We start from the raw sequence: 54,267 nt of genomic DNA, 5'->3' as shown, positions 1-54,267 counted from the left end.
GGGGGGCGCCCCCCCCGCCGTCAAAGCGCCCCCCCGCCCCCCCCCAAGGACCCCCACCCCCCGGCTCTCGGGGGGGGTGGGCGGGGGGGGGGCGGCGGCCCCCCCCCCCCCCGGGGGGGGGCGCCCCCCCCCACGTTTCGACGTCAGCACGCGCACGGTGCGGCGTGACCTTCGCACCGCCGACGGCCGGTGGTACCTCATCGCCTGGTGCCGCACCCGGCGGGCCGGTCGGGGCTTCCGGCTGGACCGGCCCGCCGCAGCGGTTCCCACGGGTGAGCAGGCGCGCCCCCACGACCTGGCCGAGCACGGCGACATCGGCGGGTAGCGCCCGGTGTCGACGTAGGAGGTGTCCAGAACGATGGAGAGTTCGCCTGCGTTCAGGTAGCGCCACGTGCGGCGTGCGGGCAGCCGCTTGACCAGGAACCAACGCACCAGGGTGCCGATCCCGGTGCGCACGGCGGCCACCACTGCACTGAGAATCTACCGGCGGATTCTCAACGGCATGGTGTTCAAGATCCGTACCGGGATCACCTGGCGGGACCTGCCCGAACGCTACGGTCCCTGGAAGACGGTTCACACACACAGGACGCACCGGGTGCCAAGGGTTCAACAGGGCGGCCCTCGGAACCTGCGGAAACGCCGCGTTCACGTCGATGGGAATCAGTGGTAACAACCGCTTCCTAGTGTGACCGGCCCTGGGGCCGGAGCCGTACGCAGGGGTGTGGCAAGGACCATGACGGCCCGTCGGCTCCCCCCCCGTCCTGCCGATGACGCCACGCGGGACTCTCCACCACTTCGCAGCACCCGCACCCAGCCCCACCGGGAGGCGTGACATGAGCACAACCGGATCACGACTGACGACGACGGACACGACGGGGACCGCCGCCCGCCAAGCGGTCAAAGAGACGCTGGAGGACTACACCCTCCGCTTCGCGCCCCGCAGTTACCGCCGCTGGACCCCCATGGTCGTGGCAACCACGGCCCTTGGCGGCATCGCGTACATGGCCGACTTCTCCATCGGCGCCGGCATCGGCCTGACCCATGGCACCGGCAACGCGCTCGTGGCCATCGCGGTCGCCGCGGTCGTCATCTTCCTCACGGGCTTCCCGCTCGCCTACTACGGTGCCCGCTACAACATCGACCTCGACCTGATCACCCGCGGCTCCGGCTTCGGCTACTACGGCTCGGTCCTCACCAGTGTCATCTTCGCCAGCTTCACCTTCATCTTCTTCGCCCTCGAAGGCTCGATCATGGCCCAGGGCCTCAAGCTCGGCCTCGGACTGCCGCTGTGGCTGGGCTACGCCGTCTCCACGCTCATGGTCATCCCCCTGGTCATCTACGGCATGAAGGCGCTCAGCAAGCTCCAGGTGTGGACCACACCGATCTGGCTGCTGCTGATGGTCGGCCCGCTGGTCTACCTGATCGCCACCGACCGGGGCACCGTGAACCGGTTCCTCTCCTACGCCGGCACGGACGGCAACGGTGGCGTCAACACCGCTTCCGTCCTCCTCGGCGCGGGCGTCTGCCTCTCCCTCATCGCGCAGATCGGCGAGCAGATCGACTACCTGCGCTTCATGCCGCCCAAGACCGAAGCCAACAAGCGCGCCTGGTGGACCGCCGTGGTCATGGCCGGCCCCGGCTGGGTGGTGCTCGGCGCGCTGAAGCAGGCCATCGGAGTCTTCCTCGCCGTCTACATCCTGGCCGAGGTCGGGCCGGCTGCCGCGACCGAGCCGATCCAGCAGTTCCGCGGCGCCTTCGACGCGATGATGCCGTCCTGGATGGTCGTTCCGCTGGCCGTGGCCCTGGTGGTCATCAGCCAGATCAAGATCAACGTGACCAACGCGTACTCCGGTTCACTGGCGTGGACGAACTCCTTCACCCGCGTCACCAAGCACTACCCCGGTCGCATGGTCTTCGTCCTGGTCAACCTGGGCTTCGCGCTTGCCCTGATGGAAGCCGACATGTTCAGTTTCCTCAACAGCATCCTGAGCTTCTACTCGAACTGCGCGATCGCCTGGGTGGTCACCGTGGCCACCGACATCGGCGTCAACAAGTACCTGCTGAAGCTGTCCCCGCTGCGGCCGGAGTTCCGCCGCGGCATGCTCCACGCGATCAACCCGGTGGGCGTCGTGGCCTTCGTCGCGGCCTCCGGCATGTCCATCGCCATGTACTTCCACGTCCTCGGCGACACCCTCCAGCCGTACTCGCCTGTGGCCGCGGCCGTCATCGCCTTCGCCCTCACCCCGCTGATGGCCGTCGTCACCAAGGGCAGGTACTACCTGCGCCGCACCGACGACGGCATCCCGGAGCCACTGCTCGACGCGGACGGCAACCCGAGCGCGGTCACCCTCGACTGCCACGTGTGCCACCAGCTTTACGAGCGCCCGGACCTGACCGCCTGCGCCACCCACGACGCCATGGTCTGCTCGCTGTGCCTGAGCACGGACAAGATCAGCGACCACGTGCTACCCGCCACCGCGTAGACGGCCCGCCGTCTGCTCCCGGGTGAGGACGAGCCTCACCGGATGCCCGACATGGCGTGCCGCCAGCGCGGCCAGGGCGGGGTGCGCCCAGATCATGGCCTTGCAGCCGAAGCTGCCTCCGACGAAGTGGGAGATCACGCGCACCTTCGAAGGGATCAGGCCCAGCAACGCCGCCACGGTGAGCTGAGTGGCGGCCACGCCCTGCGTGGCGTCGTAGAGGGTGAGCTGATCACCGTCCCACATCGCCGTGGTGGCCGACGGCTCGATCGGGTTGTGATTGTTGGCCGCGTAGGTGTACGTGGCGTCGATGCGCACATCGGCCTGGGCGAGACCGGCCTCGATGTCGCCGCGGACGTTCCGGCCGGGTATGAAGCCGGCGAAGATGGCATCCGGCTCGTAAGCCCGGTCCCGTCCTTGGTCCAAGGTCGTCAGCGACGGTGTCTGCTGGCAGACGACGTGGACCAGCGCCGCGGCGTGCTGGGCCCGCTCCCAGGTGTCGGCCACCACGACGGCGACCGGCTGGCCCGCGTAGTGAACGGTGGCGTCCTGCATCGGGAAGAACGTCTGCCCCGGGGCCGGCAGCCCGGCCAGCGAAGGGATCAGCGGAGGCTGTGCCGCGACCGCCGTGAGGTTCTCGTGGGTGAGGATCGCCAGCACCCCGCCGGCCCGCACGGCCTCCCTGCTGTCGATGTGTTCGACGCGCCCGCCGGCCACCCGGGCACCGACCAGTACGGCGTGGACCATGCCGGGCAACGGTATGTCGGCCGAGTAGTGGGCGCCGCCGGTCACCTTGCGGCGGCCGTCGACCCGGTCCATCGGCGCTCCGACGGCGACTGCGGTGGTCATGACCGGTACTCCGGGGTGGTGAGGGTCTCCAGGGCGCGGATCATCGTCCGCTGCGCCAGTTCGACCTTGAACGCGTTCAGCGGGGTGGTGCGGGCCGGAGCCATCTCGGCCCGCGCGGCCCGGACGAAGGCATCCCGGTCGGCAGGTGCACCACGCAGTACTTCCTCCGCCCGCCGGGCTCGCCACGGCTTGGTCGGTGGAGAAGCGGCCGGCGCCGGGACAGCGGAAGAACTCGAGAGCGACGCCTGTGGCCTGCGAGAGGTGTGACTGTGCCTGGTCGGAGATCGCAGGTCAGGTCGGTCCGGCGGCGGAGGCGCGGCGCTTCACTGATCCTCTTGCGGGGCCGGACTGAAAGGTCCATCGAGTCGTCCCTCAACCTCAACTCTAGCTTTACACTCACTCGACCCCCGCGTCGGTGCGCAGCCGGGTTCCAGGCCGCGAAACACCGTCTGCGCTCTTCCACAGGGGCAGCAGCCCCCAGCCTGAGAGCGCCGCCCGTCTTCGAAGCGTGGTCAATCCGATCGGCACAGGCGTGTAGAGTGGAGTTACCGACGCGGGGTGGAGCAGCTCGGTAGCTCGCTGGGCTCATAACCCAGAGGTCGCAGGTTCAAATCCTGTCCCCGCTACGAGACGAAGGGGCCGGCAACCGCCGGCCCCTTCGAAGTTCTGGCACGGTGCCTCCGTGCCTCCTGGGAGCAGATCGCAACGCCACCGTGCATGGGCCAGGTCACCGCGCGCGACAAACGCCCGCCCCTCGCCCGCCGAGCCTCCGGGACCCAACGGGCTTTCCCACGGGTCAGAGCATCAGCAGCAGCCGCGTGTTCGGTACGAGCTTCCTGTTCACGCTGGTGCTCTGCACGAAGATCGTGAAGTCGTCGTTGTCGTCAGGCTTGACGCGAACTTCCGCGTCCGGCAGCCCGAGCAGGGCTCGGGCCTCGGGCCCTGTGTACACCCGGTCCGTCTTCTTCTCCAGCACCGCGATCTGCTTCCGGGCCTGTATCTTCTCCGACTTGCTCAGCTGGTAGAACGCGCCACCGGTACGGTAGGTGTGCCCGCTCTCGACGACCCACTCCCGGATCGCCGCGTCACGGGCCACCGCGATCAGCTGGTACTGCGACGGATCCGCCGGGGTGAGGCCGGCCGCCTTGATGGTGTCCTTGTTGACCGCCTCCGCACCCATCGAGAACACCGCGCGCGATCCCCGGATGCCCTGGCTGCGGCCCACCATGAACTTCTCCGTGGCCTGCTGGATGACCTGCCCGGCGTCCTCCAGGCCCTGGGTACTCGTGGCGTCCCAGATGGCGATGTTGTCCTTCGGGAAGCCGCACTGCATGGCTTCGCGCTTGCCCATCTGGTCCGGCACGAGGACGGCCAGCGTCCAGTTGTCCTGCTGTGTCTCGATCATCTGGGCCACGGCCTCGACCAGTTCACGCGGATCCCTGGCAGGAGCATCCGGGCAGCGATGACTCGCGTTCTCCTGCCCGTCGGTGAGCACGAACGTCAGGAAGCTGTGGTCGCCGTACAGTTGAGCTGTCTGCGCCAGCTCTCGCTGTGACTTCAGTGCCGCCGCCAGCAGAGCCGTCATTCCACCGACCCGGTAGAGCTGCTTCAGCGACGGCATCCGCAGCACGTCCTTGTCGTAGATGACGCACTCCACCGTGTCCGCGAAGACGTACACCGTGACACGGGTCTCCTGGTCCAGTTCCCTCGACCGGCGGGCGAGATACGCGATCTGCTGGTCGGCGACTTCGACGACCTTGCGGCTCAGGTGTGACATGGACGAACTGGCATCCAGCACAAGAGCGACGTGGTTGATGTAGTTCTGGTTCCCGGACATGACAGCTCCCCCTCGTTTCCGACTCGATGCTCCTACCGTCTCACGCACCACTGACAATCGATCTTGGCTCCCCGCCCGGCTGAACGGACCCCGCCTCCGGCTACCGGGTCGGCCGTCCGGTCGCGGCCGAGCCCATTTCCGGCTTCCCGGCTTCCCGGCGGCTCGGCAGTTCGGCAGCTCGGCGGAACGGCAGTTCGGTGACTCGGTGGGACGGCGTTTCGTGCGCCTTCCCGCCCCGCCCGATGCCTAGGCTCGGCCCGTGGGGCAGCCGGAGCAGCGCGCCGAGGGCGCGGGACCGTTCATCACGAGGCGGACGTGGCACCTGCCCGGTGGCGGCATGGAGGTGTGGGAGTCACGGATGGCGCGGCGACGCGGAGCGCTCGTCGTCCGTTCGCCCGGTGCGACGCAGAGCCGCCAGGTCCGTGCGGACGCCGTCGCAGTCGGCCGGTTGCGCAGGCTCAACGCCATCGCCGCTGTCGCCTTCATCGTCGGCGGTGCCCTCTTCGCGGCAGGCGCCGCTGTCGCCCTGTTCGGTTCCGGCGACGCGACCGAGTGCGCGTCGATCTACTTCGCGGGCGGTCTGTTCTTCAACACCGGCGGTTACGTGTCGCTTCTCCAGGCGATCAACGCACCCCGCCACGACGCCGTCGGCACGGGCCGGCTCGCCACCCGCGGCTGGCGGTGGTGGAGCTACGAGCCGATGCGGGTGGACTGGCTGAGCACGGCCGTCCTCTTCGTGGGCACGCTGGTCTTCGCCGTCAACCTGCTGGACTCCTTCATGCGGGGCCTGAGTGTCCAGCAGGTCGACCGGCTGATCTGGGTGCCCGACGTGGTCGGCTGTGTGCTGTTCCTCGTCTCGGGACACCTGGGCTTCGTCGAGATCTGCCACGGCCGGCCCTGCCTGCGCCCGCGCGGTCTCGGCTGGTGGATCGTCGCCGTGAACCAGCTCGGCTCCGTCCTGTTCATGGTCTCGGCACTCGCCGCCTACACCCGCCCTGCCACCGGCAGCCTGATCAGCGCCGACATCGCCAACTGGGGCACGCTCACCGGGGCGCTGTGCTTCTGGATGGCCGGCGTCCTCCAACTCTACGAACACCCCTAGGCGCGTGCTGCCGCACAGCGGCTGCGTGCGTGCTGCCGGACAGTGGCACCTCGTCACTCGGGAGCGGCGAGGTCCCTACGGACGAGGATTCCGGAACTCGGTGGCGGTGAGTTCCTGTTGCAGATGCAGGCGTCCGTCTGCTTGATGCCGAGACGGATCTGCTCCTGTTTCTGTACGAGATCACCCCGGTGCTGGTAGTCGGGGTCCTTCTGCAGCCGCCAGCTACCGTGACGCACCTATGTTTCCCGGAACCCCACACGAAGGCGATGCCCCGTCCTAGGGTTCAGGACGTACACACCGCGCACGGCGAGGGCGCCCATCCGGCACCGCCTGCTCGGGCGAGGCTCACCGGCCGGTCACCCGTAGTAGGACCATGCTTGGTTGGCCGCACCGGAGATACACCCCCAGAGCTGGACCTTCGTCCCGTAGTTGGGGATGGTGTTGGCGTCCGCGTCGAGGCAGGTGTTGGATGCGAGGTTGCGCAGGGTGTTGCCCGAGGGCCACCACACCTGGTTCCGGCCACCCGTGCACGCCCAGAGCTGGACCTTGGTCCCGTTGCTGGGGATGGTGTTGGCATCCGCGTCGAGACACTGGAAGCCCTGGCCGGTCTGGACGTAGTAGTAGCCGGTGGAGACGACGGAGAAGTACCAGACCTGGTTGTCGTTGCCGTTGCAGCCCCACAGCTGCGCCTTGGTCCCGTTGTTGGGGAGGGTGCTGGCGTCCGCGTCGAGACACAGGTTGCCGGTCGCCCGGCTGGTGATCCGCCGGTAGCGGTACATGATCCAGTCCGCCGACTTCCCTGCGGCGTGGGCCTTCGCGACCGGAGGAGAGGGCAGTTCGTCGAGCGAGGAGATGTCCACGATTCGGGGGCCCGCCACCGTACGGGCCAGGGCCGACGCTTCGACCGGCCTGGCCGCACCCAGGGTCAGGGCGAGGCAGGCGGCGCCCATGGCGGTGGCGACACGCAGACGGGTCCGGGCGTTCCGCCGTAACCGGTGTCGGGACAGGAAGCCTCTGTCGGTGGCACTGTCGGTGGCACTGTCGGTGGCACTGTCGGAGGCGGGTGAGGTGAGGAGTCGACGCATTGGGGTGTTCCCCTTCTCGATCGCAGGGCCGCTCACACGTTCGGCCCGCCGGCGGACGCCCGCACGCTCGGAGGGAGCCGTGTGCCCGCCCGAGGCCGCCCAGGCACTCTGTTACTGCCCGGGGCCGGACGCCGCGACAGCCCGCGCCACTCTCACGGGGGACCCCGTCACCTCCACGCGCCCCCACCCCACTCCCCAGTGCCCCGGCGGCGCCCAAGCCGCGGCAGCCGACCGGCTCACTCCTCGTCCGGACACGCCTCATGCGTGCGAGCGGCAGGAAGCCTCGGACGGTCTCGGGGACGGCGGACCAGGGGAGAAACGCTGCCCGGCCCGCCCGACGTCCTGTACGCGGCAGCGCGCCCGTGAGAACAACGCCCGCCCCCAGGGGGCTGGGTCCCGGCGCGTGAAGATCCGAGCAGGGGGCGTTCACGACCTTGGCTCCCGGCGGCGGATCTTGAGCGCCGCGCGCTCGGCGGCGCGGGGGTTCATGAAACCCGGGACGTGGAGGGGGGAGGACCCGCTTCCCGGGCCGCCGGAGAGGTCCTTGAGGGGTGAGCCGGGTCGGTGAGAGGTGGTGACCGCTCGTCGTGCGGTCGGCGCGGGTGCGACGGGGTTGGGGAGAGGGATGCCGGTGTGTCATGAAGGCATGTGAAGTTTCAGTGGGGGTAGTCGGGGCATGGTCGCCTGCCCGGGTGACTTCCGACCAGGGGGGTACCTCGTTGAAGTCAACAGCTCGCCGCCGAGCCAAGAGACTTGGCTTCGCCTCCATCGCCGCCGTCACGCTGCTGTCCTTCACCGGTTCGGCACAGGCGGCACCTCCGGTGCCGGGGCGGACCGCCACCGCTGCCGAGCTGACCGACGCGACGCTCGGTTACCGCGCCGACAGTCAGGCGGACAGCCTCGTCACGGGGGCCACGGCGGCCCCGCCCTACAAGAAGCTGTGGTCACGGGACTTCGGGACTGTCGTCTCGGCGCCGGTCGCGGTCGGCGACAAGGTGTACGCCGTCGTCAACGCGGACGACGGCACCGAGGGCGGCCCGCGCATGATGCTGATCGGCCTGGAGGCCGCCACCGGCAAGGACCTGTGGCCGGCCGTCCTTCTGGAGCACAACGAGACCCAGGCCGGGGTGTCGTACGGAGGCGGCCTGCTCTACACGCAGACCTCGCGCGGCACCATCGCCGCCTGGGATCCCGCTACCGGACGGCAGAGGTGGTCGGTGACCCTCGACTCGGCGTCCATGCAGTATCCGCCCGTCTGGTACGACGGAATGCTCTACCTCCAGGACGGCACCGGCACGGCGCTGGCGCTGCGCGCCGACACCGGTGCCCGGGTGTGGACGGCGCCACTTTCCCAGTACTCCTGGGTCCCGACCGTCGTGAACGCCTCCGGCGTGTGGATCGGCTTCGACGGTATCGGCTGGCACCACTTCGACCTCAAGACCGGCGCCGAACTGCATCGCTTCCAGGTACCCGACGTCTCGGGCGCCTACGGCAACCCGGTCGTCCTGGGCGCCGGAGCGGCCTGGATGCGCAGCAGCGACAGCGACGACGAGACGGTCACCGCCTATGACCAGAAGACCGGCGCAGCCGTGCGGAAGCTGCCCGCGGACGCGACCCCGGTCTTCGGTCCGGGCCGGGTGTACGTCGCCTATCGTGGCAAGGTCAGGGCGCTCAGCACCAGCACGTACAAGGCTGCCTGGACCTACAGCAGTTCCGTGGACGCGGCCACCGTGCGCCTCGTGGCCAACGGCTACGTGTACGTGGAGGACGCCGACGGACGCCTCGTCGTGCTCGACCAGAGGACGGGCAAGGTGGCCTGGTCGTACCGGCGGTACCCCGCGCCGCCGCCCATGTCACCCATCATCGCCGAGGAGGACTGGCGTGGTTTCGTCGTCCCCGGCATCGCCACGGCCAAGGCGCGGCTCTTCGTGCCCGGAGCCGAAGGCACCCTGATCGCCTTCGGCAAGCAATAGCACGGTCGCACCTCCGGCAGGCCGCAGCAGCGTCGTGTGAGCTGCGCCCGTCCGCATGGTGCGTGTGCGCTTCGAGGCGGGTGCCGGTCGGCACCCGCCTCACCCGCGTCGGTGGCTCGTCCGGGCCCGCGTCCGGCGTCAGAAGATGACGTCCGTGCGCCGACCCGTCTTGCCGCTTCCCAGCAGACGCTACGAAAGAGCGTCACGTCAGTCGCCGAAACCGGTTCGTCGCAGTGACCCCGGAACCCGGTCACTCCACGTTCCAGCCGCATCGACGCTTCTCCTTCCCGCCCAAGCAGCGAGCCACGGCTAGAACAATGGTTGGACACGACCTGGCCGAGTGCGTTGGTGATCGGCACCGCGCTACAGACGCCACCCGGAGCGTCGGAGGCGGTGCTGTCGTCCATGGCCGAACCGGAGAGCGTGGAGTCGCTACCGTCAGGTTCTGTCGGACCGGTTGCGGATCCCGTAGTGCCAGTGAGCGGACACGCGGTGGTCCTCTTCGCGGCCGGGGCCGAGCGGGCCCACGAGTTCGTAGGCCCCATCCGTGCGCGGGTCGTCGCGGACGGCGAGGGCGTAGGCCGCCTCCAGCCGCAGGCTCTGATCCTCCTCGTCCAACAGAGCGGCGAGAGCCTCCGTGACGGCGGCCGTCCGGTCGTGGGAGCCGGAGAGGGATTCGGCGGCACGGCGCCGGACGTCGAGGTCCGGGTCCCGGAGCAGGGCGAGCAGGGTCTCCCGGGTCGCCGGGGTCAGATCGCGCGGGTCGGCGAGGACCTGGGCGACGACGTACCGGACCTTGGAGTCCGGGTCTTGCGCCAGGGCGAGCAGAGTGGCGGCGGCGGCCTCGCTCCGTGGGGCCCCGAGCAGGCAGTACGGCACCTCTCGGCGCACGCGCGGGTTCGGATGGCCGGCGTAGCGGAATCCGACGGCCTCCTGGTCGGGGTGGTCGTAGTCCGTGTAGACGTCCAGGACGCCGGCGAGCACCTCGTCGTCCGGCTCGTCGAGCGCCCAGTCCGCCAGGAAATCGACGTCCCGCGCGGTGTCCGGACGGTCGTGGAAGCCCGCCAGGAAGTGCCGGGACGACATCACTGCGGCGAGCAACCGGCGGTGGACGGGATCGGGGTGGTGGCGCAAGGCCGCCAGGTCCGACCATGCCTGCGGGCTCTTGCGGAAGGCGAGGGCGTAGCTGACGGTAAACCAGTTGGCGTGCAGCTCGTCCGAGTGGGGGACGGCTCGTGCCACCAGCTCCGCCACCGGCCGCAGGACGCCGAACGCCCGCTCCAGGTCGGTGAGGACGCCGCTGTGGCCCGCCCGGACGGTGACCCCGCCCAGGGAGACCTCCTCGACGTCCGTGTACTCGTCATCCTTCACCAGTCGCCGGGTGGCCGGCCCCGGCGCCCCCGTGCGGCGGCGCAGTTCCTCGGTTTCCCCCGTCTCGTACCAGCTCCGAGCGAGGTCGAGCAGCCGCTTTCGCTCGGCCTCGGCGATCCGCAGCCGCGGGTCCTTGCCGAGGGCGGCGCCGACCAGCGCCGGGGAGCCGAGGTCGACGGCCCGTAGGAGCGGTGTCGTACCGTCCGGCAGTACGACGTCCGAGTCGGCGCCGCTGCCGGTCAGGGCATCGGCGGTCTCGTGGTCGAACCCGCCCACGGCGGCGCAGAGCAACGGGAGGCCGTCGGGGCCTGAAGTGTTCGGATCGGCGCCGTCCTGCAGACATGCCCGTACCGCGCGAGGGTCCTTGGCGAGCACGGCTGCCACAAGCTGCTCGTCCACGTCATTCGGGTTGCTCATGCCGTGCCCCGGTGCGCTCATCTACCCCCCTGGTGATCGGCTGGACAGCACGCTATCCGACGCCGGGCGCAGATCACTTGGGGGAGCGGGGGTGCGCGGCCGAAACCCCCCGGGGGGTGGGGCGTGCTCGCCGCGTACGCTCGGCCGCATGCCCCGTTCTTCGAAGAAGCCCCGCCGGCTCGTCGCCGACGGGCGAACCTATATGTGGACGGTCCGCCACGGACGCTGTGTGCTGGAGAACGGCGGCTGTCGCAAGACCCTCACCCTGCGCGCTCATCCGTCGGGCACCGGCGGCCTGCTGCGATTCGTCTTCGACGAGGGCCCCGGCCGGTACGTCTCGGGTTTCACCACGGGGTCGGGGGAGGTGGGGGCCGTCGGCGTCGGCGCCTTGAACCTGCACGAACCGGGCACCGTACGGTACTTGCTCGACATGGCGCTGGCCCGCGGGTGGAAACCGGGGGAGAGGCAGGAGGTGAGGGTCGACGGCTGGACCTTCCTGGAGGCGGCGGTCGCCGCACGCGGCTGAAGCCACGACCGCGTCGCGACCACGCTCGACGAGTTCTCCTTCCTCTGGCCTCTGCCCCGGCGAATCCATGCGGTCACAGCACTACCAGGCGTCACGGCGTCGGTCCCGGACCTCGGGGAGTCGCTCGAAGCCGGCCGACGCGTAGGTGGCGACGGCGACGGCATGGGAGCTCGGCGTACAGACGACGCGCTTGATGAGCCCAGTTCCTGGAGTGAGACCGCCGCGGCGATGGTGATCGCTCTGCCGTAGCCCTGACCGCGATGTCGCCGGTGAACGCCCATCGGCTCCGTGAGGTCGCGGCGCAACGGCGTCCACGGCTCGTCGGCATCCAGGCCGTCTTCGGGCAGCAGGTCTTGGACCAGCGCGCCCATCGGCGTCTCGACGCACGCCTTCCCCTCCTCCAGTACGCCGCGTTCCGGCCCGATCACGTCCGCGACCAGCTGCTGTGCCAGCTCCTCGTCGCCCTGGGCGTCCGCCGCGCCGGCAGTCCGTACCCGGTTTCCGGCCGGCCGGGGTGGTGGGGATCCGGACTCCGCCGCCCAGTCCACCCGAAACATGCTGCTGTACCGTGCCGTGGCGGACCCGGACAGCGCCTGGGCCGCGGACACGTCCATGGTGTTGCCGGCCGACGCGGGCGAGGACCCCAGCCAGTACCTGTACGCGTCGGGTTGCGGCACCACATCGTGCGTGGTGACGGGCAGTTACTACACCGACCCGGCCTTCCAGCAGTACCAAGGCGTCATGTGGGCACGGACGGCAGGGTGAGCGCCGGGCGAGCGCCAAGGCCCGATGCCCACCGTTCTCATCCGCGCCGGCGCCGAGCCGGCCGTAGGGGCCGCAACCGAGACGGACCGACGGGTGCCGGCTGTAGGTGACGCAGCGAAGATCGCGGAGGAACTGAGGCACCACATCAGGCTGGTGACCGGATGAGTGCGGGTCTCGTCGACGACCTGGTGCCGCATCAGGCGATGTTCGCCCGTAGTTTCCCGTCCGTTGCGCCGATCTGTGAGCCGGTGGCCTCGTCGCGTTTCCCGGAGCTGACGGAGAGCTCAGACGACTTTGGTCAAGAACTCGATCCCTCATGTATCCCGTCCGGCAAAGACGCTGGATCGTTGAGCGCATCCCGCCTTACGGTGACGTCATGAGCGATCACTCGGAAGCGCCTGTCGCGCCCGTCGAGGCATATGAGCCCCCCTACTACGTGGCTGTCTTCACTTCGGTGCGGACTCAGGACCAGAGCGGCTACAGCGAGACCAATGGACGCATGGAAGACTTGGTGAAGAACGTCCCTGGGTTCCTGGGGATGGACCATGCGCAGACTCCTGGCGGGCTGGGCATCACTGTCGGGTACTTCCGCGACGCCGACGCCCTCGCGGAGTGGCGGAGCAACGCCGAGCATCGCGCGGCGCAGAAGCGTGGGCAAGCCGAGTGGTACCAGAGCTACACGCTGCATGTGGCGAAAGTGGAGCGGAGTCACGGGTTCACGCGAGCGTAGGTCACGCAGGGGCCGACAGCACGCTGACAATCCGAAGTCACCTCCTGGTCCCGCAAGTGCCGTCCCGCCATGCTGTCCGGGTGGCAGAACGAGTGCGCGTCCGCGAGATCGATGACGCCGAGGGGCAACGCCCGCTGCGGATCATCCGCAGGGGTGCCGGCTCGGTGGTGACCTGGCGGCGGGCCCAGATGGTGCTGCTGTCCGCCCAGGGCATGCCGGTGGCGAAGATCGCCGAAGTGACGTTCACCGTCCTGCAGGCACGGCACTCGTCAACGCCGCGTACGTGCCGTTCACTCCGGCGAACGTCTCCCGCACGAGGCGGGCGTTGAGCCAGGGATCGTCGAGGGCGAGCAGCGCCGGGACGACCACGTCCGGGACGACCTCGGCGACACCCGCGACGACATCACCGCCGTCGCCGTCCTCACGCCTCAGCACGGGCGGACATGACGGCCTACGTTGGTCACGGAGCGGCATGTTGTACCCATAACATGATGAGCCGTATGCCCGTTTATAGAGTGCTTGCCTGCCTCGGGCCAGATGTCGGATGTGGTGTTCCGGTGAGGCTTTCCGGGGCAGGTTGCATGGATGAGGGTGCCTGCGGGACGGTTGCCGTAAGACATCTGTTTTCCATGGCAGGAAGGTGGTGAGGTGCGCACGATGCGTGCCTCCATTTGTGACTGCTTCCCGCGGTTCTCCCGCCCGTGCGCCCGATGCCGACGTCACAGTCGGCGCCACCGGGGCTGAGGCCCCCTACCCTGTGCTGGTCGTGGACCGGCACGGCAACCTCATGCGGATCAACGGGGCGGCCCTGGATGTTCTGCCGGACGCCGCCAGCGGCGACCGGCTGCAGAAGAAGGCGCCGTCCTGGCTGGTGGATGCCCACCAGCGCATCGCTTCCGGGACGTCCGACACTGACGCCGCCCCTTCGGCCGGAGACATCAACGACCGTCACTTCGAGGCGCACGCAACCATCGGCGACGACGGTGACGTGGTGTGGTGGCTGGTCGACGACACCGACCGGCACCTGGCCGAGACGGCGCTGAACGAGGCCCGACTGCGCTCCGAGGTTCTCGCCGCAGCCTCCAACGCCCTCCTGTCCACACTGAACGTGCCGCGCTGCATGGAGGTGGCTGCTTCCATGGCCGCGGAACATCTCGCTGAAGCCGCCGTCCTCGTCTCCCCGCCCCAGGGGCGGCGCCACGCGCTGACCTTCGCCCGCCGGGGCGGTCCGGTCACGCAGACCACGCGGCAGGTCGACGTCGCGGACGTGCCCGGGCTCAGGGATGCGCTGCAGGGCTTCCCGCCCGTGCCCGCCCGCTGGATAAACCCCGCTGACATCCCCGACTGGATGATCCCGGCCGGCTTCGTCGGTCCCGTCGGCTCCGTCATCGTCACGCCCCTTCCCGGACACGGTGTACCCGCGGGCGCGCTGATCCTCCTGCGCTCCAGTACGGAGCAGGCATTCACCGAGGGCGAGGAGGTCTTCGCCCGCCTTTTCGCCGCCCGCGCCGGCGCCGCTCTCTCCGCCGCCCGCTTGTACACGGAGCAGGCGTCGATCACCGCCACGCTGATGCGCGAGCTGCTGCCGCCGACGCTGACCAGCGTGCACGGCATCGAGTACGCGGGAAGCTACCGGGCGTCCAACGACCACGACCGGGTGGGCGGCGACTTCTACGACGTCCACCCCGGCGCCGGCCCGTCCGAGGAGACCCTCGTCGTCCTGGGCGACGTCGCCGGCAAGGGCCTGGACGCCGCCGTGCTGACCGGAAAGATCCGCAACACCCTCCACGCCCTGCTGCCCCTGGCCGACGACCACGAGCGAGTCCTGAACCTGCTCAACGGCGCCCTGCTCACCTCCCACCACACGCGCTTCGCCACCCTGGTACTCGCCTCCGTGTGCCGCCGGGCAGGCCGGGTACACCTGCGACTGACCAGCGCCGGCCATATGCCACCGCTCGTCGTCCGCGCCGACGGCACGGTGGAAGAGATCCCCACCCGCGGCACCCTGGTCGGTGCACTGCCGTCCGTGGAGGCGCACACGGCACGGACGGTGCTCGCGCCGGGAGAGACGTGCCTGCTCTACACCGACGGCATCACCGAGGCCCGCGGTGGCCCGCTCGGCGATGAGTTCTTCGGTGAACGCCGCCTGAAGCGGGCCCTTGCCGAGTGCGCGGGCATGCCGGCGGAAGCGGTCATCGAACGGGTGCAGATGCTGGCCGCCCAATGGCTGGGCACAGGCAGGCACGACGACATGGCCACAGTGGCCATCAGTGCCCCGAAGACCGGCTCGCTGACCTTCGTCGACGGGCACGCGAGCGCCCCGGAGAGCAGGAGGAACAAGTGAGTCACCCCACTGCGACGGCCACTCTGGCGGAGCGGCTGTGGCAGGCAGTGGCCGACGGCGACGAACGCACGGCCGCCCAGACCGTGCACGACGCTCTCGTCGGCGGTCTGGGGGAGGAGACACTGCTGCTGGAGGTGATCGCCCTGGTCCAGGAGAAGGTCGGCGTCGAATGGGCCGCCGACCGGATAACCGTGGCCCAGGAGCACGCCGCAACCGCGATCAACGAACGGGTCGTGACGTCGTTGGCGCATCACCGTCACCGCGCCGGCGGCGCACATCCCCCTCAGCACCAGGGCCGGGTCACGGTGAGCTGCGTGGACGGCGAGTGGCACGCCTTTCCCGCCCGGCTCGTCGCCGAGGTGCTGACCCTGCGCGGTTGGCAGGTCGACTTCCTCGGCGCCCAGACCCCGACCACGCACCTGATCGCGCATCTGCACCAGACCAATCCCGCCGCCGTCCTGCTGTCCGGCTCGCTCCCCACCCACCTGCCCACCGCACACGCCGCCATCACCGCCTGCCAGGCCGTCGGCGTTCCCGTCCTGGCCGGCGGCCGCGCCTTCGGCACCGACGGCCGTTACGCCCGGGCACTCAGGGCCGACCGATGGGCGGCCGACGCACGCGGCGCCGTCGCCGTCCTGGAGGCGGGCATGAAGCGGCCGGATGCCTCAGCGAACCGGCAGGCGGTGGACGACCTGCCACACCTTGCCGACCAGGAGTACACGCTGGTCGTCCAGACGCGGCCGCAACTCGTCAAGCAGACGCTGGCCGACCTGGAGACCCGCTTTCCGGCCCTGCGCGACTACAGCGACGACCAGCGCGAGCGCACCGCGGAAGACATCGCCCACATCGTCGACTTCCTGGCGGTCGCCCTCTACGTCGACGACGCCGAACTGTTCACCACGTTCCTCACCTGGACCGCCGACATCCTCCAGGCCCGGCGCGTCCCCGTCCACTCCCTGCTCACCGGACTGGACATCCTGGCCGGCCAACTGCGCGACTTCCCCCGCACCCTCAGCATGCTCCGCGAGGGCACCGCCGCCCTGGACGAGAGCTGCCGCACCCGCCCTGTCCCCGGTCCCGGCCCGCAGGCATGACCACTTCGCCCCCTGCCGAGTTCACCCTCATCGTCCGGCGTGAGCCTGCCACCCTGACCGTACGGGTCGGCGGAGAGCTCGACTACGACACGAGCGAGGACCTGGTCGAAGCGATCACCCGGAACCTTACGGGCCAGGAGACGCCGCCGCGTGCCGTGCGGCTCGACTTCCAGACACTGACGTGGATCGATTCCTCGGGGCTCTCAGCCCTGCTGATGGTTCACCGCCGCACCCGCGTTCTCGGCGCCACCCTGCACCTGGACAATCGGCCGGACGTTCTGGAACGCATGCTTCACGTCACCAACGTGCTGGACCACCTCACGAGCCCGGCCACCCTCGTGGAAGGCGGGAATGCCGAGGAGGAAGACGGCATCAGCGGGGCGAGCGCCACCTGACCGGGCAGGCGCCACGTGTGCGTGCGGGCGAGCCATGGCATCGGGGCAGGGGAGAGGCCCACGTCCCTGGACGCCGGGATCGCCGCCGCCCGGGGACGTGGAACCGGGCATCCGGCCGGCTCAGGCCGGTCCCGTCGTCGTTGCGCTCGCACGCGCTACGGCCCGACGGTCCCTCGGAGCCCGCGGTCGACGCCGTCGCCCTGGCTGTCCGTCCTCACCTGGGTGAGCGGGGCGCCGGCCGGGTGACCGCCGCCCTCCGCCCCGCTGAACGGTCCGGTCACGAAGCCGCTCGTGCGGTGCGAATGCCCGAGATGCCGATCGGCGTACCCAGGTGCTTCTGGGCTCGCCTGTTCCGCTCCCGTCACCGTTGCCGCTACCTGACCGTGGCTCAGGGCGCCTGCAGGCGGGCGGGGTTCAGAGCCATCGGCCGGGGCCGCCTCGACGCTGTCCCCGCCACTGGTGTTGAACGCGAGGGCGGCCTGCGGCGCAGAGCGCCGTGGGTGAACCGGCCACCGTTCGCCCGGCGGCCTCTCATTCCGCGCGCAGCATGGCGTACGCCAGCACGAGTCGCCGGTCCAGCCAACCGGCTCTGATCAGGAACCTGCGGTCATGTTCGCTGGTCATGACGGGCTCGCTGTCCGCCTTCCAGGCGAGAACGCGCGGTTTGCCCGTCTGGTCGCCGCCCTCGGCTCCCATGTCGGCCACAGCCTGCACAACGCCCAGCAGCAACTTGCCCGCGCCACGCTGAACCACTTCTTTCAGACCGCCCTCGCCCCACTCCGCGCTGCTGATGATCTGCGGATGCCCCGGCTGGTGCAGGCGCCAGGTCGGCTTCAGGGCGTGCTTGAGCGGAGCGACGCGGCGAATCGATCCGATGTGCTGTCCCTGCCCATCGCGCACGTCGTAGCGGCGTACACCGTCGCCGACGCGAGGGTCGTCGACGGAGCAGAGCGGCGTACGTCCCTCCGCGTCCGCGAACAGGCGCTGGCTCTTCGCGCTCGCCTGTGAGGGAGGAGGGAAGAAAGCACAGGGCGCGTTGACACGCTGAGCCGTACCGCCTTGGGGAATCCTGAAGGCGCGGATCCCGAGAACAGGACGCTTGCGGTGCCTGGTCGCCGGTCGCTCCTCGTTGCTGATGACGAATTCCCCAGCGTCATGCCACGGAACGCTGGGTACGGGAGGTTCGTCGTCGTGCCTCTTCTTGTCGAACACTGGTGCCTCTCAAAATCGCTACGGCTGTGTTGCGGGCACACCGCGCTGCAGCCCACGAGCACCGAGCCAACCACACACCCGCCGGGCGCGATCTGTTGCCTTGGGGGCCCGGCCGCATGCCCAGGATGCGTCCCTGCCTGAACGGCGTTTCGGTCCACAGGCCCTGGACCGCTTCGCCGTAGCGCGCGTCGGCGGCCCAGGGCGGTGACGTTGCCGCAGGCCCGGGCAGCGTGGAAACGGGACCCCAGGGGCGTCCGGCGGTCCACGGCCCGGTCAGGTGGCGGGCAGCGGTCGGTTCCCCGGCGGGTGCAGGCGATCGGTGAGGAAGGCGATGATCTCGTCGCGGGCCCGGACCGTGGGGTGACCGGCCTCGTCGACGAGATGGGCGGTGACGACGCTGTGCGGGGTGCCGACCAGGTCCGCGAAGAAGGGCGGCGGGGCCGGGTTGGCGGCGCTGTCCGGGAGGACGCGCCCGTCGAAGGCGTCGCCGAGCAGCGCACGGTAGGCGGCGAACCGCTGCCCCGTGCACCAGCGGTCTCCCTCGAACCGGTAGGCGAGCACGGTGAGTCCGTCGCGGTCGAGCCGGTCGCGCACCGCGCGCGCGTCCGCCGCGTCGAGTTCGAGCCCGCCGGGATCGTCGAGCGGCAGCGACGGGTGGTTGACCACCGGGGCGATCACCGCCGGCTCCAAGGCCATGGTGAGGGCGAAGTTGCCGGTGAAGCACAGGCCGATCGTGCCCACCCCGGGTCCACCGCAGGCGGCGTGGGCCTGGCGCGCCAGGCCGCGCAGCCAGACCGTCACCGGGCTGGTGCCGCCCCCGGCGAAGGCGCGGAACTCCGCGCTCACACAGGCGCGGCGGATGACTTCCCGGCCGCCCTCGACGGTGGGGAAGGCCCCGTCCGTCCCGAACAGGGAGGGCACATGCACGGTGAAGCCCGCGTCCCGCACCCAGCGCGCGAGCCGCAGGACGTCGGGGCTGATACCCGGCATCTCGGGCAGCACCACGACCGCGGGCCCGGCCCCGGCCACGTACACCGTCTTCTCCACCCCCTCCACGGTCACCCTCCGGCGAGTGAAGTCGGTGATCGGATCGTCGTCTCTCATGGGGCCAGCCTGGTCCCGGGACCGGCCGCCCGGTGAGGGGCGGGATCGCCAAGGCCAGGGGTAATCTCGCCACACGTGAGGGAGCGAGCGGAACGCGGTCGGCGACACGGGGCCAGGGACACCAGGGGGCAGGAGCGATGGCGGAGGCGGCGCGGCAGGCGGAGGACGGTGTGGCTCCGGGCGCCGGGCCGGGTGGGCTGCGGGTCGGGGTCCTGGCGTACCCGGGCTGCTTCGCGTCCGAAGTGTTCGGCGTCCCCGACCTGTTGACGATGGCCGGGCACGTCGCCGGGCCGGACGTGCCCGGATACCGGGTGTGGGTCGTCTCGCCCCGCCGCCGGGTCACCGCCTCGGGGGGCACGATCCTGGACGTGCGTCCCTTGCGCGAGCTCGACGTCCTCGTGGTCCCGGGCTTCGAACTGCGCCCGGACACGGACCTCGACGCGCGACTCACCCGGCTCGCCCCGGAGATCGCGGCGATCCGCGCTCAGGCCGCCGCCGGCACCGCCGTCGTCTCCCTCTGCGTCGGCGCGTTCCTGCTCGCCGAAGCCGGGCTGCTCGACCGGCGCCGGGCCACCACCTCCTGGCTGCACGCCGCCGAACTGGCCAGGCGCTGCCCGGACGCCGACGTGCGCCCCGAACACCTGGTCGTCACCGACACGGGAGTGACGACCACGGCCGCCTTCAGCGCCATGTACGACTTCGCGCTGGACCTGATCCGCCGACACCACGGCGCCCGGGTGGCCCGCACCACCGCACGCTTGACGCTCGTCGACGACGCGCGGACCTCCCAGACCCCGTACGTCGACCCGCGGCTCCTCCCGCAGCCCGGCCGGGAGTTCTCCCAGCGGGTCATGCGGCGGCTCGACCAGAACCTCGCCCAGCGGTACGACCTCACCGCCCTCGCGGACGCCTTCCGGGTCAGCACCCGTACGCTGCTACGCCGCTTCGCCGAAGAGACCGGACGCAGCCCGCTGGCCCATCTGCAGGCATCCCGGGTCCGCCGCGCCCGCCATCTCCTGGAGACCACCGACCGCACCGTCGCCGCCGTAGCAGCGGCCGTCGGCTACCGGGACCCCGGCACCTTCGCCGCCCTCTTCGCCCGCCACACCGGCCACCGCCCGAGCGCCTACCGGGCGGCCTTCCACCGCACGGACCGGGCACCCGCCCCGGAGAGCGGCGTCCAGTCGGCTCGTCACCCGGGAGTGCTCGAAGACCCTGGCGAAGAGACGCGCCAGGGAGGGTCTGGGCCGATGACTCATCGCGGAACTCATCGTGTCCGAAGCGGCGTACCGGGATCTGGAACCTGGTAGCCGCTGAGTTCGAGGTCCTTGCCACTCCGGAGCACAGAACCGTTGCCCAGCTCGGGCTGCTGCCCGACACGGGCGATCCGTCGGTCAGGCGTTGAGAGCGTGGCGGAGGGTTTCGCGGCAGTCGATGACGGCGTCCACGCCGACGATCTGCAGGGTGCGCAGCACCGAGTCCGTTGGTCCGGCCAGGCGCAGCCAGCCACCGGCCTCACTGAGCGCGCGGTGGGCAGCGAGGAAGATGTTGATGCCGCTGGAGTCCATGAAGGTGATCCCGCGCAGATCCACCACGACACGCGGCCGGGGAGGGGCGACGGTGTCGAGTGCCTGGCGGAGCGTGTCGCCGGTGTGGTGGTCGATCTCCCCGGTCAGGGTCAGCACCCGGATGCCGTCGGTCGCGGTGGCGACGACTGACAGCCCGCCTGGCTGCTGCGCTCGTTCGGTGTTCACCATTTCTCCCTCGGCCATGCCGGTGATACTGGCACACCCGTCGCCTCTCCGGCAGTGCCGCCCCACCGGTACGCGCGGGGCCCCGGCGCGTGGCGTGGGGCACAGCAGGACGAGGCGTTACCCGTGCTCTCGCGGGTACGTGCAGCTGGTTGTGGACGGGGGATGAAGGTGGCCGCGACCGGCCGGCGAGCGAAGGCAGCACGGCGCCGGACAGCGGGCCCATGGCGCTGGGCAGCGGGACCATACATACGGCTGCGGCTCAGAAGAGGACAGCGCCTGCGTCGCCCGGGTGCGTCACGGGGCCGCGGGCTTCCCCGCCCGCGTACAGGAGACCAGCACGCTCGGCTGGTCACGCGACGCGTCCTCGGGGGATGCCTGCCCCAGCGGGGGACGCGCCTGCGCGGGTCAGGTGCCAGGCCGTGGGCCGGCGGCGTGACGGGCCAGGGCCGCGCGCAGTTCACCGGCACGTCAGAGGACCGGCTCAAGCGGTGTTCGGCAGCGACAGCCGTGGTGGACGGGCCGTCCGCTCCTGCTCGGGTCTCGGCGTGGCGGCCGATTGAAGACCGCCGGCAGCGGGAACCAGTGCGGCCATGGCTGTCGACCACACCCAAGCACCCGTCCTCGAAGCGCTCATGGAATACCGCCGCACCGGCCAGTTGTCGTTCACCCCGCCGGGCCACAAGCAGGCCCGGGGCGCCGATCCCGCCGTGCGGGAGGTGCTGGGGGACGCGGTCTTCCTCGGGGACGTACTGGCCTCGGGCGGTCTGGACGACCGGCTCATGCGGGGACGGGTACTGGAGCGGGCCGAGGCTCTCATGGCGGACGCCGTGCACGCCGAGCACACGTTCTTCACGACGTGCGGCAGCTCGCTGTCGGTCAAGGCAGCGATGCTGGCCGTCGCGGGACCACACGAGAAGCTCCTGATCGGCCGTGACGCGCACAAGTCGGTCGTCTCCGGGCTCGTACTGTCCGGTATCGAGCCCATCTGGGTCGAACCGCGCTGGGATGCCCGGTTGGCGATCGCCCATCCGCCGTCGGCCGAGGAATTCGAAGCGGCCTTCCGGTCGCACCCGGACGCCAAGGGCGCGCTGATCACCAGCCCCACCCCGTACGGCGCCTGCGCAGACCTGCGGTCGGTCGCCGAGGTATGCCACCGCCGCGGCCTGCCTTTGATCGTCGACGAAGCCTGGGGTGCTCATCTGCCCTTCCACTCCGACCTGCCGTCCTGGGCCATGGATGCCGGCGCCGACATCTGCGTCACCAGCATCCACAAGATGGGCAGCGGCCTGGAGCAAGGCTCCGTCTTCCACCTCCAAGGCCACCTCGTGCCACCGGAGCTGCTGAAAATGCGTTCCGACCTGCTGAGCACCACCAGTCCCTCCGTCCTCCTCTACGCCGGACTGGACGGCTGGCGCCGACAGATGGCCCTGCATGGCTCGGACCTCGTGGGCGGCGCGCTGGAGCTGGCGGCCGAGGTCCGGTCCGCGATCGAGGACATCGACGGCCTGCACGTCAACGACCGCGACGACTTCTGCGGCCCCGGCCTCGCAGACGATTTTGATCCCCTGCCGGTGACCATGGACGTCTCCGCGCTGGAGATCACCGGCTACCAGGCCGCCGACTGGCTGCGCGAGCACCGCAGTCTCAACACGCACCTGATGGATCACCGCCGCATCAGCGCCCAGATCACCCACGGCGACAACCAGGACACGGCCGGGGAACTGGTGGCCGCCCTGAAAGACCTGGCCCAGGCCGCTGCCGGCCTTCGGACGGGCCCGCAGGTGGACGTTCCCTCACCGGCCGACTTGCGCATGGAACAGGCACGGCTGCCGCGGGACGCGTTCTTCGGACCGGCGGAGCACGTTCCGGTCAGCCAGGCCGCCGGCCGTATCGCGGCGGAGATGATCACCCCCTACCCGCCGGGCATCCCGGCCGTTCTGCCCGGCGAACGCCTGACCGAACCGGTGCTGCGCTATCTGGTCACCGGCCGGGAGGCGGGTATGAACCTGCCCGATGTCACCGACGCACACCTGGACACGATCAGGGTGACCGCCTCGGCAGTGGAGTGAAGCGACGAGGAGGCTGTTGCTCCTTGAACGGAGTAGGCGGCTACCCGTCAGCACCTGTCGGGCGGCTGTGACAGCGCCGTGGGGGAACGAGTCACCGTCACAGCCGTCCCGTTCGTCGGTGTGCCCACCGACCGCACCTACCAGTCGAAAACCATTTGGAAACCACCCATACCGGTAGATCGGCCTCCCCCACGCCCAGACCTGAGATTCCGTCGCTGTCTTCGCCCCCGCAGCGGTGATCAGGTTGTGGTGTGCGGTCTGCCGTGCTCAGCGGGCGTGCCGACGCGGTGGGCTTCGTCATGGACCAGCATGGAGAGGAGCGAAGCCACCGTCAGGCCGAGGCCGGCCTCGGCGGGGTGGCGCAGGATCTTCGTGGGGTCGATCCGGTAGGTGTTGCCGCGTCCCTCTCGGGTGTGGGAAAGATAACCATCCTGCTCCAGGTCAGCGATGATCTTCTGCACGGCGCGCTCGGTGAGGCGGCAGCGTGCGGCGATGTCGCGGATGCGCGCGTTCTGATTGTCCGCGATGGCCGCGAGAACGCGGGCGTGGTTGGTCAAGAACGTCCATCCGTTGTGTGGCTCGGGCACCCCATCCATGCTCCCAGTTTACTGATCGGCAATGCATGCGTCGAAAAACACGTACAGCGATTCGTGTATCAGTTGACGTGTTTTGGTCAGTGGGGCACCGTGGAGGCAGACCTCGGCTACCAGATGCGGGAGCGACCCATGCATGACCCTGCCCACCGGGCCCAGCCTCGCCGGACGGCTTCGCGTCCCTTTGGCGCCCCGGACAAGCCCGGCAGGCCACTGCTACCCGGTCAGGCGACCGCTACGTACGCACCCAGCGGCGACCGCATCCGTGTGACGGTCCGAGGCGAGCTGGACCTCGACTCCGGCAACCAGCTTCGAGGTGACCTTCACCAGGCTCTTGCCGCCTCCTCCAGCGGACTCGACCTGGACCTGAGCAGGCTCGACTTCTGCGACTGCGCCGGCCTGAACGTCCTCCTGGAACTCCGGCAGCGTGCCCTCAGCCAGACCAAGACCGTCGTCATGTGCGCCGCCGGCCCGGCGATCGACAGATTGATCGACCTCATGGGATTCGAAGGGGTCTTCGCACCGCCGGGACCGCGGTGCGGAGATCCACTTCCTCCTGAGCAAGCCACCGCACCCCCTCGCCGTAGGCAGAAGTTCCCCTCGGCGCGTCACGACGTCGCGGAGCCGGGCGATGCCACCACGCTCCGCGGGTCTGAGCGGTGCCCACATCCACACGGAGATCAACACCCTCGTTGCCAAGGCCGGGCGGCCCGCTGACCATCTGGCCCCACCAAAGGTGGACTCCCTGGCACTACATGGGCGGCTCGGTGCCTGAGACGAGGGGGAGGACTGTCGACCGGCGGTCTCATGGCATGCCACCGTCCGTGAGCGGCTGACAGGTCGGGAACTCGGCTCGGAGCTGGGGCAGGAGCTGAGGAGCAGCACCCGTAAGACGCGGACCCTGGACGAGCAGGCGCCCGCTGACACGGTGCGAGTGCCGACCGAGGGGCGCTCTGTTGTCGAGATGACAAGCGATGTCGTGGGCGCTACTGGGTGGCTGGCGACCTGGGGCGCTGGGGGCGCCTCAGCATGACAGGGCGTCAAGGCGCGGGCCGGTGTTCTATCGAACGGGTGCGCGTGCACGAGGGGCAGTGGCGGGTGCGGACCGCCCGCACGGCTTCACCCAGGGCAGAACGCCGCTGCCTTCCCCCGGCGCCCCGGATCCCTAGGCTGAAGGGGTGAGCACTCAAGCGTCGAACGAAGCCCGCGTCATCCCCCTGGACCCGCAGACCTCGCCGTCCGGTATCGGTGGTGCGAACCGCACCCCGCAGCGACCGGCGGGAGCCCCGCAGACACCCGCGCCGAGGGAACCCCTGTGGCGCAACCTCGTCGGTGATGTGCTGCGGCGCGAGCGGCTCGCCCAGGACCGCACGTTGAAGGACGTCGCGGAGGCGGCCCGGATCTCGCTGCCGTACCTGTCGGAACTGGAGCGCGGACGCAAGGAGGCATCCTCCGAGGTGCTCGCGTCCGCCGCTCAAGCCCTCGGGCTCGGCCTCGCAGACCTGCTCTCGCTGGCCCAGAACGAGCTGCCCCGGTACTGCCGGACCCGTGTGAGCCGGGGCCGCACGTCGCCCACCGCGCAGTACAACGGCCTCTGCCTCGCCGCCTGACCGAACCGACGGCCGAAGCGATGGCTGGTACGCCCGCCGAAGCGGCGGCTGGTACGACGGCCGGTACGACCGCCGAGCCGACGGCCAATACGACCGCCGAGCCGACGGCCGGTGCGACGGGGCGCGCCACCGCCGTACCGGCCGGCTCGCCGGCCCTCGACCGCGACTGCGCGGGGTCACACGAGTGACGGGTCAGACGAACGTCGGGTCAGGCGAACGTAGGGTCAGACGAATGCGAGCCGTCGGCTCAGCACCTCGTCGGCGAGCCCGTAGGCGACGGCCTCCTCGGCGGTGAGAACCTTCTCCCGGTCCATGTCCGCGCGCAGCGTGGCCACGTCGTGATGCGTGTGATGGGACAGGACTTCCTCCACCTGTGAGCGGATGCGGCCCATCTCCTTGGCCGCGAGGCTGAGATCGGAGACCGTCCCCTGCCGGCCGCCGCTGGCCGGCTGGCCGAGCAGTACCCGTGCGTGCTGGAGCACGAACCGTCGCCCGGGATCTCCGCCGGCCAACAGCACCGCCGCCGTCGACGCCGCCTGACCGACGCAGAACGTGGAGATCGGCGCCTGCACGAACGTCATCGTGTCGTAGATCGCCATCAGCGAAGTGAACGAGCCGCCGGGCGAGTTGAGATAGATCGAGATCTCGTGCTCCGGGTTCGCCGACTCCAGATGCAGGAGTTGCGCGATGACCACATTGGCGACCCCGTCGTCGATCTCGGTGCCCAGAAAGATGATCCGCTCGTTCAGCAGCCGGCTGAAGACATCGTACGACCGCTCACCTTGCGCGGTCCGCTCGATGACGTAGGGAACCGTGTACGACCCCATGTCACAGCCCCATCCGTCGGCGCGACGCGGCCGGGCGGATGTCGGCGAGCGACTCCACCACCCGGTCCACCATCCCGTACTCCCTGGCCTGTTCGGCCGTGAACCAGCGGTCCCGGTCGCCGTCCCGTGCGATCGTCTCCTCGCTCTGCCCGGTGTGCTCGGCGGTGATCCGCTCGATGGCCTTCTTGGTGAACTGGAGGTTCTCCGCCTGGATCTCGATGTCCGCGGCGGAGCCGCCGATGCCCGCTGAGGGCTGGTGCATCATGATCCGCGCGTTCGGCAGCGCGAACCGCTTGCCGGGCGCCCCCACGGTGAGCAGGAACTGGCCCATGCTGGCGGCGAATCCCATCGCCAGCGTCGAGACGTCGTTAGGGATGAGCCGCATGGTGTCGTAGATGGCGAGACCGGCGGTGACCGACCCGCCGGGGCTGTTGACGTACAGGCTGATGTCGGTGCGCGGGTCCTCCGCCGACAGCAGCAGCAGTTGCGCGCACACCCGGTTGGCCGACACGTCGTCGACCTGTGTGCCGAGGAGGACGATCCGCTGGGCGAGCAGCTGTGCCGCGAGATGGTCGTCGAAGCGGCTGGGCGGTGTGTCGCCCTCCTCCGCACGGGGTGGGAGCGTGGTGAGTGGAGTCATCTGGTCTCCTTGTCCAGACAGGGATGCCGTCGACTCCACTCTTGACCCCGGGAGGTCCCCGGATGCGGTTTCTCTGCCCGCAGCAGATTCGCCACGGGCAGAGGCGACGGCTCAGCCCCTTCTCGCGCAGTTGCCAAAGGAACGCCCGTGCGTCCTCCACCAGCAGTTCGGGCTCCGCCATGGCCGCCAAGTGGCCGCCCCGCTCGGAACTCCGTCCAGGGCACGATGTACTCGGCCGCTCCGCCCCGTGCCACGCTCGGAGTCCACCCACTCCCGGAACCCCTCCACGATCCGGGCCGATGGCGGGGCCCGGAACGGTGCCGCTTACTGCACGTCGACGTAGTCGCCCGTCGAACTGGCCGCTGCGATGGCCAGGTTGCCCGGGTAGGTGAGGCGGTAGTAGCCGTCGTCGGTGGCGGTGGTCGTCGTCTTCAGGTCGCCGGCGTCGGGGGAATCGATGAACTTCAGCATGGTGTAGGAGTTCGCGGTCTTCTTCCGGTACTCCAGCGTCGCGCGCACGCTGGAGGAGAACGTGTGGTACTTGCCGGTGTCCCAGCTGGCGCGGGTGACCAGGCCGGTGACCGTGACGGTCTTGCCCTTCTTCACCGGCTCCGGGGAGGCGTTGGCGGTGAGCTTGCTGAACTGCTGGAGCAGGAAGTCCTTGGCGCTGTCCCGCTTCGTGAACCCGATCTCGCTCGGGTCCTGCGGGTTGTCCTTGTCCTGGCCGTTGTAGGCGATGGCGTAGATGCCGGTCTTCCAGACGCCGGCCATCTCGTTGCGCAGTTCGGCCGGGTCGATCGTGACGGTGGCCGTGCACGTCGCCAGGGTGGCGGGGGAGTCGGGGGAGTCCGTGCAGGTCGGCTTGGCGTCGTCGAGGAGGGCGTACGCCTCGTCGAGCGAGCCGCCGCGGTACAGCTCGAGGCCGACCGCGAAGTCCGGGGCGTGGATGTCGACGTCCACCCCGTGCTGCAAGGTGAACGAGACGGCTGCCTTCTTCCGGGCTTTCGTGCCGACGGCGATGTTCTTTCCGCCGTTGAGCTCGGTGTTGTAGAAGGTGACATCCAGGGGGTGGGGAGCGCCGTGGGCGGCGGCGGCCGGCGCTGATGCCGTCGCACCCTGCACGTCGACGAAGTCGCCCCCTCCGAAGGACCGGGCACTGGTCGAAGCGCCGTGGAAAGAGAAGCGGAAGTAGCCGTCGAGCGAGGCGGTGGCGGTGGCCTTCAGACGGCCCTGGGAATCCGCCCTGACGGACCAGCCCGGGAGCGGGACGTACGTGCTGCCGCCCATCCTGCGGAAGCTGAACGTCACCTCCGGCGAGCGGTAGCCCTCGTACTTCAGGGTCTCCCAGTCGACGCGGGTGATGATGGCCGTGGCGGTGAGGGTCTTGCCTTTCTTCACCGGCTCGGGGGTGGCATCGGCGGTGGTGATCCTGGTGGCGCGCTGCAAGTAGAACTGGCCGGCGTTCTCCTTGTGGTGGTCATTGCCGTCGCTGGCGTCGATCCGGGCGTCCACATACCAGGTACCGGCGTTGGCGTTGGTGAGGTGGTCCGTCTTCGGGTCGATCGTCACCGAGGCGGTGCAGGTGGCGGTGGTGGCGTCGACCTGGGTGCAGGTGGGCTTGCCGGTCGAGGCGCGCCCGTTGCCCGGACCGTGAAGTTCGAACGCGTCGGCACCCTTGATGCCCGAGTCGTCCGTGGCGGTCACGCTGACGTCGAAGGTCACCGCTGAGATGCCGATGGGCACCAGGTTGTCGCCGCCCACGACCACCTTGGTGATCTGGGTGTCGCCCTCGCTGCCGGCGGCCTGCGCGGCCGGAACGGCGAGGGCGGAAAGGGCCAGAGCGCCGCCCACAGCGGCGGCAGAGGCACTGATGCGCATGAGTTGTCCCCATGTGTGGGTATCTGGGGAGCCGGGTGACTCCACAGAGGTGACACGGGAAGGAAGCGAAAAGTTGTACGAACGGTGACCTGCCTCAGCCGAGCCCGGTCAATTCGGCGATCGTTCCGCCGAGCACCCGGTCGCGTATCTCGCCTGGCGTGGTGACACGCTCCACCAACGCTCGGGTGAGGACCGGATCGCCGTACGGGGCGTCGGAGCCGAACAAGGTCCGGTCCGGGATCTCCTGGATGGCCATCCGGACCGCGAAGACGATATTGGCCGTGGACAGTTCCAGGTACATGTTCGGGGTGTCCCGGACCAGTTCGACAGCCTCCATCCAGTTCAGCCCTCCCAGCTGGCTGACCACCAGCGGAACCGTGGGATACCGGCGGGCGAGCGCCGACAGCGCCCTCAGGTCGTCTGCCGTGGTCGGCGCGAACCCGTGCACGACCACCGGCAGCCGACCGTGGTCGGCCGCCGCCCGAAGCACCGGTTCGATCATTTCTGCCCGTCCCGGTGGCGGGGTCAGCTCGCCGATCCCGTGCAGCCCTCGCCCGACGACCTCGCGATCCACGGTCGCGGCTATCTGCTCCGGCTCCTGGTCGAGCGGTACGGACAGGAAGCCGATGAAACGCTCCGGCCGTGCGGCGAGTGCGGCGTGCAATTCCTGCCACGCGCCCCGGTAAGCCTCGGCCGTGCCGGTCCGCCCCTCGATGGCTTCACCCAGGACCGCCATCTCCCGGCGCAGCGAGGCGAGGTCACCGGCCCGTTCCGGGTGTGGACGGGTGGCGAACAGCACGGCGCGGTCCACCCCTGCCTCGTCCAGTAGCTTCACATGGGCCTCGACGGGGTCGTGGACGTGGCTGTGCGCGTCGATGATCAATGACTTGCCTCCTCCTTGGCGATCGGCGCGGAATGCGGCCGACCAGCGCACTGTTGCTCCCTGACACCATGGGAAGGTCAAGCCGGGGGGAGTGGGTCGGTGCTGATCGGGGAGCTGTCGCGTCGTACCGGAGTCAGTGAGCGCCTGCTGCGTTACTACGAGCGGATGGAACTGATTCACTCGGAGCGCCGCGCCAACGGGTATCGCGAGTACGACGACCAGACGGTGGAGACGGTGCGACGCGTCCGCGCCCTGCTGGCCGCCGGCCTGCCCACCCGCATCATCCGAACGGTCCTGCCCTGCACCTTCGACGAAGCCGTGCTGCGCCCCTGCCCGGGTGTCCTCACCAGCCTCCGCGCCCAGCTGGATGTCCTCGACCAGCGTGCTGACGAACTGGAGACCGCGCGCCGCCTTCTGCGCCAGACGATCGCCGCCACGGAGAGCACAGCGCACTGAACCCGGATACAGAGGCCCGAACCCTGCGCATCGCTGAGTTCCGCAGCTGAGCCGACTGGAGCGAAGGTCTCGGTCCGGGCTCGGGCGGTAGGTTCTTCACACCACAGAGAGGAAGCCGCGGTCCACCCAGGAGTGGCTCAACCACGAGGCCCTCGGCCGGCAGGGGAGGATTCCGACCTCAGGGCCGATTAGTACGAAGAGCAGGCGTGGGTGCAGGATGGGCGGGTAAGCGGTGCGTCGTCGTCCGTTACGGACGGGCAGCAGCGATGGCTTCGACTTCGGGAGGGGAAAAAACAGCATGACGCTGACGAGCACGATGGCGACGAACACGCGGACGGCCGAGTTGCCGGAGGTCACCGACCCCTCCCGGGTGGCACCGAAGGACGCGCGTGAGCTGTCGCGGCTGTTCTTCGAGCAGCTGGCGTTGCTGGAGGAGGGCACGGCCGAGTACAGCTACGCCCGCAACACGCTGATCGAGATGAACATGTCCCTGGTCCGTTTCGCGGCCGGCCGGTTCCGCAGCCGCGGGCCGGAGGAGATGGAGGACATCGTCCAGGTCGGCATGATCGGTCTGATCAAGGCCATCGACCGGTTCGAGCTGTCCCGGGAGGCGGAGTTCACCTCCTTCGCCATTCCCTACATCGTGGGCGAGATCAAGCGGTTCTTCCGGGACACCACCTGGGCGGTGCACGTGCCGCGCCGGCTGCAGGAGGCCCGCGTGCAGCTCGCCCGGGCCACGGAGGAGCTGCGCAGCCGGCTGGGCCGCACCCCGACGGTCAAGGAGCTGTCGGAGCTGATGAGCCTGCCCGAGGACGAGGTGCGCGAGGCACGTCTGGCCTCGAACGGCTACAACTCCTCCTCGCTGGACGCCACGCTCAATGGCAGCGAGGACGGCGAGGCCGCGCTGCAGGACTTCATCGGCGTCGAGGACACCGCGCTGGAGCTGGTGGAGGACTTCCACGCGCTGGCGCCGCTGATCGCCGAGCTGGACGAGCGGGACCGGCAGATCATCCACATGCGGTTCGTGGAGGAGCTGACCCAGGGCCAGATCGGCGAGCGGCTGGGCGTCTCCCAGATGCACGTCTCCCGCCTGCTTTCCCGCTGCCTCGCCCGCCTGCGCGAGGGCCTGCTCACCACCGGCTGACAGCCATCTCTCCGCGCCCTGCCTGATGCCCGCCGCAGCCCTGGCGGGCATCAGCCGTTTCTGGCGTTCGGCTTCGGAGGTCACAGGCGCAGGGCATCGCCCACGGTGGGGTGACAGCCGATGACCTCGTCGAGACCGACGATTTCGATGAGGCGTGAGACGGAGACGCTGGGCGCGGCCAGTCGGAGCCAGCCGTCAGCGCTCTGTGCGGCTCGGTGAGCGGTGATGAGGGCGTTGATGCCGCTGGAGTCCATGAACGTGACGCCGCTGAGATCCAGCACCGTTCGGTGTGCGGCGGCGTCCTGGGGGGCCACGGCTTCAAGGAGCTGAGGGGCGCTGTCGCGGTCGATCTCGCCGCATACCCGGACCACGCTGATGCCCTCGGAGCAGGTTTGTGTGATCGACAGCCGGTTGCCCGCTGTCGGCCCGTCGATGCCTTCCACGCTTCCTCAACAACCGTCGCTGACGTCGATACCTCGCACTTCGCGGGCGAAGGACTGCCTGCGCATGATACTGGTAATGCACCCGGATGGCCCTGGCACAGATTCGTACTGCGCGGGTGTGGTACCCGCCCGGGCACGACGGTGCACAGGAACGGGATGGAAGTGGCGGACCGAACAGGCGGGCCCGAGGGTGACTGTTGTGGCGACCCGGTTGCCACTCCGATGGAGACCACGATCGCCTTGCCCGATCACGGGGCCAGCATCGCCGAAGCGCGCCACCGTGCTGCCGCATTCCTCACCCAGGGTGGGGCCGGTCACCTGGCCGGGGTCACTGAGCGGATCGTGGACCTGACCCAGTTGGTGGTGAGCGAGCTGGTCACCAATGCCCGCAAGTACGCGCCCGGCCCCGTCCTCGTGCAGCTGTGCCTGGACGGCGGGGAGGTCAGGGTCACGGTCTGGGACACCGACCCCGTGCTGCCGGCTGCCTTGGGAGCGGACCCGCGACGTGTGGGCCAGCACGGTCTGGAAATCGTGAAGGCCATCGCGGCGGAGCTCACCGTCCACCGGGAAGCGGTCGGGAAACGCATCACGGCCCGGATCTTGCTGGAACAGTGAGCCCGCGCCGGGCGCCTGCCGAAAACACTCCGAAGGCACCCACAGGCGCGGCCCGGCGCCCCACGTCGACGCCGCCTGCGCCTGTGTACACCGCCTACGCCCGTGCGGCCGGACAGCGGGTTCCGCTGTTCGAGGGGACGTTCTTCCTGGTGTGCGCGCGGCAGGAGCACGCACATCTGCTACGGAGAAAAACTGTCATGGCGAGAGTAGACATGCGCCTCTCACGGGGTTACTGTTCTAGTCGTACCCAGAAGTCGAAGGGGCACGGCAGGCACGAACTGCTGTGCAGGCAGATCAGAGAGACACGGTCCCGACGGGCCGTGAGCAGAACCCGTGATATCCAGCAGCACAACCGAGTAACCGAAGGTAAGGAGCGGAACGCCATCAGGATCGCCCGGGCGAGGAAGATGTCCGCCCGGGTACCGCAGACCCCGGAATGGAAGGTGGTCCCCGGTCACGCATACGCGATCCCCGCAGCCCCGCCTCCCGGGCGGAACCTGCGGACGAAGAAGGCCGGCGTAGTCAGCCGGTAGATGGTGTAGAAAGCTCGGGGCCCGGGTGCCAAACAGGCACCCGGGCCCCCCGACGCGTCCGTGGAAGAAGAGGTCTATGCCCCCTGGCTCCCGTCCCGCCGACAACCTCGATGACGACGACTACCCCGCGTACACCATGGGCCGGGCCGCCGAGATGCTCGGGACCACCCCCGCCTTCCTCCGCGCCCTCGGCGAACATCGCCTGATCACGCCCCTGCGTTCGCAAGGCGGTCACCGCCGCTACTCCCGCTACCAGTTGCGCCTTGCCTCCCGCGCCCGCGAACTCGTCGACCAGGGCACCCCCATCGAGGCGGCCTGCCGCATCGTCATCCTTGAGGATCAGCTCGAAGAGGCCCAGCGCATCAACGAGCAACTGCGGGTACAAGGCGGCACATCGCAGCCGAAGACCCCAGCCTGACCAGTACGCCCGACTGTAAGCGACCCCATGGACCGGCGGTGAACAAGGCCGCCACCAAACCGCGCCGCCGTTCTCCAGGTGGCGGCAGAGGCCACGACCGCGTGTGAAGAAGAACGCATTGGGTGAGTGTGAGGGACCACCGGGTGAGGTCGGGCGAACGCGGGGAAGAAGGAGCGGCAGCCGATAGGAGGTTGCCATGGGTGGCGGAGATCTGGAACTGGGTCAGCTTTTGGCCGCCGCAGAGGCCGCACCGCCCGGGGAGTCCGTCGAGGTAGTAGCGCACGACCTGCGCAAGCGCTTCGGGGCGGAGCGTGTGTCGTTCCTGTTCGTCGACCTCGTGGGCCAGCGGCTGCTGCGCCTCACCACAGATGCCGAGGACGACGCGGGAACCGGTGCCGAGCGGATCGACCTGCAAGGCAGCGTCTACGACGCAGTCCTCCGCAGCCAGCGCCAGCACGTGGAACCGGACGGCCAGGGCGGCCGGCGCGTGATCTCGCCGGTGACCAACCGCGGTGACTGCATCGGTCTGCTGGAGGCGACGCTGCAGAACGCTGACGACACGGTGCTCGCTCAGATGGAAGACGCGGCCCACGCGCTGGCCTACATCATCGTCACGGACCGCCGTTTCACCGACCTGTACCACGCGGGCCGGCGCACCACGCAGATCAGCCTGGCCGCAGAGATCCAGCACCAGTTGCTCCCCTCGGCCTCCTGCTGCGAGGCCCCCCAGTTCACCCTCGCCGCCGGGCTGGTGCCGGCCGACGACATCGGCGGTGACACCTACGACTACACACTCGATCGCGACACACTGCACGTGTCCATCACCGACGCCATGGGCCACGACACCAACTCCGCGCTGCTGGCCACACTCCTGGTCGGTGCCATGCGCGGCGCCCGCCGCAGTGGCTGTGACGCCCTTCAGCAGGCCCGGCGCGCCCACGAGGCCCTGCTGACCCACAGCCGTGGCCTGGCCACTGGACAACTGCTGTGCATCAGCCTCGAGACGGGCACCTGCGAACTGGTCAACGCAGGGCATCCCCGACCTCTGCGCCTGCGTCAAGGCGCGGCCGAGGTCGAAGAGGTCCAGCTCGCCGTCAACCTGCCGTTCGGCGTGGCGGCCCCCAATTCCTACCATGTCCAGGAACTCAAGCTGCGCCCCGGCGACCGCCTGGTCCTGCTCACCGACGGCATGCAGGAACGCGGCGCCGGTGCCGTCGACCTGGCGTCTCTCGTGTGGGACACCCGCACCTCGCACCCCAGAGAGGCTGTGCGCAGCCTGACGGCCGCGGTGCTGGATGTCTGTCGGGGAAACCTCAGGGACGACGCCACTGTCCTCATCTTGGACTGGCACGGCCCGTCATGACGTCTTCTTCGCCTCGGTCGGCTGTCTGCGGGCCAGACCACGGGCGACGCGCTGTTCGAGCCTCTCCCGGCACTCCGGCCACTCCGCCGCGATGACCGAGAAGACGGCGGAGTCCCGGAGCCTGCCTTCCTCGCCTGGCACCCAGGACCTGGACGAGCTGCGCAGCACGCCCTCGAAACGTGCGCCCACGGCTTCGACGGCGGCGCGGGAACGGCTGTTGCGCGCGTCCGTCTTCAAGTCCCGAGTTCGCGGCGCAGCACCGTGGCCCGCGGCGCCGTCGTCCCCCGGAGACGGCCGCCTGTGCGCCGGACGAGCCAGGCGCATGCCAGACCGATGGCGGCACCGGTGACGACGTCGCTCGGGTAATGGGCGCCGGACTGGACGCGCTCTAGGCCGACCACCGCGGCCGGCAACGCGGCCACGGCACCGGCTGCGGGCCAGGTGGGCGCGACGGCGGCGGTGAAGGCGAGCGCGGCTGCGGTGTGCCCGGAAGGGAAGGAGGAGGAGTCGGGACGGTCGTGTACTTCCTCGTGCGGAATCCACTCCTTGGGCGGCCGCGGGCGGTCGACAAGCTGCTTGCACACTCCGTTCGAGATGAGCTGTGCCAGGCCCAGGGCAGACAGGCCCGCGACCGCGGCGACCCGTCCTCGTCGGCCACCCGCCACCGCCATGACCGCAGCGGCGCCGCACCACAGTTTGCTGCTCTCCGCAGCCTCCTCGACCACCGACAACACATGGCCGACACGGTCCGGGATGCGTGAGGCCGCTTGCTGAGTGAGAGCCCGATCAATCTTGCTGAAGCCGACGTGCACTGTCATGAACTGCAGGTATCCCGGCTACTGGCTCCTCACACCGCACGACGAGCGCGAGGCCCCATGTAAAAAGACCGGGTGCAGCGGGTATCAGCACACCGAGCCTCGATCATTCGAAGCCCCGATCGTGGGAGGTGACAGACGGTGGACCGGCCCGATGGCAATCAGCGCGCACTTCACATGATCGACTGGCTGCTGGAGACCTCCTCCGTACGCGATTTCCTGCAGCACCTCGTCGATGACGCCGTCCCCAGTTCGGGCGCGGCCGGCTGCGGTGTGACGTTGCAGCGGCGTCAGCGGCCGTTGACCGTGGTCAGCACCGGGGGAGTGGCGGACAAGCTGGACGAGAAGCAGTACGGCCAGGACGACGGCCCCTGCCTCCAAGCCCTGCGGACCGGCCAGGTCGTGCACGTGCCGGACATGCTGCGGGACGACCGCTGGGGTTCCTATCCCGCCTTCGCGGCCGACCTGGGCATCCGCTCTTCACTGTCGCTGCCGATACCGGCGCGTACTCACACGGTAGGTGCGCTGAACTTCTACGCCGCGGATCCGGACGCGTTCACCGAAGACGACCGGCGCGCACTGGTACTGGTCGCCGCGCAGGCCGGCGGCGGCATCGCGTTGGCACAGCGACTGGCCGACGCCGAAGACTTCACCCGCGACCTGCAGACCGCGCTCGCCTCCCGCGGGGTCATCGACCAGGCCATCGGCAGCGTCATGCAGCAGTACAGGTGCACCGAGGACGATGCCTTCGATCTGCTGCGCCGGCTGTCTCAGCAGACCAACCTCAAGCTCCGCGACGTCTGCACGCGTCTGCTCACCGACCTCGCCGGACAACCGCCCGCATCCCGGCCACCACTGCGACCGAGACCCTGAACCCTGTGTCCCGGCGCGGTGTCCCGTCCTCCCCGCACCCCACCCGAACGGGTGAGGGTGCGAGGAGACGCGGGACGTGGCTACGCCAGCCCGCCATGACAGCTACCGCCTTGCGAGGAGATCCCTCAGGAAGCAAGGCGACTGCCGTCCGCCCTCGCGGGCGTGCCGTAGCTGTGCACCCGCCGGTTGCCTGACGTCCGGCACGGGAACGGGCGGTGGTCGGTGTGACTCGGCCGGCTGGCCCCTCCGTGTCACCTGCGCAGCGTCACGGGGGTCAGCCGGCGTTCGTTCGCTTGATCAGCCGCGGACGATGTTCTGGGCCTGCGGACCCTTCTGTCCCTGGCCGATCTCGAAGGTGACGTGCTCGCCTTCGGTGAGTTCACGGAACCCGTGGCCCTGGATTTCGGAGTAGTGCGCGAAGACGTCCGGTCCGCCGCCGTCCTGGGCGATGAAGCCGAAGCCCTTCTCTGCGTTGAACCACTTCACGGTGCCGCTGGCCATCAATCGATCCTTCGTTCATGTCTGGGAGCAGCCCTCGACCGGGCTTGCTCCGGCTCCCGACAGCAGGAGCCGCACATGTTCTACCCCGGCGGATGCGATCTACCCCACCGACGCCACAGTTCCCCGGGGCGCTTCTCCCCGATCCGAGTACGTCGGTCACCAGCACAAGGTGCAGCTGGGCCGTTATGGGGTCAAGATGCGCGAGTCCGGAGAGCCGCAGGCCGCCCCCGGCCGTCGACGCGCTCGACGAAACTCGCCGTGAGGCCGGCCGGGCGACAGAGCCGGCACCGGCGCGGGTCAGGGGAGGGTGGCGGTCTCGCTGTCGCGGTGGAGCGGGAAGATCTGGTCGAGGCCGACGATGCGCAGCACGCGCAGGGTGTGGGCGGGGACCGCGGCAAGCGCGATGTCGGCCTCGGCGGCGTGAGCGTGGTTGCGGGCGGCGATCAGAGCGCTGATGCCGCTGGAATCACAGAATTCCATGCCCGCCAGGTCCAGAACGAGGCGCTGGCCGGGTCGGAGGGTGAGCGTGGCGAGCTGTTCGCGCAGCTCGGTGGCGTTGCTGTAGTCGAGTTCGCCGATGATCTCCAGAACGGGACCGGTCAGGGCGTCTCGGGCGGTGATCTTCAACAGGCTCATTCGGGAAATCTCGTCGTGGGGCAGGAGGCGGGGTGGGCGGAGGCGCCGAGGGCGAGCAGGGCGGTGTCGTCGTCGAGGCCGTCGCCGAAGTCGTCCAGCAGGCCGGTGAGGGCCTGGATGACGGCGGGCGGAGTCTTGCCGGCGTGAGCGGTGGCGAAGGCGAGCAGACCGTCGTCCCCGAACAGGGTGGTGCGGTCCTCGCCGGTGCGGGCTTCGGTGAGACCGTCGGTGTAGAGCAGGAGGGTGTCGCCGGGGGCGAGGGTGGTGGCAGCGGTGGTGAAGCGCGCGTCGGGCAGGATGCCGACGAGGAGCCCGCCGGGTGTGGGCAGGTATGCGGCCGTGCCGTCGGCGCGCATGACGAGGGCCGGCGGGTGGCCGCCGGAAGCGAGGTGGACGGCGACCTGCCCGGTTGCCGGGTCGGCTTCGAGGGTGCCGAAGACGGCGGTGCAGTAGCGCGGGTCGCCGCTGCCGGCGTAGCGCGCGTGAAGCACTCGGTTCAGGGTGGTCAGGGCGGAGACCGGGTCGGAGTCGTGCACGGCGGCAGCGCGCAGCGTGTAGCGGGTCAGCGAGGTGACCGCGGCGGCCTGGGGGCCCTTGCCGCACACGTCGCCGAGGAAGAAGGCGAAGCGTGTGCCGTCGATGGGGAAGACGTCGTAGAAGTCGCCGCCGAGCCGGTCGGGGGAGGCGGTGTGATAGTAGGCCGCCGTCTGCACGCCCGGAACTCGCGGCAGAGTGTCGGGCAGCAGTGACTGCTGGAGAACGGCGAGGGCGTCCTGCAGCCGGGCGCGGTCGGCTTCTGCTTGTCTGCGTGCTTCCTCGGCCGCCTTTCGGCCCCGCAGGAGTTCCTCCTCGTAGGAGCGGCGGTCCCGGGCGTCGAAAACAGTGGTGCGGATCAGCAGGGGCTCGCCGGTGCTGCCGTGCTTGACCACCGAGGAGACCAGCACCGGGATCCGGTCGCCGCCGGCCTGCTTGACCTCCAGGGCGATCCCGCTGATCTCACCCTGCATGCGCAGCAGCGGCGCGAAGTGCGTCTCGTGGTACAGCTTGCCGCCCACGGTGAGCAGGTCGGGGAATCGCATGCGCCCCACGACGGCCTCGCGTTCCAGGCCGAGCCAGTTCAGCAAGGTGGTGTTGATCTTCGCGATGGTGCCGTCCATCAGCGTGGAGAGATACCCGCACGGTGCGGACTCGTACAGTTCCTCGGCGCTGTCCTCCAGAAGTGCGGCGAACGTGGCATCCGACACTTTCTCGTCGTCCGCCTCGTACGGGTCGGGCTGCTGCCCGGTGCGGCACATCACCGCAGGGCCGCCAGGAACTCCACGATCGCCTGGTTGGTGGCCTCGGGCGCGGACAGGTGCGGGCAGTGCCCGGTCGCCTCGAGAGTGACCAGCGTCGAGCCGGCTATCGCCTGCTGGACGAAGGCGCCGACCTCCCGGGGAGCGATGACGTCCTGGGTGCACTCCAGCACCAGCGTCGGCACGCTCACTCCTTTCAGGTCGTCCCGGGAATCCGACAGGAAAGTGGTGCGGGCGAAGACACGCGCCATGTCCGGATCCGTGGCGCAGAAGCTGTTCTTCAGTTCATCGCCGAGCTCGGGCCGCTCCGCATTCCCCATGATCACCGGGGCCATCGCCGCCGACCAGCCGAGATAGTTCGACTCCAGCGACGCCAGCAGTTCGTCGATGTCCTCGGCGCTGAATCCACCCCGGTAGCCGTCGTCATCGATGTACCGCGGGGACGGCGCGACCATCACGAGCGCGCCGATCCGTTCCGGAGCCATGTCGGCAGCCAGCACACCGATCATCGCGCTGACCGAATGCCCCACGAACGCCGCATCGCGCAGGTCGAGCGCCTCACACACCTCCACCACGTCCCGGGCGTACCCGTCCAGAGAGGCATAACGGTCCTCGGAGAACGCGGACGGCTCCGAGCGGCCCGAACCCACGTAGTCGAACAGAACGACCCGGTAGTCCCGGGCCAGCGCAGGCACCGTCAACCGCCACATGTTCTGGTCACAGCCGAACCCGTGAGCCAGCACCACCGCCGGCCCGTCCGGGTTGCCGGTGACGGTGACGTTGTTCCTGCGAGCAATATCCATACTTGCCAGTCTCTCAGGCTCCGCCCACCGCTCCGACGGGGCTCTGAATCACCCCCACGCCCTACCCGGCGCCTTCACAATCGGGCCACAGGACACCGATCCCCGTTGTCAGCCGGCGGCTGGCTCTGCCCGCTGAAGCACGCGAACCTCAACCGTCATCCTGGGCCGCTCAGCCTCACCGGGCTGCGTCGAGCCGTCTCCGTATCCGGGCCACGCGCTCAGGTACCGGGCGCTGGCCGAGAGCAATGACGGGACTGGTCAACTCCCGCAGGAGAGAGCAGTTCTCAAGATCAACCGACGCGACGTCCTTGGCGTGCGCAATGGTCGGGAACCCGGTCAGGGCCGGGTCGTCCGGAGTGAAGGTCTCGCCGGGCGGTGGCACCTCGCCATAGAAGGCATCCGGTTTGACGAACCCCACCAACGGCTCCTCCAGCAGCACGAGGGTATCGTCGGCGCGTCCCAACTCCTTGATCAGTTCGAGTTCCCGTAGCAGGGCAGGGGTCTTCTCTGCCGCCCAGACGACGACACGCTCGGCGAGGACGATGAGGACACGGACGATGTCCAGCCAGCCGTCGTCAGGCAGGTACAGGAACCGCTGCAGTCTCTTGGAGATGCCGAGCAGGGACTCCACCTGACCGTCGATCCCCAACACGGCCGCATTGGTGTTGGCGACCTGCACGACATCAGTGATCTCGGCTATCCGATTCAGTAAACGCTGGCCATCCGTATAACGGATGATCCGGGTATGGCCATCCGGATCGCTCCGACCGAAAACTGGATGGGGATCAGAGCTCACGAAGGAGGTCTCCGTAAGGTCAAAGTTGCGCAGCAACAGAACGGTAGGATCTCCCGAGCATGCCGACCGCCGCACGAGGTTCGTCGTCGCATGATGGATCTGTCCAGCCAAACGGATGGCATGGACATCGTAATCTCGCGGGACGCCGACGAGTCCCTCCGGGTCGTAACGCCCCGTTCGGCGAGCTGCCCGCATCATCGCTTCCAGGTATCCGGTTTTGAAATTCGGTTCCGGGATTCGTACCGTGTCCAGAACGTCCAGCGCATGCCGGGCGATGTAGACATGCTCGCTCAGCTTGATGTTTCCGGTATCAGCGATGTCCGCTGTGAACAATTCGACGATGCGCGCGTAGGTCCGCCTGGCCTCCGACTCTTCGCCGATTTCCATGCAGTTGATGGCCTTGTTGACCATGGTGGCGGCGACGTTCACGCGCAGCCAGACTTCACTGCTCGACTGCCAGCGCTCGATGATCTCGTCGCAGACTTCGATACTCGTCCGTGTGCGCTGCTGGTGGCTGTGGACGTCTCTGTTGATGATGAGGAGCGTGCTGAGGTCCATGAGCGCCTTGCAGCTCAGCCATTCCATCTCCGCCTCTCCCCCTGGAGGGATCAACTCGGCCATGCGCCTTAGCGACCGGGTCGCGTGTTCATGCAACTCGGGCACCAGAGCTGCGTCACGGTAGAGTTCGGTGGCCCCCGAGATCGTCTGTCGGGCGAGACCGTCACCACGCGGTGCATACAAGCCGACCAGCCAATCGGTCAAAATGAGCGAGTCGTCGAACCGGCCAAGTGAAACGCAGCGGTCGATCGTCGCGCCGACTGTCATGCAGTGCGCCAGATCCTCATCGGGCGCCGGCCCGAGCTCACGGGCGAGCGTCGGAAGGGTGCGCATCAGCCAGACGTGAAACTCCGCATCCGCATCCGCCTGCCTCGTCGCATGCTGACGCGCCGAATCCCATCGCGCTAGGACATTGTCGACAGTCGCTTCCATATCGAATTCGGGCAAGGAGATCAACCCTTTCCGGTTCGCGCAGCCCGAGGGTGTCTCTCAGCTTCGGGCTGTCCGACCCACGGTGGCGCAGAAGCCCACCAAGTAGGAGCCCACCAAGTAGGAGAGAACGAAGATGGCTGGTACCGACTGCTGGAGGTAGGTCAGGGGCAGGTACTTGCGCCAGTCGCGGCCCCCGCCGAGCGCCCCCTGTCCGCCTGGGAGTAAGTACACGCCGACAGCCGTTCCTCCCGGGCTCCGATCACGGCGCACCAGGCGGAGTTGCGCTGCCGGTACGAGCGCACCATGACACACCATGCGGCGCATTGGGCGAGCAGAATGACCGGCCCGGGCAGAAGCAGCAGGGCCGACATGTGGGCCGGCCTGCAGGAGGTGTCGGGCAGGGTGCGTCGCGAACTGGCGCGGTCGGCCATCTCCCCACAGCCCTTGCAGGGGTCGAGTATCGCCTGCATGTACCCGTCGTTGGCCTCCGCATAGTCGGAGGGGCCGACCGCCGTGTTTCACAACGCATCCCCGATGCCGCACATGCACCCAGCATGACCAACAGCGGAGACAGGCGTGGCCGATTCGGCTTGATCGGTATGCGTCATCGCTCGCGCTTCGAGGACGGTGTCCGCCCGCCACGGGTCAACCGCCGGCCGTAGTGGCAGCTCGCTCAGGCCCGGTAGCGGCTTTTCACTCAGGCTCATCGGCGAAGAAGTCCGCCAATGAGGAGGCAAGCTCTTCCGGAGCCTGTTCGGCGACGTGGTGGCCCGAGTCGATGCCGTGGCCGCGTACATCTTCGGCCCACTGCCGCCAGATCTTCAAGGGGTCGCCGTACAGGTCCTCGAGGTCGTCCTGTAGTGACCACAGGATCAATGCCGGGCACCGGATGCGTGTCCCGGCGGCCCGGTCCTCCTGTTCGTGCTGTTTGTCGATGGTCAGGCCGGCGCGGTAGTCCTCCAGCATGGCCCGCACCACTTCCGGTTTCCGTGTCGCCTCCCGCCACTCGTCGTAGTTCTCCTGGCCCATGCCTTGTGGGTCGCCGCGGTACCAGCTGTCCGGATCGGCGTTGATGACCCGCTCGGGTATGTCTGGCTGGGCGAAGAAGAACCAGTGCCACCATTGGGTGGCGAACTCGGTCGTGATGCGGGACAAGTGCTCGGTGATGGGCAGGCAGTCGATCAGTGCCACCCGCGAGATCGCGTCGGGGTGATCGAGCACAAGGCGCAACGCGGCACTGCCTCCGCGGTCGTGGCCGGCGAGGGCGAACCGGTCGTGTCCCAAGGAGCGCATCACCGCGACCACGTCACCGGCGACGGCTCGCTTGGAGTGCGCCGCATGGTCGTCCATGGGCGCCGGGCCGCGGGAGCGGCCGTACCCCCTCAGGTCAGGGCAGACGACGGAGAAGCCGCGCTGGACAAGGAGGGGAGCCACGCGGTGCCAGGTCGCGGATGTCCTCGGGTGACCGTGGAGCAGCACCACGGGTGGGCCCTCTCCGCCGTAGCGGACGAAGATCGCCGCCTCATCGAGCTGAACCAGCCTGGTCTCGAAGCCCTCGAACAAAGCTGAACCCTCCCGTGGCGTTGCCGTGTTCACCTTGCCGCCGCGCCCGTAGGCCGCCGAGCAGACCCGCAAGGGGACCACCGGGGCCAGCGGGCTGCGCCGGCCACCACTTTCGGTGCTCTATGCCGAATCGGGCACGTCGTCCCCCTGCTCCTGCCCCAGGGAACGTAGTGAACACAACTGGCCGGCAGCCACATCGGGTGGCGCTACGGCGACCGAATGCGGCGAGGGCACGCGGGGCGAGATCGATGCCCGGGCGTTTGGCGGAACGCACAACTCGGCAAGGCCGTGGAGAAGGTCCATCCGGCGCAGGGCTGTCCGGCCGAGGATATCGCCGCCGTCGGGCCGGGTGATGGCCCACTGAGCGGTCTGCTCTTGCCGTCAGGACTGGTGGGAGGCCGTGATCCACCTCCCGTGCGTCCCCCGAGAAGTGACGTGGTCCGGGGCACGATCCGCGTGCCCTCCCGGGGCCGCTGGAGCACGCTCACGGCCGAAAGCGCGCGGGGAAGTCTGTACACGCCAAGATCCGCGCCGTCGGCGAGCAGGCCAACGCCACCCTCAAGTCCTGGCCCCGCCTACGCAAACTCCCTTGCAGCGCCACCCGCATCACCGACATCGTCAAGGCTGTCCTGGTCCTGCAGCTCGCCGCGTCAGCATGAGGTCGGCGAAGCACCGGCACGGGCAAGGGGCAGTGCCGCCGTCAACGACAGCAAGGGAGCCAGTTCACTGTGGCAGACGTCAGGGTCACCTACGACAAGACCGCGAACGCAGCGTACGTGTACTTCACCGATCCACAGGTCCACGTGAAGTCCGCGCACATGTATCCCTGCGATCCGGTGGACGCCGGGATGATCAACCTCGACTTCGACGAGCAGGGCCGCCTCATCGGCATCGAGGTGTTGGAGGCCAGCTCAAAACTGCCCAAGTACCTCCTCCAGTCGGCGGAGCGGCTGGACACCGAAGGTGCATGAAGCAGTGGCGCACGGCAGTCGCCGCCGTCCTGCCGCGCTCTACCGCAGGTGGGAAATGGTGCACTGTCCGCCACACCTGAAGGTGGCGCCCCGAAGAGATCGCGCGGGGGAGTAATCACGCCTTCTGGACTGCGATGTGACAAATAGCTGTGGACGGGCGGAGAACCCTCGGTGGACTGGGCGAGCAGGCGGACGCCTCGGGGGCTGTACGTGTAGGTGTCGAGCTTGTTGCCGACCTCGCTTCGAGCCTGAACGACCTCGCCGTACGGCCGGGCGACTCGGGCCGACGGCCAACTGGTGGCCGATCGCGCCGAGCCGACCGAGCAGGCAGCTGGGCAGCCTCCCTAGCTCGCCGTACGGCGTCTCCGTACGCCCGGTTGGTTCAGGCATCGCAGCCTCCTCAAAAGTTCGTTGGCCATCCCAACGTATTTCACTTATCGTTGGGTTCACCAACGGTACTCGGCGGGGGAGGTGCGCGTCATGCGCAAGGTCAGGTTCCATCGGTTCGGCGGGGCCGAGGTGCTGCAGGTCGACGAGGTCCCGGCGCCCGTTCCCGGTCCGGGGGAGGTGCTGGTCCGCACCGAGGCGGCCGGAGTCAGCCTGATGCAGCTGAAGATGCTGCGCGGAGTCGGCGAGCCGGCGCTGCCCGGCTCGCCCGGTGGCGGCTTCGTCGGACGGATCACCGCGGTGGGCCAGAATGTGACGGGCCATCGGGTCGGAGACCGGGTCGGTGGGGTGGCCGCGGAGGTGTTCGCCGAGCAGCTGCTGGCCGTACCCGCACTGATCACCCCGGTGCCCGAGGAGGCTGCCGCCGCCGACGCCCTCAGCCTGGTACAGGGCGGCTTGGTGGCACTGGCCGCATTGCGAGTGGGCGGCTTCGTGCCGGGGGAGTCGGTACTGGTGACCAACGCCGCAGGCGGAGTCGGTCACTTGATGGTGCAGCTGGCCCGGCAGCTCGGCGCGTCCCGGGTGGTGACCGCTGTCTCCGACCCCGCGAAGGGCGGTTTCCTGCGCTCGCTCGGTGCCGATGAGGTGGTCTGCTACGCGGAAGCCGACTGGGGCGCGCCGGTCGATCTGGTGCTGGAGGGGGCCGGCGGCAATGTGCTGCCACGCGCGCTGAGCACGGTGCGCCCGTTCGGTCGGCTGGTCACCCTGGCCGGTCACGGTGGCACCCTGGACGCCGGAACCGTGCTCGGCGCTGCGGCCTCGGTGATCGGCTTGGCCATGGCGCAGTTGGCCCGACACCGCGCAGAACTGGTCGCGGAAGTACGCGCCGAGCTCTGGCGACTGTGGGCGGAGGGGCAGTTGAGCCCGGCGTCCGTGGTGTTCCCGTTGGAGCGGGCTCGCGACGCCGTGGCCTTGCTGGAGTCGCGGGCCAATCTCGGCAAAGTGGTGCTGAGCGTCGTATCTCCACCGCCGACGCCGCCGACCGACTTCATGCACCGCCATCCGGGCGCTTGATTCTCCTGTCACGCCAAGGCGCGACCCGACAGTGGGAGTTCCGTGTCGGTTCACCGCGTGGTCTTGACCCGCAGAACCACAGATCACCCCGGTAGGTCACCGCGCTCCTCGCCCGCCGACACCGAGTGGTCAGGCCGCCTGCCGTGACAGCCGAGAGCCGCGCCGGGCGGCTTCAGGCATGCTTTGTTGAGCATTCAGGGGGTCGGGCATAGAGCGCTTCCAGCTGGCCAGCGGGGTCGGGGGAGGGCGTTCCGTAAGGGATCACCCCACGCGGCGTTCTCCTTACTTCGGAGGTAATCGTCTCGCCCTTCCTGCGACGGCGAAGATGAGGTCTCCACGTCAGCGGGACGCGGAGTACTACGGAGAGGCCAGCCATGTCATCAGCTACACCGCGGAGCGCACGCACCGTTGTCGAGGAACTGCTGCGCAGGATCGGCGAAGGCGACCCGGAGCGTATCGCCGAGCTGTACGCCGAGCGCGGCGACTGGAAGCTGGACTGGCCGCAGACCGAGCACGGACGAAAGGCCACGCCGTGGATCCGTCACCGGTCCACCCGGGCCGACGCGGCCGCACACTATCGCGAGCTTGCCGAGCATCACCTGCCCCAGGACAACGCGACCGAGATCGAGCGCATCCTCATCGATGACAACGACGCGGTGGTGATCGGCGAGATCCGCCAGACCGCCAGGCCCACCCGACGTGCGTACCGGGCGCGGTTCGCCCTGCACCTGACGATCGAGGACGGCCTGATCACCCGGCACCATGTCTACGAAGACAGCCTGGCGGTCGCCCAGGCATTCGAGGAGGAGAGTGGGTGAAGGCCGTTGGCACCGCTGCGTGGTCGTCGTGCGCAGCAACTCGGTGGTGACCGCGAGGAAGGCCGCCTCGGACCCTCGGTCGAGTGGGCGGATCCAGAGGGCCGGGGCGGCCGTCGCCTCTGACAACGCCCGGTGCGAGCCGGTTCATACAGCTGGAACTGGCCCTCGGGCCGCGCCGCCGCGTCCATGTCAGCAACAGGATCGTGTTACGAACTCTGGGGCTCTGGCTGCCAAGTGGGGTCAGCGAGTGCTGCCAGCGCCGCTATCCGGCCTTCGACTTGGCTGCCTGGAATCACAACCGCGGCTCTGTGGTGCGTTTGGAGACGACCGCGGGCCAGACCTCTTGGGAATGTTCGCGAGAAGCAAGAGGAGCCGGCCGGGCGGAGGTTCGGCGGCGGGTCTGCGAAGCAGATGATCAGGGCAGCCCGATGGGTGCTGCCCTCAGCGGGCGACCATTGAGCTCCTCGCAGCCGTCTCCGTCCCACCAGATCCCGCCTTCTGCGGTGAGGTAGGGGTGCAGCCCGTGCACATCCCCGCCTTCGTGAAGCGCATGCGCGACCGCGTGGAGAAGGCTGCCCAGATCGGGCCAGGAATCGGTGAAGTCGCCGCCACCGCTGTGACCTGCCCAGCCGAGACGGCCCGCGTCCGGGCCGGGACGTTGGTCGATCACCTGTGCCGCGCCATCGGCACTCTCAGCCCAGGGAACCCAGAGAGGGTGCCACCAGGGCTCGTCGTCCCACGGGCGACGGGTCAGGCCGTCGTTCTCCGCCGCGACGTCCATGTAGGTCCGCCAACGATCCACGATGCCGCTCGCGGTGAGCGGTGACTGCTCCGGCAGGACGGTCGCCCAGGTGCGCACTCCGTTGTGGCATTGCAAGGACTCGGCGAGATCATCAGGCAGCGGCATGCCGAGAAGTTGCTCTGTCTGCTGGATCTCGTCCCGTGTGGCAGGGGGATTGAGCAATGCGAAACCGGACGCCGCGTGGGTCGCCAGCCAGGCGTCGATCCGGTGCCAGGAGTTTGACGGGGGTGGAATCCGCTGTGCCATGTCGCCATCCTGCCCCACTGGCCTGACAAGGCGGTCAGCACCTCGTCTCGCATGGTAACAGCTGTTACCATGTGGGTATGGCGAAGACACAGCTGGGCGCCCGGGTGGACGACGAGATCAAGCAGCTTGCCGAGGCACGAGCCAAGGACCGCGGCCTGAGCCTCGGCGACTACATCGCTGTGCTGGTCCAGGAGGACACCAGCGGGCTCAGGCAGCGGGGCCTGGACGCCGCACGGCGCTTCCTCGATGAGCACCAGGCCGTCTTCGACGAGGCGGAGGAGGCGGACCGCCGCCCCTCGGAAGCCCACGCCGCCTGATGGACCTGTTCATCGACGTTCCCTGGATCCTGCAGGTCGCCGAACTCGCCGGAGCCCAGGATCCGGCGCCGGACGACTACGGGGTTCCTGTCGCGGCCGTGGCCTGCCACCGGGCCGAACTGCTGGAAACCCCCGTTTACGACGGCGCCTATGCCCGGGCAGCCGCCCTGGTGCACATCCTCGGCCGTTGCCGCTGGCTGGAACGCTCCAACCTGGCGGTGGCCGCCGCGACGGGCGTGATGTACCTCGAGGCATCCGGCATCTCGGTCAAGCCCGCCCGCGATCATGCCCTCGCCCTACGCGACCTGCTGCGAGACCCCGGCTGCACGTCCCAGCAGATCGCTGCCCTGCTGAAGACCTGGCCGCAGGCCACGTGAACGTCGCCGGGCAGGACCGCCCGGCAGAGCGGACGCGGGCGAGCCGTCCCGTGAATGATCTGCGGCGTCCTGGCCGGCCTGCTGGTTACGCCGTCATCCGGTGAGGGCCGGGAGCCCGTCGTTGTTCTCGCGCCGCAGCTCCGCGTCGGCGAGGTAGTCGCAGGTGAACGCCGTACGTACCGCTGCGGCCCAGTTCCTCGATCGCCCGGTACGTCGGACGCTTGGGCCGCCTGCGGATGAAGCGCCGCAGGGCCTGCTCGGCCTTGGAGGTGCCCGGGCGCAGGGTGGTGGTGTACGTCAAGATCTGCTCATCCTGCTGGCGGACCAGGTCCCAGAATCGTCTTGGTCGGCAGGGCCGGCACCAAGGACATGGAACGGCGACGTACGGTACGGAGTGTTCTCGCACCATGCCCTGCGGGTTCGCCGCCAGAGTGCGCCAGGAATCCGGGAACCCGTCGGTTTCGCGGTTCAGGTGATCGCATGGTGGTGGATGAGGAGCAGGGCGATGTCGTCGCTGGCTGCTGGGCGCCGGGACTGGCAGAGGAGGGTGTCGGCGAGGGCGTCCATGCTCTGGTTCCTGGCCTGTGCGAGTTCGTCGGCGAGGGCGGTGATGGCGTCTTCGATGTCGGTGCCGGGGACCTCGACGAGTCCGTCGGTGTAGAGGGCGAGCACGCAGCCCGGGGGCAGGGGGATGTCGGTGGTGGGGTAGTCGGCGGCGGGGTCGATGCCGAGAAGGAGTCCGGGCGCCAGGTGCAGGATCTCGGTGTGGCCGTCCGGATGGCGCAGGATCGGTGGAGGGTGTCCCGCGGTGGCCAGCCGGGCGCCGTGACGGGCGAGGTCGAGGGCGACGTAGAGGCAGCTGGTGAACAGGCCGGGGTTGAGGTCGGTGAGCAGGCGGTTGGTGCGGGCGAGGACCTCGCCCGGGGGTGCGCCGGCGGTGGCGTGGACGGCGGTGCGGACCTGCCCCATGAGAGTGGCGGCCTGCACGTTGTGCCCCTGTACGTCACCGATGGCCGCGGCGGCGGTTGCCCCGTCGAGGCGGATGAGGTCGTAGAAGTCGCCTCCGATGTCCATGCCGTGGCTGGCGGGAAGGTAGCGCGCGGCCACGTCCAGGCCCGGGATGCGGGGCAGGGTGCGGGGCAGCAGGCCGGCCTGGAGATTGTGCGCGAGTTGCTGGGTGGCGTCGTAGAGACGGGCGCGGTCCAGCGCCTGGGCGATCAGCCCGGTGGTCGAGGTGAGAACGGCGCGTTCATGCGGAGGGAACACCCGGGGCCGGTCGAAGGCGAGGACCAGTGAGCCGACGGGGCGTCCGGAGCTGATCAGTGGGAGGAATGCCCAGGCGGCCTTGTCGTCCTGCAGGACGGCGGGAGGATAGGCCCGTTTCAGGTCGGCGAAGGTGCAGTAGAAGCTGGGAATGCCCGTCGTCAGGACACGCACGGCCGGAGTGTCCGAGGTCAGTGGGACGGCGTCGAGGCGGACCATGAGCTCGGCGGGGTATCCGCGGTGGCCGATGATCCGCAGCCGGCCCTCCTCCGCCGCCATCAGCGCCAGGGCCTGGGCGCCGAAGGCCGGCAGGACCAGGTCGGCAACTCTTTCGACCACGTCCTGCACACCGACGGCCTCGGTGAGCGCGGCAGCCAGATGCATCAGGTGGGAGAGCGCCGTGGCACGGCCGGGTTCGGCGGCGGGCGCGGGGTGCAGCAGGTGGGGAGGGGCCACGGCACCGGCCGATGGTGCGGGAACGATGCGCACGCTGATCCCGAAGGCGGCTGGGTAGAGGTGGAAGGACAGCCAGCGATCCGGCGGGCGCAGGGCGGTGAAGGACGTCGGCTGGCGGCTGAGCACCGCGGCTCGGTAGCGGTCCTCGGCGGCGGGGCCCAGCCAGGGCAATGACTCCCAGGGGCGGGTGCCGAGCAGATCGGACATGGCGGCACCCATGAGGTTCGTGGCGGCGGTGCTGAGGAAGGTGATCCGGCCGTCCGGATCGAGCGCGCAGCAGCCACTGGGCAGGCCCTCGGCGAAGTCGACCGCAGCCTGCGCCTCGGCCGGTCCGGCGACGCGGGTGCGTGTCACGGGCAGGACTCGAGGATCGGTCCCGGCCAACATGGGGCGGCCACTGTCGGCGGCCTGTTGCAGCATGCGGCCCAGTCGGTGGCATGCAGCGGTGATCGCTTGTCGCTGGTGACGGCTCAGAGTGGGCGGGTGTGCGCTGGACCAGTGCAGCACCACGCCACCCCACGCTGTCGGACCGGTGACCATCGGGGCGGCGGCAAGGGTGAAGGAGTGGGGCAGGACGAGCGCCAGCTGGGGATAGCGGAGCGCCAGCTCCTCCTGGCTGCCGATCCACACGAGCGCTCGTTCCCGAACGGCGTCGCTGACCGGGGTCGCAGCCCCTAGCGCCACCCGGCCCCAGGGCGAGGCGATGTCCCCCGAGATTCCGCTGAGCACCGCGAGCTGCAACGCCTGGCTGTCCGGCGAGAGGAGATAGATCGCGCTGCCATAGGCACCGGTCTCGTACGAGAGCTCGGTCAGGACGGCATCCAGCAAATCTGGGTTGCAGTCCGAGGAGGCAGGCCCGGTCGCAATGTCGGACACGGTTCACCACCCTGGAGAAGCGCCGGTCGGTGATCGCCGCACGCGACCGAAACGGCTGCGGGCCGCCTCGGCGCTGATGCCCAGAGCCGCGCCGATCTGTGCCCAGCTGGCTCCGGCCCGCCGGTCGGCCAGCACCGCCCAGCGCACCAACCGGCCTGCCAGCTCGGGAACCCGCGCCACAGCCACGCAGTGTGTGCGTCCGGGAGATGCCCATGCCCCTGGGCCGCTCCCGTGCCGTGCCACAGCCTGTACGTGAGTGAGCAATTCCGCCCCGGCCACGACCATCGCCTGGCGCTCCTCGGCAGCCGACCGCCATCGCTGCCTGGGCCGCCAGGCCGCCTGCCGGTGTTCCGGACAGCAGTGCCGGCGGCCACGCCCGGGCGGTTCCGGCAGTGCGCTGCCGCACCAGCCGCACCCAGCGTCACTCATATTCGGACAATAGGCCCGCTTCGGTGTGACGGCATCCCCGGACAGTTGCAGTGGCCGAGATCCGTTCGTGGGGGGCGCCGGCGATCTCTTTCGGGCTGGGCGCGCCTGGGGGGGGGCGGGCGGCATGACGTGCCGGGTCTTGGTGCCAGGTCCGCGTCTTCCTCAAGCGGCCAAGTGAAGGTGCTTCGTCGGCGCAAGTGCCTGCGGGCCGTGGCGCGGCAGCCGCACCACGGGCCCCTGGTTCGGCTACGGGAGGCTGCGCCTGGCCTTTGGCCATGCTCCTGATCCACGGCGGGGAAGCCGTAGCGGATGCTCCCGACCTGCGCACGGGGGGAGTGCCACTCGTTCCGGGCGGATTCGCCTGGCCGATGTGCCGCGAGTGTGGCGGGCCGATGCAGTTCCTCGCTCATCTGCCCCTCGAACTCGGGGTGGTCTCGGTGTTCCTCTGCCAGAACGACCCTGGCATGTGCGACGACTGGGACGCCACCGGTGGTGCCAACCGCGCCTTCATGTTCCAAGGTCAGCTTGGAGCGGCCACCGTGCCCGCCGAGGGCGAGACGCTGCTCGGCGCGGTCACCGCCCTGCGCCCCCATCCAGCCGACGTCCCCACCGCGGAGCCGGTCCTGGGACGGCTGGGTGCCGAACCCGACTGGATCCAGGGTGATGAGACCCCCGACTGTCCCTCCTGCACTGGCCGTATGAGCTTCACGGCCGAACTGGAAGAGGGGTCCGACTTCGCGACCTCCGCCAACTTCGGTGGAGGTGGCCGCGGCTACGTCTTTCACTGCCGCCCCTGTGGTGAGGCCGCCTTCCTGTGGCAGCGATGAGGTGCGCCTCCAGTTCATGCAGGAGGCGGAGCCGGATCGCTGCGACGGTGAAACTGCCATGGAAGACGTAGGTCCGCTTGTCGGTCGCGAACGCATCCCAGAGGGCCGCATGTGGGGTTGGGATTCCCGTGCCCGATGTCCTGACACGGACACGCTCTGTTCCCCGAAGACCTCACACTGGCTGAGCGGATCTGCGGGTGGCTGGACGGACGCTCGGACTTTCCGAAGGGTCCCGCTGGTCCGTACTGCCCAGAATGCGGAAACCGCAGCATTGCCGTGCGGCTGTGTTCCGGTGGCCGCTCTGCGAGTCGTCCACGAGCGACTTACCGGCCAGTCGAAGCGACCAGCGCGACGAGCAAGGACTCGATCTACAGCTGGAGTAGTAGGTCACAGTTCATCCCGGCGGCTCCGGCCCGAGCAGGCACTGGGGAGTCTGATCTGCGGCGACGGGTTAATCGGCGCGCTTCACGGCTGACCCGTCAGGCATCATCACAGGATGATCGGCAATAAAATCACCCATCGCATGGCGGACGGCGTCCGTGTACCAGGAACCTGGCGGCATGCGTTCATATGCAACGGCGGCACCTACTTCCTCACGGACCTCTTCATTTACGCCGACGGCCTCGTCGACTGCTGGGGACTGGTCACGCTCGACGAGTTCGAGCAGAAGCTCCGCAGCGGATGGGTGGCCACCAGCCTTCCCGACGGCGGTCGCGCGTCCGCGCACCACCTTGCCTCGTGGACATTCGGTGAACCACGTACCTGGCTCACGCCGGAGCTGCTGATCGCCGAAGTCCGCGACACCATCGACGAGTTGAACGGTCGCCCCGATTCGACCGATCGCTGCCTCGCCGCGGTGGACGTCTTCCTCGCAGAGCGGACGGAGAAGAACCGATCCGCCGCCAGGGCCGCGTACCTGGCCATTCCCGAGACGATGCGTCGTTACGCGCTCGGGGACATGGACCGCAAGGACCGTCCTCTGCAGACCTTGGTGGTGGGGCCGGGCGGCCGGACGCCGAGCCGGCCTGAAGTACCGGTTACCCAGCAGGAGTACGACGAGTCCATCGCGTACTTCGAGGAGCGGAGCCGGTGGCTCGCCAAGGCGCCTTCGCGTGTGCCGGCGGACGCGGCGGCGGACTCCTTCGCCCCCGCGGTCAAGCTCTACCACTCGTATCCGCAGCGCGCGCTCGAGCACCCGGACAAGCGGGGCCTGCGTAACGACTACCCCGCACCCATCACCCTGGGTGACGTCACCTATCCGTCGGTGACGCACGCCTACTGGGCCCAGTCCGTCGCCGACCCGGAGGCACGTGCCTCGGTCGTGACCGCGGAGACAGGGGCGAAGGCCCGCACACTCGCGGCCAAGGCAACGCGGCGTGAAGGCTGGGACCAGGTCCGCACAGCAGCCATGGCCCGATTGCTGCGCGCCAAGTACGAGCAGCACCCCGATCTCGCCGCGGTCCTGCTGGCCACGGGGGAGGCGACAGTGCTCTATGACGACGCGGACTCGGAGTTCTGGGGCGACAACGGGGGCCGGGGCCGCAACTGGACGGGGCGCCTCCTGGAACTCGTCCGCTCCGAACTGCAGGCCCGCCAGGCGCGGATCGACTGAGACGTGGCCGCCCGGGCAGAGCAGGGCGCTCGAAGCGTGGAGCAGGGCCCATGCACACCGTCGGCCAACTCCGCGGCCTCCGATGCGCTGGACCCAGCGTGCCCCCCTTCAGGTGAACGAGCAGCTCGCGGGCGGCACTTTAGTGCCTGTGTCTGAACCTCGGATTTGGGTAGCTTTGCGTCCTAGGCTGGGCGGATGTCCGATGGCGCCGAGGAAGTCGCTGAGCGGTTCTGTGAGAGGCGGTTGCTGTCGGAAGCTCCGGGTTGGGCGAGGTTCTGCTCGTCGGCCTGTCGCGGTAGGAGGTGGCGGCAGGACCAGCGGTTTCGGAAGCGTGTGGCCGCGGAGTTGAGCGGGGCCGGCCGGGCGGAGTGCCCGGAGTGTGGGGCGACGTGGGTCGTGGGGGTGGACCGCCGTTCGAATGCGGTCTACTGCTCGCGGCGGTGCGTGACGCGGGCCTGGCGGGCTCGAAAGGAATCGTTCGGCGAACGGTCACAGTGACCGCATCGCGAACGAGTCCGAATCGCCTCTTCGGTCAGAACTCGGTCATTTACTGCCGTTTGTTGTGATCTTCGTATTTATGGTCTGACGCTCGGTCGGAGAAGCGGGCCGGGTCTTGCCACGGCCGCGGGGCCGCGCCCCGGCTCCGCGGTGGGTGGTGGATGCCGTCGAAGTCGCCGACGACAAGGTCGGCAATGTCAGCGCGAGCCGGTACGCGCAGATCGTGGCCGAGCTGCGGAAGCTGGTGGAGACCGCCACCGGCATCCAGTTCGCGATCGGCGACGCCGCGCTGGAGGTCGAACCGATGGGGGGGCCGGCCGAGGAGCTGTTCACGGTCAGGGACTCCCTGCACCGCCTGGCCGAGGACATCGGCGTGTCCTACCGCACGGTGGAGGGCGCCCGCTGGGCGGCGTCGAAGTGGCCGGCCGAGCACCGGTTGAAGGGGGTGTCGTTCACGATCCACCGGACGTTGGCCGGCATCTCCGATCCGCAGGAGCGGTTCGCCGCGGTCCTCACCCCGCCTGAGGGCAAG

At 69.3% G+C, this 54,267-nt stretch carries 54 protein-coding genes, 1 tRNA gene and 5 pseudogenes; 33 read left to right on the top strand and 27 right to left on the bottom strand.

The window, feature by feature from the left end; all coding sequences use genetic code 11:
• The first annotated feature begins 157 nt into the window (after positions 1-157).
• The 3 genes and pseudogenes from ACIGYR_RS38305 to ACIGYR_RS38295 all read left to right on the top strand — a co-directional run bounded on the left by ACIGYR_RS38305 (position 158) and on the right by ACIGYR_RS38295 (position 2,483).
• Entirely contained in the window at positions 158-325 is a 168-nt protein-coding gene (locus ACIGYR_RS38305) for a WYL domain-containing protein (RefSeq protein ID WP_399602199.1), read from the top strand.
• A 147-nt stretch (positions 326-472) separates the two neighbouring features.
• Positions 473-577 (top strand): annotated as a pseudogene (locus tag ACIGYR_RS38300) (transposase); the annotation flags it as partial.
• A gap of 256 nt (positions 578-833) precedes the next feature.
• A complete protein-coding gene (locus tag ACIGYR_RS38295) occupies positions 834-2,483 on the top strand; it encodes a purine-cytosine permease family protein (protein ID WP_399602202.1) in 1,650 nt (549 codons plus the stop codon).
• Here ACIGYR_RS38295 and ACIGYR_RS38290 read toward each other — a convergent pair.
• Positions 2,466-3,329, bottom strand: a complete 864-nt coding sequence (locus ACIGYR_RS38290; RefSeq protein WP_399602204.1) for a xanthine dehydrogenase family protein molybdopterin-binding subunit — start codon at positions 3,327-3,329, stop codon at positions 2,466-2,468. The two genes, ACIGYR_RS38295 and ACIGYR_RS38290, sit on opposite strands and share 18 nt — an antisense overlap.
• 552 nt (positions 3,330-3,881) lie before the next feature.
• Between ACIGYR_RS38290 and ACIGYR_RS38285 the strand changes: the two genes are divergently transcribed.
• Positions 3,882-3,955 (top strand) — tRNA-Met (locus ACIGYR_RS38285).
• A 170-nt stretch (positions 3,956-4,125) separates the two neighbouring features.
• Here ACIGYR_RS38285 and ACIGYR_RS38280 read toward each other — a convergent pair.
• Positions 4,126-5,166 (bottom strand): vWA domain-containing protein, encoded by a 1,041-nt coding sequence (locus tag ACIGYR_RS38280; protein WP_399602206.1) that lies wholly within the window; start codon positions 5,164-5,166, stop codon positions 4,126-4,128.
• Between the two features lie 259 nt (positions 5,167-5,425).
• Here ACIGYR_RS38280 and ACIGYR_RS38275 point away from each other — a divergent pair, with 259 nt between their 5' ends.
• Positions 5,426-6,268, top strand: coding sequence for a hypothetical protein (locus ACIGYR_RS38275; protein WP_399602209.1), 843 nt, complete (start codon positions 5,426-5,428; stop codon positions 6,266-6,268).
• Between the two features lie 53 nt (positions 6,269-6,321).
• On the opposite strand, the gene ACIGYR_RS38270 is transcribed toward ACIGYR_RS38275, so the two are convergent.
• On the bottom strand, positions 6,322-6,504 hold the full coding sequence (locus ACIGYR_RS38270; protein ID WP_399602211.1) for a hypothetical protein: 183 nt from the start codon (positions 6,502-6,504) through the stop codon (positions 6,322-6,324).
• Between the two features lie 120 nt (positions 6,505-6,624).
• A complete protein-coding gene (locus ACIGYR_RS38265) occupies positions 6,625-7,353 on the bottom strand; it encodes an RICIN domain-containing protein (protein WP_399602214.1) in 729 nt (242 codons plus the stop codon).
• Between the two features lie 719 nt (positions 7,354-8,072).
• Here ACIGYR_RS38265 and ACIGYR_RS38260 point away from each other — a divergent pair.
• Positions 8,073-9,326: a PQQ-binding-like beta-propeller repeat protein gene (locus ACIGYR_RS38260; protein ID WP_399602215.1), complete on the top strand. Its 1,254-nt coding sequence runs from the start codon at positions 8,073-8,075 to the stop codon at positions 9,324-9,326.
• A 438-nt stretch (positions 9,327-9,764) separates the two neighbouring features.
• Here the strand turns inward: ACIGYR_RS38260 and ACIGYR_RS38255 are convergent, their stop codons facing one another.
• A complete protein-coding gene (locus tag ACIGYR_RS38255; RefSeq protein ID WP_399602218.1) occupies positions 9,765-11,114 on the bottom strand; it encodes a HEAT repeat domain-containing protein in 1,350 nt (449 codons plus the stop codon).
• Between the two features lie 148 nt (positions 11,115-11,262).
• On the opposite strand from ACIGYR_RS38255, the gene ACIGYR_RS38250 reads away from it, so the two are divergent.
• Positions 11,263-11,640: a hypothetical protein gene (locus ACIGYR_RS38250; RefSeq protein ID WP_399602221.1), complete on the top strand. Its 378-nt coding sequence runs from the start codon at positions 11,263-11,265 to the stop codon at positions 11,638-11,640.
• A gap of 81 nt (positions 11,641-11,721) precedes the next feature.
• Here the strand turns inward: ACIGYR_RS38250 and ACIGYR_RS38245 are convergent.
• Positions 11,722-12,134: pseudogene (locus ACIGYR_RS38245) on the bottom strand (GNAT family N-acetyltransferase); the annotation flags it as partial.
• Positions 12,135-12,195: 61 nt separating this feature from the next.
• Between ACIGYR_RS38245 and ACIGYR_RS38240 the strand changes: the two are divergent.
• The 3 genes and pseudogenes from ACIGYR_RS38240 to ACIGYR_RS38230 form a co-directional block, all read left to right on the top strand.
• Positions 12,196-12,405 (top strand): hypothetical protein, encoded by a 210-nt coding sequence (locus ACIGYR_RS38240; protein ID WP_399602223.1) that lies wholly within the window; start codon positions 12,196-12,198, stop codon positions 12,403-12,405.
• 376 nt (positions 12,406-12,781) lie between these two features.
• Positions 12,782-13,135 carry an antibiotic biosynthesis monooxygenase family protein gene (locus ACIGYR_RS38235; protein ID WP_391836944.1) on the top strand — a complete coding sequence of 118 codons (354 nt, stop codon included), beginning with the start codon at positions 12,782-12,784 and terminating at the stop codon, positions 13,133-13,135.
• Positions 13,136-13,215: 80 nt separating this feature from the next.
• Positions 13,216-13,383: pseudogene (locus ACIGYR_RS38230) on the top strand (IS630 family transposase); the annotation flags it as partial.
• On the opposite strand, the gene ACIGYR_RS38225 reads toward ACIGYR_RS38230, so the two are convergent.
• Positions 13,379-13,570 carry a hypothetical protein gene (locus ACIGYR_RS38225; protein ID WP_399602376.1) on the bottom strand — a complete coding sequence of 64 codons (192 nt, stop codon included), beginning with the start codon at positions 13,568-13,570 and terminating at the stop codon, positions 13,379-13,381. The pseudogene ACIGYR_RS38230 and the gene ACIGYR_RS38225 overlap by 5 nt on opposite strands.
• 238 nt (positions 13,571-13,808) lie before the next feature.
• On the opposite strand from ACIGYR_RS38225, the gene ACIGYR_RS38220 reads away from it, so the two are divergent.
• Genes ACIGYR_RS38220 through ACIGYR_RS38210 form a run of 3 tightly spaced genes read left to right on the top strand, consistent with a single transcriptional unit; the run spans position 13,809 to position 16,968 of the window.
• Complete coding sequence (locus tag ACIGYR_RS38220; RefSeq protein ID WP_399602226.1) at positions 13,809-15,479, top strand: PP2C family protein-serine/threonine phosphatase; 1,671 nt, start codon at positions 13,809-13,811, stop codon at positions 15,477-15,479.
• The gene (locus ACIGYR_RS38215; protein ID WP_399602229.1) at positions 15,476-16,573 is read left to right on the top strand and encodes a B12-binding domain-containing protein; all 1,098 of its coding nucleotides are present in this window, start codon (positions 15,476-15,478) and stop codon (positions 16,571-16,573) included. Before ACIGYR_RS38220 ends, ACIGYR_RS38215 begins: the two co-directional genes overlap by 4 nt.
• Positions 16,570-16,968 (top strand): STAS domain-containing protein, encoded by a 399-nt coding sequence (locus ACIGYR_RS38210; protein ID WP_391836939.1) that lies wholly within the window; start codon positions 16,570-16,572, stop codon positions 16,966-16,968. Before ACIGYR_RS38215 ends, ACIGYR_RS38210 begins: the two co-directional genes overlap by 4 nt.
• 531 nt (positions 16,969-17,499) lie before the next feature.
• Here ACIGYR_RS38210 and ACIGYR_RS38205 read toward each other — a convergent pair.
• Together ACIGYR_RS38205 and ACIGYR_RS38200 are read right to left on the bottom strand one after the other, a co-directional pair.
• The gene (locus tag ACIGYR_RS38205; protein ID WP_399602232.1) at positions 17,500-18,180 is read right to left on the bottom strand and encodes a hypothetical protein; all 681 of its coding nucleotides are present in this window, start codon (positions 18,178-18,180) and stop codon (positions 17,500-17,502) included.
• 273 nt (positions 18,181-18,453) lie between these two features.
• Positions 18,454-19,284, bottom strand: a complete 831-nt coding sequence (locus ACIGYR_RS38200; protein ID WP_399602234.1) for a dienelactone hydrolase family protein — start codon at positions 19,282-19,284, stop codon at positions 18,454-18,456.
• A gap of 137 nt (positions 19,285-19,421) precedes the next feature.
• Here ACIGYR_RS38200 and ACIGYR_RS38195 point away from each other — a divergent pair, with 137 nt between their 5' ends.
• Positions 19,422-20,594: a GlxA family transcriptional regulator gene (locus tag ACIGYR_RS38195; protein WP_399602236.1), complete on the top strand. Its 1,173-nt coding sequence runs from the start codon at positions 19,422-19,424 to the stop codon at positions 20,592-20,594.
• An 84-nt stretch (positions 20,595-20,678) separates the two neighbouring features.
• Here ACIGYR_RS38195 and ACIGYR_RS38190 read toward each other — a convergent pair whose 3' ends face one another.
• Positions 20,679-21,056 carry an STAS domain-containing protein gene (locus tag ACIGYR_RS38190; RefSeq protein ID WP_399602239.1) on the bottom strand — a complete coding sequence of 126 codons (378 nt, stop codon included), beginning with the start codon at positions 21,054-21,056 and terminating at the stop codon, positions 20,679-20,681.
• Positions 21,057-21,628: 572 nt separating this feature from the next.
• Here ACIGYR_RS38190 and ACIGYR_RS38185 point away from each other — a divergent pair.
• The gene (locus tag ACIGYR_RS38185; RefSeq protein ID WP_399602242.1) at positions 21,629-23,107 is read left to right on the top strand and encodes an aminotransferase class I/II-fold pyridoxal phosphate-dependent enzyme; all 1,479 of its coding nucleotides are present in this window, start codon (positions 21,629-21,631) and stop codon (positions 23,105-23,107) included.
• A 239-nt stretch (positions 23,108-23,346) separates the two neighbouring features.
• On the opposite strand, the gene ACIGYR_RS38180 is transcribed toward ACIGYR_RS38185, so the two are convergent.
• Positions 23,347-23,703, bottom strand: a complete 357-nt coding sequence (locus ACIGYR_RS38180; protein WP_391836933.1) for a helix-turn-helix transcriptional regulator — start codon at positions 23,701-23,703, stop codon at positions 23,347-23,349.
• Positions 23,704-23,817: 114 nt separating this feature from the next.
• Between ACIGYR_RS38180 and ACIGYR_RS38175 the strand changes: the two genes are divergently transcribed.
• The 3 genes from ACIGYR_RS38175 to ACIGYR_RS38165 all read left to right on the top strand — a co-directional run bounded on the left by ACIGYR_RS38175 (position 23,818) and on the right by ACIGYR_RS38165 (position 25,498).
• The gene (locus ACIGYR_RS38175) at positions 23,818-24,417 is read left to right on the top strand and encodes an STAS domain-containing protein (protein ID WP_400014457.1); all 600 of its coding nucleotides are present in this window, start codon (positions 23,818-23,820) and stop codon (positions 24,415-24,417) included.
• A gap of 461 nt (positions 24,418-24,878) precedes the next feature.
• On the top strand, positions 24,879-25,310 hold the full coding sequence (locus tag ACIGYR_RS38170) for a helix-turn-helix domain-containing protein (protein ID WP_399602248.1): 432 nt from the start codon (positions 24,879-24,881) through the stop codon (positions 25,308-25,310).
• A gap of 20 nt (positions 25,311-25,330) precedes the next feature.
• Positions 25,331-25,498 (top strand): hypothetical protein, encoded by a 168-nt coding sequence (locus ACIGYR_RS38165; RefSeq protein ID WP_399602251.1) that lies wholly within the window; start codon positions 25,331-25,333, stop codon positions 25,496-25,498.
• A gap of 36 nt (positions 25,499-25,534) precedes the next feature.
• Here the strand turns inward: ACIGYR_RS38165 and ACIGYR_RS38160 are convergent, their stop codons facing one another.
• The 4 genes from ACIGYR_RS38160 to ACIGYR_RS38145 form a co-directional block, all read right to left on the bottom strand.
• Entirely contained in the window at positions 25,535-26,137 is a 603-nt protein-coding gene (locus ACIGYR_RS38160; protein WP_399602254.1) for a ClpP family protease, read from the bottom strand.
• A 1-nt stretch (position 26,138) separates the two neighbouring features.
• On the bottom strand, positions 26,139-26,777 hold the full coding sequence (locus ACIGYR_RS38155) for an ATP-dependent Clp protease proteolytic subunit (RefSeq protein WP_391836930.1): 639 nt from the start codon (positions 26,775-26,777) through the stop codon (positions 26,139-26,141).
• A gap of 324 nt (positions 26,778-27,101) precedes the next feature.
• Entirely contained in the window at positions 27,102-28,655 is a 1,554-nt protein-coding gene (locus ACIGYR_RS38150; protein WP_399602257.1) for a hypothetical protein, read from the bottom strand.
• Positions 28,656-28,749: 94 nt separating this feature from the next.
• Positions 28,750-29,538, bottom strand: a complete 789-nt coding sequence (locus ACIGYR_RS38145) for an amidohydrolase family protein (protein ID WP_399602260.1) — start codon at positions 29,536-29,538, stop codon at positions 28,750-28,752.
• A gap of 99 nt (positions 29,539-29,637) precedes the next feature.
• On the opposite strand from ACIGYR_RS38145, the gene ACIGYR_RS38140 reads away from it, so the two are divergent.
• Together ACIGYR_RS38140 and ACIGYR_RS38135 are read left to right on the top strand one after the other, a co-directional pair.
• Positions 29,638-29,994 (top strand): MerR family transcriptional regulator, encoded by a 357-nt coding sequence (locus ACIGYR_RS38140; RefSeq protein WP_391836927.1) that lies wholly within the window; start codon positions 29,638-29,640, stop codon positions 29,992-29,994.
• Positions 29,995-30,292: 298 nt separating this feature from the next.
• A complete protein-coding gene (locus ACIGYR_RS38135; RefSeq protein WP_399602263.1) occupies positions 30,293-31,138 on the top strand; it encodes an RNA polymerase sigma factor SigF in 846 nt (281 codons plus the stop codon).
• 80 nt (positions 31,139-31,218) lie between these two features.
• Here the strand turns inward: ACIGYR_RS38135 and ACIGYR_RS38130 are convergent, their stop codons facing one another.
• Positions 31,219-31,581 (bottom strand): STAS domain-containing protein, encoded by a 363-nt coding sequence (locus ACIGYR_RS38130; protein WP_391836925.1) that lies wholly within the window; start codon positions 31,579-31,581, stop codon positions 31,219-31,221.
• Positions 31,582-31,803: 222 nt separating this feature from the next.
• On the opposite strand from ACIGYR_RS38130, the gene ACIGYR_RS38125 reads away from it, so the two are divergent.
• The 3 genes from ACIGYR_RS38125 to ACIGYR_RS38115 all read left to right on the top strand — a co-directional run bounded on the left by ACIGYR_RS38125 (position 31,804) and on the right by ACIGYR_RS38115 (position 34,510).
• Positions 31,804-32,196 carry an ATP-binding protein gene (locus tag ACIGYR_RS38125; RefSeq protein ID WP_399602266.1) on the top strand — a complete coding sequence of 131 codons (393 nt, stop codon included), beginning with the start codon at positions 31,804-31,806 and terminating at the stop codon, positions 32,194-32,196.
• Between the two features lie 609 nt (positions 32,197-32,805).
• The gene (locus ACIGYR_RS38120; protein WP_399602268.1) at positions 32,806-33,147 is read left to right on the top strand and encodes a MerR family transcriptional regulator; all 342 of its coding nucleotides are present in this window, start codon (positions 32,806-32,808) and stop codon (positions 33,145-33,147) included.
• Between the two features lie 196 nt (positions 33,148-33,343).
• Positions 33,344-34,510: a PP2C family protein-serine/threonine phosphatase gene (locus ACIGYR_RS38115; RefSeq protein WP_399602271.1), complete on the top strand. Its 1,167-nt coding sequence runs from the start codon at positions 33,344-33,346 to the stop codon at positions 34,508-34,510.
• On the opposite strand, the pseudogene ACIGYR_RS38110 reads toward ACIGYR_RS38115, so the two are convergent.
• Both ACIGYR_RS38110 and ACIGYR_RS38105 read right to left on the bottom strand, forming a co-directional pair.
• Positions 34,505-34,750: pseudogene (locus ACIGYR_RS38110) on the bottom strand (N-acetyltransferase); the annotation flags it as partial. The gene ACIGYR_RS38115 and the pseudogene ACIGYR_RS38110 sit on opposite strands and share 6 nt — an antisense overlap.
• Entirely contained in the window at positions 34,744-35,328 is a 585-nt protein-coding gene (locus tag ACIGYR_RS38105; RefSeq protein ID WP_399602274.1) for a phosphatase PAP2 family protein, read from the bottom strand. The gene ACIGYR_RS38105 and the pseudogene ACIGYR_RS38110, both read right to left, overlap by 7 nt.
• A 174-nt stretch (positions 35,329-35,502) precedes the next feature.
• Between ACIGYR_RS38105 and ACIGYR_RS38100 the strand changes: the two genes are divergently transcribed.
• Positions 35,503-36,198 (top strand): GAF and ANTAR domain-containing protein, encoded by a 696-nt coding sequence (locus tag ACIGYR_RS38100; RefSeq protein ID WP_399602368.1) that lies wholly within the window; start codon positions 35,503-35,505, stop codon positions 36,196-36,198.
• 297 nt (positions 36,199-36,495) lie between these two features.
• On the opposite strand, the gene ACIGYR_RS38095 is transcribed toward ACIGYR_RS38100, so the two are convergent.
• The 6 genes from ACIGYR_RS38095 to ACIGYR_RS38070 all read right to left on the bottom strand — a co-directional run bounded on the left by ACIGYR_RS38095 (position 36,496) and on the right by ACIGYR_RS38070 (position 42,782).
• Entirely contained in the window at positions 36,496-36,699 is a 204-nt protein-coding gene (locus ACIGYR_RS38095; protein ID WP_391836920.1) for a cold-shock protein, read from the bottom strand.
• Between the two features lie 297 nt (positions 36,700-36,996).
• On the bottom strand, positions 36,997-37,335 hold the full coding sequence (locus ACIGYR_RS38090) for an STAS domain-containing protein (RefSeq protein WP_391836919.1): 339 nt from the start codon (positions 37,333-37,335) through the stop codon (positions 36,997-36,999).
• A complete protein-coding gene (locus ACIGYR_RS38085; RefSeq protein WP_399602278.1) occupies positions 37,332-38,630 on the bottom strand; it encodes a PP2C family protein-serine/threonine phosphatase in 1,299 nt (432 codons plus the stop codon). Before ACIGYR_RS38085 ends, ACIGYR_RS38090 begins: the two co-directional genes overlap by 4 nt.
• On the bottom strand, positions 38,630-39,433 hold the full coding sequence (locus ACIGYR_RS38080; RefSeq protein WP_399602280.1) for an alpha/beta fold hydrolase: 804 nt from the start codon (positions 39,431-39,433) through the stop codon (positions 38,630-38,632). Before ACIGYR_RS38080 ends, ACIGYR_RS38085 begins: the two co-directional genes overlap by 1 nt.
• Before the next feature lie 175 nt (positions 39,434-39,608).
• On the bottom strand, positions 39,609-41,234 hold the full coding sequence (locus ACIGYR_RS38075) for a hypothetical protein (protein ID WP_399602282.1): 1,626 nt from the start codon (positions 41,232-41,234) through the stop codon (positions 39,609-39,611).
• A 678-nt stretch (positions 41,235-41,912) separates the two neighbouring features.
• Entirely contained in the window at positions 41,913-42,782 is an 870-nt protein-coding gene (locus ACIGYR_RS38070; protein WP_399602289.1) for an alpha/beta fold hydrolase, read from the bottom strand.
• Positions 42,783-43,223: 441 nt separating this feature from the next.
• On the opposite strand from ACIGYR_RS38070, the pseudogene ACIGYR_RS38065 reads away from it, so the two are divergent.
• The 4 genes and pseudogenes from ACIGYR_RS38065 to ACIGYR_RS38050 form a co-directional block, all read left to right on the top strand.
• Positions 43,224-43,441 (top strand): annotated as a pseudogene (locus ACIGYR_RS38065) (IS5/IS1182 family transposase); the annotation flags it as partial.
• Positions 43,442-43,510: 69 nt separating this feature from the next.
• Positions 43,511-43,753 carry a DUF2283 domain-containing protein gene (locus tag ACIGYR_RS38060; RefSeq protein ID WP_399602292.1) on the top strand — a complete coding sequence of 81 codons (243 nt, stop codon included), beginning with the start codon at positions 43,511-43,513 and terminating at the stop codon, positions 43,751-43,753.
• A 480-nt stretch (positions 43,754-44,233) separates the two neighbouring features.
• Positions 44,234-45,214, top strand: coding sequence for a zinc-binding alcohol dehydrogenase family protein (locus ACIGYR_RS38055; RefSeq protein WP_399602295.1), 981 nt, complete (start codon positions 44,234-44,236; stop codon positions 45,212-45,214).
• Between the two features lie 374 nt (positions 45,215-45,588).
• Complete coding sequence (locus ACIGYR_RS38050) at positions 45,589-46,032, top strand: nuclear transport factor 2 family protein (protein ID WP_399602298.1); 444 nt, start codon at positions 45,589-45,591, stop codon at positions 46,030-46,032.
• Between the two features lie 415 nt (positions 46,033-46,447).
• On the opposite strand, the gene ACIGYR_RS38045 is transcribed toward ACIGYR_RS38050, so the two are convergent.
• Positions 46,448-47,080 carry an SMI1/KNR4 family protein gene (locus ACIGYR_RS38045; protein WP_399602301.1) on the bottom strand — a complete coding sequence of 211 codons (633 nt, stop codon included), beginning with the start codon at positions 47,078-47,080 and terminating at the stop codon, positions 46,448-46,450.
• Between the two features lie 77 nt (positions 47,081-47,157).
• Here ACIGYR_RS38045 and ACIGYR_RS38040 point away from each other — a divergent pair, with 77 nt between their 5' ends.
• The gene (locus ACIGYR_RS38040; protein WP_391836910.1) at positions 47,158-47,397 is read left to right on the top strand and encodes a hypothetical protein; all 240 of its coding nucleotides are present in this window, start codon (positions 47,158-47,160) and stop codon (positions 47,395-47,397) included.
• Entirely contained in the window at positions 47,397-47,774 is a 378-nt protein-coding gene (locus ACIGYR_RS38035; protein ID WP_391836909.1) for a fic family toxin-antitoxin system, toxin component, read from the top strand. Before ACIGYR_RS38040 ends, ACIGYR_RS38035 begins: the two co-directional genes overlap by 1 nt.
• Before the next feature lie 85 nt (positions 47,775-47,859).
• Here ACIGYR_RS38035 and ACIGYR_RS38030 read toward each other — a convergent pair whose 3' ends face one another.
• Together ACIGYR_RS38030 and ACIGYR_RS38025 are read right to left on the bottom strand one after the other, a co-directional pair.
• Positions 47,860-48,183 (bottom strand): Tn3 family transposase, encoded by a 324-nt coding sequence (locus ACIGYR_RS38030; protein WP_399602304.1) that lies wholly within the window; start codon positions 48,181-48,183, stop codon positions 47,860-47,862.
• Between the two features lie 59 nt (positions 48,184-48,242).
• Positions 48,243-50,369 (bottom strand): SpoIIE family protein phosphatase, encoded by a 2,127-nt coding sequence (locus ACIGYR_RS38025; protein WP_399602306.1) that lies wholly within the window; start codon positions 50,367-50,369, stop codon positions 48,243-48,245.
• Positions 50,370-51,190: 821 nt separating this feature from the next.
• On the opposite strand from ACIGYR_RS38025, the gene ACIGYR_RS38020 reads away from it, so the two are divergent.
• The 3 genes from ACIGYR_RS38020 to ACIGYR_RS38010 all read left to right on the top strand — a co-directional run.
• Entirely contained in the window at positions 51,191-51,625 is a 435-nt protein-coding gene (locus ACIGYR_RS38020) for a hypothetical protein (RefSeq protein ID WP_399602309.1), read from the top strand.
• A 496-nt stretch (positions 51,626-52,121) separates the two neighbouring features.
• Positions 52,122-53,237, top strand: coding sequence for an NADAR family protein (locus tag ACIGYR_RS38015; protein ID WP_399602311.1), 1,116 nt, complete (start codon positions 52,122-52,124; stop codon positions 53,235-53,237).
• A 655-nt stretch (positions 53,238-53,892) separates the two neighbouring features.
• Positions 53,893-54,267: DUF6192 family protein (locus ACIGYR_RS38010; RefSeq protein ID WP_399602314.1), on the top strand; the 375-nt coding region annotated here is incomplete at its 3' end.

Origin of the sequence: Streptomyces sp. NPDC053076 (assembly GCF_044546845.1) — a bacterium.
GTDB lineage: Bacteria > Actinomycetota > Actinomycetes > Streptomycetales > Streptomycetaceae > Streptomyces.
Note: the sequence above shows the minus strand (reverse complement) of the source record. Positions and strands in the feature narration are given on the sequence as shown.

Coding starts and splice junctions, on each gene's coding strand:
- ACIGYR_RS38295 (WP_399602202.1), top strand. CDS start 834: ATGAGCACAACCGGATCACGACTGACGACGACGGACACGACGGGGACC.
- ACIGYR_RS38290 (WP_399602204.1), bottom strand. CDS start 3,329: ATGACCACCGCAGTCGCCGTCGGAGCGCCGATGGACCGGGTCGACGGC.
- ACIGYR_RS38280 (WP_399602206.1), bottom strand. CDS start 5,166: ATGTCCGGGAACCAGAACTACATCAACCACGTCGCTCTTGTGCTGGAT.
- ACIGYR_RS38265 (WP_399602214.1), bottom strand. CDS start 7,353: ATGCGTCGACTCCTCACCTCACCCGCCTCCGACAGTGCCACCGACAGT.
- ACIGYR_RS38255 (WP_399602218.1), bottom strand. CDS start 11,114: ATGAGCAACCCGAATGACGTGGACGAGCAGCTTGTGGCAGCCGTGCTC.
- ACIGYR_RS38250 (WP_399602221.1), top strand. CDS start 11,263: ATGCCCCGTTCTTCGAAGAAGCCCCGCCGGCTCGTCGCCGACGGGCGA.
- ACIGYR_RS38240 (WP_399602223.1), top strand. CDS start 12,196: ATGCTGCTGTACCGTGCCGTGGCGGACCCGGACAGCGCCTGGGCCGCG.
- ACIGYR_RS38235 (WP_391836944.1), top strand. CDS start 12,782: ATGAGCGATCACTCGGAAGCGCCTGTCGCGCCCGTCGAGGCATATGAG.
- ACIGYR_RS38210 (WP_391836939.1), top strand. CDS start 16,570: ATGACCACTTCGCCCCCTGCCGAGTTCACCCTCATCGTCCGGCGTGAG.
- ACIGYR_RS38200 (WP_399602234.1), bottom strand. CDS start 19,284: ATGAGAGACGACGATCCGATCACCGACTTCACTCGCCGGAGGGTGACC.
- ACIGYR_RS38195 (WP_399602236.1), top strand. CDS start 19,422: ATGGCGGAGGCGGCGCGGCAGGCGGAGGACGGTGTGGCTCCGGGCGCC.
- ACIGYR_RS38190 (WP_399602239.1), bottom strand. CDS start 21,056: ATGGCCGAGGGAGAAATGGTGAACACCGAACGAGCGCAGCAGCCAGGC.
- ACIGYR_RS38185 (WP_399602242.1), top strand. CDS start 21,629: ATGGCTGTCGACCACACCCAAGCACCCGTCCTCGAAGCGCTCATGGAA.
- ACIGYR_RS38180 (WP_391836933.1), bottom strand. CDS start 23,703: ATGGATGGGGTGCCCGAGCCACACAACGGATGGACGTTCTTGACCAAC.
- ACIGYR_RS38175 (WP_400014457.1), top strand. CDS start 23,818: ATGCGGGAGCGACCCATGCATGACCCTGCCCACCGGGCCCAGCCTCGC.
- ACIGYR_RS38165 (WP_399602251.1), top strand. CDS start 25,331: ATGGCTGGTACGCCCGCCGAAGCGGCGGCTGGTACGACGGCCGGTACG.
- ACIGYR_RS38160 (WP_399602254.1), bottom strand. CDS start 26,137: ATGGGGTCGTACACGGTTCCCTACGTCATCGAGCGGACCGCGCAAGGT.
- ACIGYR_RS38155 (WP_391836930.1), bottom strand. CDS start 26,777: ATGACTCCACTCACCACGCTCCCACCCCGTGCGGAGGAGGGCGACACA.
- ACIGYR_RS38150 (WP_399602257.1), bottom strand. CDS start 28,655: ATGCGCATCAGTGCCTCTGCCGCCGCTGTGGGCGGCGCTCTGGCCCTT.
- ACIGYR_RS38135 (WP_399602263.1), top strand. CDS start 30,293: ATGACGCTGACGAGCACGATGGCGACGAACACGCGGACGGCCGAGTTG.
- ACIGYR_RS38125 (WP_399602266.1), top strand. CDS start 31,804: ATGGAGACCACGATCGCCTTGCCCGATCACGGGGCCAGCATCGCCGAA.
- ACIGYR_RS38120 (WP_399602268.1), top strand. CDS start 32,806: ATGCCCCCTGGCTCCCGTCCCGCCGACAACCTCGATGACGACGACTAC.
- ACIGYR_RS38115 (WP_399602271.1), top strand. CDS start 33,344: ATGGGTGGCGGAGATCTGGAACTGGGTCAGCTTTTGGCCGCCGCAGAG.
- ACIGYR_RS38105 (WP_399602274.1), bottom strand. CDS start 35,328: ATGACAGTGCACGTCGGCTTCAGCAAGATTGATCGGGCTCTCACTCAG.
- ACIGYR_RS38100 (WP_399602368.1), top strand. CDS start 35,503: ATGATCGACTGGCTGCTGGAGACCTCCTCCGTACGCGATTTCCTGCAG.
- ACIGYR_RS38095 (WP_391836920.1), bottom strand. CDS start 36,699: ATGGCCAGCGGCACCGTGAAGTGGTTCAACGCAGAGAAGGGCTTCGGC.
- ACIGYR_RS38090 (WP_391836919.1), bottom strand. CDS start 37,335: ATGAGCCTGTTGAAGATCACCGCCCGAGACGCCCTGACCGGTCCCGTT.
- ACIGYR_RS38085 (WP_399602278.1), bottom strand. CDS start 38,630: ATGTGCCGCACCGGGCAGCAGCCCGACCCGTACGAGGCGGACGACGAG.
- ACIGYR_RS38080 (WP_399602280.1), bottom strand. CDS start 39,433: ATGGATATTGCTCGCAGGAACAACGTCACCGTCACCGGCAACCCGGAC.
- ACIGYR_RS38055 (WP_399602295.1), top strand. CDS start 44,234: ATGCGCAAGGTCAGGTTCCATCGGTTCGGCGGGGCCGAGGTGCTGCAG.
- ACIGYR_RS38050 (WP_399602298.1), top strand. CDS start 45,589: ATGTCATCAGCTACACCGCGGAGCGCACGCACCGTTGTCGAGGAACTG.
- ACIGYR_RS38045 (WP_399602301.1), bottom strand. CDS start 47,080: ATGGCACAGCGGATTCCACCCCCGTCAAACTCCTGGCACCGGATCGAC.
- ACIGYR_RS38040 (WP_391836910.1), top strand. CDS start 47,158: ATGGCGAAGACACAGCTGGGCGCCCGGGTGGACGACGAGATCAAGCAG.
- ACIGYR_RS38035 (WP_391836909.1), top strand. CDS start 47,397: ATGGACCTGTTCATCGACGTTCCCTGGATCCTGCAGGTCGCCGAACTC.
- ACIGYR_RS38030 (WP_399602304.1), bottom strand. CDS start 48,183: ATGGTGCGAGAACACTCCGTACCGTACGTCGCCGTTCCATGTCCTTGG.
- ACIGYR_RS38020 (WP_399602309.1), top strand. CDS start 51,191: ATGCAGTTCCTCGCTCATCTGCCCCTCGAACTCGGGGTGGTCTCGGTG.
- ACIGYR_RS38015 (WP_399602311.1), top strand. CDS start 52,122: ATGATCGGCAATAAAATCACCCATCGCATGGCGGACGGCGTCCGTGTA.